This is a genomic window from Streptomyces poonensis (assembly GCF_014650915.1).
Lineage (GTDB): Bacteria > Actinomycetota > Actinomycetes > Streptomycetales > Streptomycetaceae > Streptomyces > Streptomyces poonensis.
On sequence record NZ_BMVW01000006.1, the window covers coordinates 15,811 to 72,520 of the forward strand.

The window sequence follows — 56,710 nt, forward strand, 5'->3', positions numbered from 1 at the left end:
CCCTCGGTCTTCTGCCCCACCGCGCTGTTGGGTGGTTCAGGGGCGGTCGTCCCGCTTCGCATCCTCCTCCTCGGCCTCCTTGGCCTGGACCTCGGGATCGAGGACGGACTGACCGCTGCCGTCCACGGAGGTGAGACGGCCCGCGTCGGGTACCTCGGTCGCGGCGGGGGGCTCGACCAGCCAGTCGGGGTTGGCCTGCTTGTCCCACCACTTCCAGGCGGCGACGGCACCGCCCGCGAGGACGCCCAGCACCAACAGTCCCTTGGCGAGACGGGCGGCCCTGGCTCGCCGCTCGTGCCGTCGGACCAGTTTCTGGATCTCCCTGGGCGACACCTGCCCGCGCAGCGCCGCCAGCGCCGCGGCGCCGCGGGAGGCGGCCTCCTCCCGGACGGGCCCGGCCGCGGCCATGGCCCGCTCCACGCGGGGGCCGGTGAAGTCAGCGGCCTGGCGGGCCGCCTTACGGGTGCGGACGGCCGCCTCGTGGGCTGCCTGGTCGACCTTCGGCGGCACATGGGTGAGGGCCTGCTCCAGGCGCGGCACCACATGGGTGCCGTACTGGAGTCGTGCCTGCTCCGCGGCCTGCGACACCTTGGGCGCGAGCCGCACACGTGCCTCGTGCGAGTAGTGAGCGGCCCTGTCCTTGGCCGTGTCGGCGTAGGGCGCCACCACTTCCGCGGCGTGCCGCACGCTGTCCTTCGCCGACTCGGCCGCTGCGCGCACGCTGTCTTTGCGTGTCACGGGATCCTCCTCCTCGGTGGCGTACGGTAATCGACTTTCCACCCTTTTACGGATCATGCCTGCCCCAACGCTGTCGGGCATGTGAGGGCGGGCATCCGGGTGGGGAGTCCGGGTGGGCGTCCGGGCCCTGGCCGACACCCCCGGGCGGATCGGTGCGGATCTGCGTGCTGTGGCTGGGAGGCCGATGGGCTGCCGGGGAGGCCGACCGTGGCAGGCGATCACCTGCGATAGCGGATGAATACGGGGCAACGGGCGCTTGTCGACGACAATGCCACGGATCGACGGGACGCGCTGCCGTCCTGCCCGACTCGACTGGTTTTCACGGAGCAGGCCCGGCAACGTGCGCGTGAGCGCGAGCCTCGGATGTTCGCCCGGATGTGGCCGCCGGGCGACGCCGGGCGCGGTCCGTGCGAGGATCGGGGAGTCACAGAGGACAACGGAAGGCAGATCGTGGCTGAGCAGCTCTACGCCACCCTGAAGACCAACCACGGCGACATCGAGGTGCGGCTGCTGCCGAACCATGCGCCCCAGACGGTCCGTAACTTCGTCGAGCTCGCCAAGGGCGAGCGTGAGTGGGTCAACCCGGCCACCGGCCAGAGGTCCACGGACAAGCTCTACGACGGTACGGTCTTCCACCGGGTGATCAGCGGATTCATGATCCAGGGCGGCGACCCGCTGGGCAACGGCACCGGTGGCCCCGGCTACCAGTTCAAGGACGAGTTCCACCCGGAGCTCCGCTTCGACAAGCCCTACCTGCTGGCCATGGCGAACGCCGGTCCGGGCACCAACGGATCGCAGTTCTTCATCACCGTCGCCCCGACGGCCTGGCTGACCGGCAAGCACACCATCTTCGGCGAGGTCACCGACGCGGCCAGCCAGAAGGTCGTGGACACCATCGCCGGTACCCAGACCAACCCGCGCACCGACCGCCCGGTCAACGACGTGGTCATCGAGTCGGTCGTCGTGGAGACCCGCGAGGGCTGACCTCGGACCGGGCCGTCCCCCGACGGGGCCGGTGCCCGAAGGGAACCATTCGCCCCGCCCAGCCGTAAGGATGGGCGGGGCGCGGCGCTGCGTGGACAGAACCTCGTGCGCCCGCCGTGTGCCGACGTACGGAGATGAGGGGACCCCATGGACCAGGCGCCAGGCAGCCCGCACGGCCCGCAGGGCCCGGGACCGCAGGACGCCCACAGCCTGCCCGGCTGCTACCGGCACCCGGACCGTGAGACCGGGGTGCGCTGCACCCGATGCGAGCGTCCCATCTGCCCCGAGTGCATGGTGAACGCCTCGGTGGGCTTCCAGTGCCCCGAGTGCGTCCGCACCGGCTCCGGTACGGGCCACGCCCCGGACGCCTCCCGGCCCCGTACGCTCGCGGGCGGCACCGTCTCCTCCGATCCCCGCCTGGTGACCAAGGTCCTGCTGGGGATCAACCTGCTCGTCTTCCTGGTCCAGCTCTCGCTGGGCGACGACTTCACCGACCGCTTCGACCTCCTCGGCCGCGCCTACGTTCCGTGGCTGGGAGGGCTCGAGGGCGTCGCGGAAGGACAGTGGTACCGGCTGCTGACGGCGATGTTCCTGCACGGCAGCTATATGCACATCGCGTTCAACATGCTCAGCCTGTGGTGGATCGGCGGTCCTCTGGAGGCGGCGCTCGGCCGGGCCCGCTATCTCGCCCTCTATCTGGTCTCGGGCCTGGCGGGGAGCGCGCTCACCTATCTGCTGGACGAGCCCAACCAGCCGTCGCTGGGCGCCTCCGGTGCGATCTTCGGACTGTTCGGCGCGACGGCCGTGCTCATGCGGCGCCTGCGCTACGACATGCGACCGGTGATCATCCTCCTGGTGATCAACCTGATCTTCACCATCGGGTGGCACAACACCATCGCCTGGGAGGCGCACATCGGCGGCCTGGTCGGCGGTGTCCTCATCGGCTACGCGATGGTGCACGCGCCGCGCGAGCGGCGGGCGTTGGTCCAGTACGGCGCCTGCGCGCTGGTCCTGGCCGCGGTGGTGGTCCTGACCGTGATCAGGACGGTCCAGCTCACCTGACGACCGGCCGGCCGGCCCTCGTTGTCCACAGACGGTGGCCGATCTTGTGCACACTGTGCGGGAACAGGTGTGCCCCCTGCCGCTCACCCGTGTTTTCCCAGGTGAGGCAGGGGGCGAACAAGTCTGCGGCTGACGGTAGGTCTGTCGTATCGGCGTCAACGCCGGAACGGTTATCCACAGATCGTCGTTCTTTTCCCCATGTGGAAAACGCCTGTGGATAACTCAGTGGACAGCCGTGGGCAGAGCTCGCGGACACCCCTGGTCAGGCGGTGTTCACCAGCGGGCGACCGTCACTTCCACTGCGTGGAGACACCGAATCCGGCCGCGATGAAACCGAAGCCGACCACGATGTTCCAGTTGCCGAGCGAGTCGATGGGCATCGAGCCGTCGGTCACGTAGAAGACGACGATCCAGGCGAGGCCGATGAGGAACAGGGCCAGCATGACCGGGGCGACCCAGCCGCGGCTGCTCAGCTTGATGTTCGCGACCTGCTTGGACGGCGGCGGCGTGTAGTCGGCCTTCTTGCGGATACGTGACTTCGGCACGAGGGTCTCTCCTGTCGATGCGCTGCGTGGCCGCGCAGAGAACTGGGGCGGGTGCCGGGGGCAGGTTACAAGGGGACACTGAGTGCCCTCCGGGCGTCCGTTAGCGTAGTGCTTCCGCGGCGCCGAAGGAGATAAGGGTACGTTGAGCAATTCCGCCGACACACCCGGGGTGGAGCCGGACGGCTCGCCCGCGACGGGTCCCGCACGCTCTCCGGGCCCGGGTGCCACAGGTTTTCCCGCCCCCGGCGCAGACCTCCGGGGCGCCGTCCCCGCGGCCGCCGGTACGGAATCCGGTCCGCCGGCCCGGCGGCGTTTCCCGCCCGTCCGCATCCTCACCGTCGCCGTGTTCGCGCTCGCCGGCCTCATCTTCTTCACCAGCTTCAACACGGCCAAGGGCACCGACATCCGCACCGACGCCTCCCTGCTGCGGCTCTCCGACCTCATTCACGAGCGCAGCCAGGAGAACGGCCGGCTGGAGGACTCCAACGCCTCCCTCCGCGACGACGTCGAGGCCCTCGCCGAGCGCGACGACGGCAGGACGCGGGCCGACGACTACCGGCTCGAGGGTCTGGAGAAGGAGGCGGGAACCCAGAAGGTCACGGGCGAGGCGATCACGGTCACGCTCGACGACGCCCCGCCGGACGCCACCGCCAAGCTGCCCGGCTACCCCGAGCCCCAGCCCGACTACCTGGTCATCCACCAGCAGGACCTGCAGGCCGTGGTGAACGCCCTGTGGGAGGGCGGAGCCGAGGGCATCAAGGTCATGGACCAGCGGCTGATCTCCACCAGCGCCGTGCGCTGCGTCGGCAACACCCTGATCCTCCAGGGCCGCGTCTACTCGCCGCCGTACACGATCCAGGCGGTCGGCGACCCCGAGAAGCTCCAGCAGGCGCTGTCCGCCGCGCCCGCGATCCAGAACTACATGGTGTACGTCAACGTCTACGGCCTCGGCTGGAAAGTCACCGAGGACGGAACGGTGACTCTCCCCGGGTACTCCGGCACAGTGGACCTGCACTACGCCGAACCCGTCGAGCAGGACGAGCAAGGCGAGTAGTCGAGCGAGGCGGAAAGTCCAGGCCCGGTCAGGAGCCGCCGGTGCGCGTGATCGTCAGGACCGTCAGCGAGCTGTGCATCACCGTCGGGGCACTGATCGTGCTCTTCGTGGCCTATGTGCTGTTCTGGACCGGCGTGAACGCCGACAGCGAGCGGGACCACCAGACCGAGCTGCTGAAGCGGCAGTGGGCGAAAGGCGGCACGGAACAGGCGCCCGTGCCCTACCGGAACGGCAGGCCCTTCGCCCTCATGTACGTCCCGCGTCTTGGTTTCACGTGGAACATGCCCGTGCTCGAAGGAACCGGGACGAACACCCTGAAGAAGGGCCTCGGTCATTACACGGTGACGGCCCGGCTCGGACAGGAAGGGAACTTCGCGGTCGCCGGCCACCGCCGCACGTACGGCGATCCGTTCAAGGACTTCCCCGAGCTGCGCCGCGGCGATGCGGTGGTGCTGACCGACGGGACGACCTGGTTCACGTATCGGATCGACAAAGGCCCGTACAAAACAGTGCCCACGGACATCGAGGTGATCGATCCTGTACCCCGCGCGTCCGGATACACCCGCCCCGGCCGCTATCTGACGCTCACCACCTGCGATCCGGAGTGGGGGCACAGTCATCGGCTGATCGTGTGGGCGGAGTTGCGTTCCACACAGCCTGTGGACACCGGGAAACCAGAGGCGCTGCGCCGTTAGTCTGTTGGTGCACGGCCTGAGTCCGGCGCCGTGACGTGAGGGAAGGGACGGCATGTACGGCTGGATCTGGCGGCGTCTGCCGGGGAACGTTTGGATCAGGGCGCTGATCTCCGTGGTGCTGGTGCTCGCCGTGGTCTACGTCCTCTTCCAGTACGTCTTTCCCTGGGCCGAGCCCCTGCTGCCCTTCAACGATGTGACGGTGGACGACCAGTGAGCGCGCGCATCCTCGTCGTGGACAACTACGACAGCTTCGTCTTCAACCTGGTCCAGTACCTGTACCAGCTGGGCGCCGAGTGCGAGGTGCTGCGCAACGACGAGGTGACCACCGCGCACGTGCGTGGGGGCACCTCCCGCTCGAGCGAAGCCGAGAGTGGGGGAGACTTCGACGGCGTCCTGCTCTCGCCCGGCCCGGGCACGCCCGAGGAGGCCGGCGTCTGCGTCGACATGGTCCGCCACTGCGCGGCCACCGGGGTGCCCGTCTTCGGGGTCTGCCTCGGGATGCAGTCCATGCAGGTGGCGTACGGCGGTGTCGTGGACCGGGCGCCGCAGCTGCTGCACGGCAAGACCTCGCCCGTCGAGCACGAGGGCCGGGGCGTCTTCGCGGGGCTTCCCTCGCCCTTCACCGCGACCCGCTACCACTCGCTGGCCGCCGAGCCCGCGACCGTCCCGGCCGAGCTGGAGGTCACGGCCCGCACGCACGACGGCATCATCATGGGCCTTAGACACCGGGAACTGCCGGTCGAGGGCGTGCAGTTCCACCCCGAGTCGGTGCTGACCGAGCACGGTCACCGGATGCTGGCCAACTGGCTGGCGGAGTGCGGTGACGCGGGCGCCGTGGAGCGGTCGGCGGGGCTCGCCCCGGTGGTGGGCAGGGCCACGGCGTGACGGCGCTGCGCCCCGAGCGTGACAGCTCCCCCTACGGCGGCGAGGCCGTGTCCGGGGGAGCCGACGCGTTCGAGGCGGAGGCCCTCCGGGCGGCGGTCGGGGAACTGTCCGATCCGCTGACCGACCCGCTGCCCGAGGAATACACGTCGCAGTGGTTCAGGCGGCGGCCGGGACAGCGCCGTACGAACGCGCAGCAGCCGCCCCAGGCCGCACCAAAGCCCTCGTACGACGACACGTACGCGGACAGGTACTCGGTGCCGGGGTACGAGCACCCCACCGGTCTCCCGACCACCGACGAGACGGTACCGCTGCGGCTGGAGGACACCCGGCGCGCGGCCCGGTCCGGGCGTGCGGCCGGCCCCCGGCGCGCAGCCGAACCGCGGCGCGCGGCCGAGCCCCCACGCACGGCAGAGCCCCCGCGCACGGCCGAGGGCGCGAAAGCGTACATATCCACGCACGACACGGCGCCCACGGCCACCATGCCCGCGGTGTCCGCCCCGACCGAGGCCCGCGATGAGACCCCCGGCTCGCCCACCACTGGCTCACCGGCCTCAGGAGGCGGCCGTGCGGCCCGTCGGAGGGCCGCCAAGCGGCAGGGGCGGCGAGGGGGCGCGGGAGGCCCGCAGGACGGCGAGACGGCCACGGAAAGGCCCTCGACGGCCGCGCCCCGGTCCCGGGTGGAGGCCCGGCGGGCCGCACGGGCGCGCAGGCCCAGCGCCGGGACCATAGCCAGCCGGCTGATCGGCGAGGTGTTCATCACCACCGGTGTGCTGATGCTGCTCTTCGTGACGTACCAGCTGTGGTGGTCGAACATCCGGGCGCACGCCCAGGCCGGGCAGGAGGCCAGCAGCCTCCAGGAGGAGTGGGCGAGCGGCCGGCGCGCACCGGGGGCGTTCGAGCCGGGAGAGGGCTTCGCCATCCTGCACATCCCGAAGCTGGACGTGGTCGTCCCGATCGCGGAGGGCATCAGCAAGTCGAAGGTCCTCGACCGCGGCATGGTGGGCCACTACGACGAGAACAGCATCGAGACGGCCATGCCGGAGGACAAGACGGGCAACTTCGGGCTCGCGGGACACCGGAACACCCACGGGGAGCCCTTCCGGTACATCAACCGGCTCGAACCGGGCGATCCGATCGTGGTCGAGACGCAGGACACGTACTACGTCTACGACATGGCCTCCATCCTGCCGGTGACGAGCCCGTCCAACACCGCCGTGCTCAACCCGGTGCCGCCGGGCTCGGGCTTCACAAAGGCCGGCCGGTACATCACGCTGACGACCTGTACGCCGGAGTTCACCAGCAAGTACCGGATGATCGTCTGGGGCAAGATGGTCGAGGAACGGCCGCGCAGCGAAGGGAAACCGGACGCTCTCGTCCAATGAGCACGTGAGTACGTGACCACGTGAGCACCCGAGCATGCGAGCACGTGACAGCACGCACACGCACACAGAGCACGCGGTACCTGGAACAGACGGGGCAGATGCAGTGGCACCCACCACCGAGAACGGGGAGCAGCAGCACGAGGAGCAGACCGACGACGGGTCCGCGGCGCCGTCACCGGCGGCACCGCGCCGTCGCGGCACCGGACGGATCGCGACGGCGGTCGGCGTCTTCGGTGAACTCCTCATCACCGCGGGCCTGGTGCTCGGCCTGTTCGTCGTCTACTCGCTGTGGTGGACGAACGTCCTGGCCGACCGGGAGGCGGACAAGCAGGGCAACAAGGTCCGCGACACCTGGGCCCAGGAGGAGGACGGCGAGCCGGCCGAGTTCGACCCGAAGAAGGGCATCGGCTTCCTCCACGTCCCCACCATGTCGAAGGACGAGATCCTGGTCAGCAAGGGCACCTCGACCGACCACCTGAACGACGGCATCGCCGGTTACTACACCGACCCCGTCAAGGCGACCCTCCCGGCGAGCGACAAGAACGGCAACTTCTCCCTCGCCGCCCACCGTGACGGCCACGGCGCCAAGTTCCACAACATCCACAAGATCGAGAAGGGCGACCCGATCGTCTTCGAGTCGAAGGACGAGTGGTACGTCTACAAGGTCTACGCGGTGCTGCCGGAGACCTCGAAGTACAACGTCGACGTCCTGTCGGCGATCCCCAAGGAGTCCGGGAAGAAGAAGGCCGGCAAGTACATCACGCTGACCACCTGCACGCCCGTCTTCACCTCCAACTACCGCTACATCGTGTGGGGCGAGCTGGAGCGCGTGGAGAAGGTCGACGAGGAGCGCACGCCGCCGGAGGAACTGCGCTAGACGGCGCGTACGCGGGGAGTACGACGGAGCCCCGGCACCCTCCTCGATGAGAGGGTGCCGGGGCTCCGTCGTACCGTCGCGCGGAAGGCGACTGCCGCTAACCGCCGAGGCCTCCGAAGAAGCCGCCGCCGCCGTTGTTGCCGCCGTTGTTGCCGCCCTGGTCCATGGCCACCAGGTTCACCGTGGTGCCCTTGGGCACCTGGGCGCCCTCCTGGTCCTGGGTGACGACGATGGCGTCGTCGTTCTGCGAGCCGCTGACGTTGACCTGCAGACCGGCGTCCTGGAGCGTCTTCTTCGCGTCCTTCAAAGAGCTGCCGCGGACGCCCGGGACCTGGACCGTCTCCTCGGCCTTCTTCTTGCCGATCTGAATGGTCACTGTGGAGTTCTTGTCGACCGGGGTGCCCGCCTGCGGCGCGGTCGTGATGACCTTGCCGACCGCGTTGTCGTCGTCGGTCTCGACCTCGGTGCACGTACCGGTGAGCCCGCTCTGCTGCATCCGCTGCTGGGCTGCTTCGCAGGTCTGGCCCGTGACGTCCGGCACGGTGGCCTTCTCCACCGGCTTGGCGATGATGAGGGTGATCGTCGAACCCTTCTCCACCTCTTTGCCACCGATGGGGTTCTGGTCCAGGACGGTGTTCTCGGTCTCCGAGGACTCCCGCGACTCCGTCTTGACCGTGAGCTCGTAGTCGTCGCCTTCCAGCTTCGACTTGGCGTCGTCCAGGCTCAGACCGATCACGCTCGGCACGGAAACCTTCGGCGCCCCGGTCGACACCACGACCTCGATGGTGTCGCCCTTGTTCACCTCGGCCTTCGGCTCCGGGTTCTGCTCGCAGATGTTCCCGGTCTTCTGGTCCTCGCAGGGCTTCTTGGTGACCTCCAGCGTCAGATCGACGTTCTCGGCCTGCCGCTCGGCCTCCTCCTGCGTCAGGCCGACGAACTTGGGGGCCGAGAAGGGCTCGTTGTCGGCGTCATCGCCGCTGAACGCCAGCTTGCCGATCAGGATCGCTCCGACGAGCACCAGCACACCCGCGACGACCAGCAGGATCGTCGAGGTGTTGTTCTTCTTCTGGCGGCGCCGGTCGGGGCGGTCGTCGTAGCCGTAGCCGCCGTCGTCCGGGTTCATCGGCGGCAGCATGGTGGTGGCCTGCGCGTCCGTGGGGCGCATGGCCTGCGTCGGCTGGTCGTCCGGGTAGCCGCCGTAGCCGACCGCTCCCATGGCCGCCGTGGCCGCGACGGGCTGGCCGTCGAGGCAGGCCTCGATGTCGGCGCGCATCTCGTCGGCGGACTGGTAGCGGTAGTCGGGGTCCTTGGTCAGCGCCTTGAGCACGATCGCGTCCATCTCGGGCGTGATCTCGGGGTCGAAGACGCTCGGCGGCTGCGGCTCCTCCCGTACGTGCTGGTAGGCGACCGCGACCGGGGAGTCGCCGACGAAGGGCGGGCGGACGGTCAGCAGCTCGTACAGCAGGCAGCCGGTCGAGTACAGGTCGGACCGCGCGTCGACCTGCTCGCCCTTCGCCTGCTCCGGCGAGAGGTACTGGGCGGTGCCGATCACGGCCGCGGTCTGCGTCATCGTCATGCCGGCGTCGCCCATGGCGCGGGCGATGCCGAAGTCCATCACCTTGACCTGGCCGGTCCGGGTCAGCATGACGTTGGCCGGCTTGATGTCGCGGTGGACGATGCCGCTGCGGTGGGCGTACTCCAGGCCCTGGAGGATGCCGATGGTCATCTCCATGGCCCGCTCGGGCAGCAGCTTGCGCCCGCTGTGCAGCAGCTCACGGAGGGTGGACCCCTCGACGTACTCCATGACGATGTACGGGATCGACACGCCGTCGATGTAGTCCTCGCCCGTGTCGTACACCGCGACGATCGCGGGGTGGTTGAGCGAGGCGGCGGACTGGGCCTCCCGGCGGAACCGGGCCTGGAAGGTGGGGTCGCGCGCGAGGTCCGCGCGCAGCGTCTTCACCGCCACGGCGCGGCCGAGGCGGGTGTCCTGCCCCAGGTACACCTCGGCCATGCCACCACGGCCGAGCACATGGCCCAGCTCGTACCGGCCGCCGAGGCGACGCGGCTCTTCCATAGCTACCTACCAGCCCTCTCCGTCGGTCCCGACCGCACCCATGTGTGGTCCGGCGGTGTGCTGTCCGGGCATACCGTACCCGGCTGGCCCTGCGTGACCGGGCCGCTGTCGTCACCCGATACAGGACCGGTATCGCAACGTGCACTGTTGTGAGCGCGAGGTGACATGGGTCACTTCTTGCTGTTGATGACTGCCTTCATCACGTCCCGCGCGATGGGTCCGGCGAGACCACCACCGGAGATGTCGTCGCGGTTGGCGGCGCCGTCCTCGACGACCACGGCGACGGCGACGGGCGAGCTGCCGTCACCGGTCTTGGCGTACGAGATGAACCAGGCGTACGGCTTCTCGCTGTTGTTCAGGCCGTGCTGCGCGGTACCGGTCTTGCCGCCGACGGTGACGCCGTCGATCTTCGCCTTGGCGCCGGTGCCCTGCGGGTCGTTGACCACCGTCTCCATCATCTGCTGGAGCGCCTGGGCGGTCTCGGCGGAGACGGGCTGCGAGAGCTCCTCGGGCTCGGTCGTCTCGATGGTCTCGAGATCGGAGGCCTGCAGCTGGTCGACCATGTACGGCTTCATCAGCTTGCCGTCGTTGGCGACCGCGGCGGCGACCATGGCCATCTGGAGCGGGGTGGCACGGTTGGACGCCTGGCCGATGCCGCCCATGGCGTTCTGCGGCCGGTTGTCCTCGGGATAGACGCTTTCGGCGGCGCGGACCGGGGTGTCCAGCTCCGGGTTGTTGAAGCCGAACTTATCGGCCATCTCGATCATCTTCTCGTTGCCCACGTTGTCGGCGAGCTTGGCGAAGACGGTGTTGCAGGAGACCATCAGCGCGTAGCGCAGCGAGGCGTTCTTGCACACGCCGTGCTCGTTGGTGAGGTCGGTCGTCGTATCGGGCAGCCGGTACGGGTCCGGGGTGTCGGTCTTGTCGTCGATGCCGCCGACCTCGCCGCTCTCCAGCGCCGCGGCGGCCGTGACCACCTTGAAGGTCGAGCCGGGCGGGTACGTCTCGCGCAGCGCCCGGTTCAGCATCGGCTTGTCCTTGGCCTTCTCCAGCTTGGAGAAGGCCTCGCTGTCCTTGGTGCTGATGCCGGCGAAGGCCGACGGGTCGTACGACGGGGTGGAGGCGAGGGCGAGGATCGCGCCCGTGGTCGGGTCGATGGCGGCGACGGCGCCCTTCCGGTCGCCCAGCCCCTCGAAGGCCGCCTTCTGCGCGGCGGCGTTGAGGGTGGTGACGACGCTGCCGCCCTCCTTCTTCTTGCCGGTGAGCATGTCGAGGGTGTTGCGGAAGAACAGCCGGTCGTCGTTGCCGGTGAGGATGCCGTCCTCGAGGCTCTCCAGCTGGGTGGCGCCCACGATCTGGGAGGCGTACCCGGTCACGGGCGCCCACATCTCGCCGTTCTTCCAGGTGCGCTTGTACTTGAAGTCGGTGCCCTCGGTGGCGACCGACCCGGTGATCGCCTTGCCGTCGACGATGATGTCGCCGCGCGGGGTGGCATACCGCTCGATGGAGACCCGGCGGTTGTACTCGTGGCTCTTCAGCGCGTCGGCCTGGGCGTACTGGATCCAGTTGTCCCGGATGAGCAGCGTCAGGACGAGGAGTCCGCAGAAGATCGCGATACGGCGCAGGGGCTTGTTCACGGTCGGACCACCTGGGTCATCTCGGCGTCGGGGTTGGAGGCGGGCGTCGGGGCCGGTCGGCGTGCGGTGTCACTGATGCGGATCAGGATGCCGACGAGGGCCCAGTTGGCGATGACGGAGGAGCCACCGGCCGCGAGGAACGGCATGGTCATACCGGTCAGCGGGATGAGCCCCATCACACCGCCGGCGACGACGAAGATCTGCAGGGCGAAGGCACCGGACAGACCGACGGCGAACAGCTTGCCGAAGGGGTCGCGGGCGGCCAGCGCGGTGCGGATGCCCCGCTCGATGATCAGCCCGTACATCAGCAGGATCGCCATGACGCCGGCCAGACCGAGCTCCTCGCCGAAGGTGGAGAAGATGAAGTCGGAGTTGGCGGCGAAGCCGATGAGGTCGGAGTTGCCCTGGCCGAGCCCGGTGCCCATGACGCCACCGGAGCCGAACGACATGATCGACTGGCCGATCTGCTCGCAGGCGCCGGACGTCTTGTAGCAACCGAACGGGTCGAGCCAGGCGTCGACACGGGCCTGCACATGACTGGCGAACGAGGCCACGCCGACGGCTCCGGCGGCGGACATCAGCAGACCGATGACGATCCAGCTGGTGCGCTCGGTGGCGACGTACAGCATGATCACGAACATGCCGAAGAACAGCAGCGACGTACCGAGGTCGTTCTCGAAGATGAGGATGAGCAGGCTGACGGCCCAGATCGTGATGATCGGGCCGAGGTCGCGGCCACGGGGCAGGTAGAGACCCATGAACCGGCGGCTGGCCAGGGCCAGGGCGTCCCGCTTCACCATGAGGTAGCCGGAGAAGAAGATCGCGATGATGATTTTCGCGAACTCGCCGGGCTGGATGGAGAATCCTGCGACGTTGATCCAGATCTTGGCGCCGAAGACGTCGGCACCGACACCGGGCACGAGCGGCAGGAGCAGCAGCACGATCGCCACGACCATCGAGATGTACGTGTAGCGCTGCAGGATGCGGTGGTCCTTGAGGAACACGAGCACCGCGACGAACAGGGCGAGGCCGACGGCCGAGTACATCAGCTGGTTGGGAGCCGACGGGCTGAAGACGCCGTACTGGCGCTCCGCCAACTGCTGCAGCCGCTCCGACTGGTCCAGCCGCCAGATGACCACCAGCCCGAGCCCGTTGAGCAACGTGGCGAGCGGCAGCAGCAGCGGGTCCGCGTACGCCGCGAACTTCCGTACGACGAGATGGCCCACGCCCGCGATCAGGCCCAGGCCGAGGCCGTAGGCGAGCAGACCGGACGGGACCTCGTCGTTGATCGCGAGGCCGACGTTGGCGTAGGCGAACACGGGAATGGCCACCGCGAACACCAGCAGTGCGAGCTCGGTGTTGCGGCGGCTCGGCGCGCCGATGGCGCCGATCGTGGACGTGTGGTGCGTCGACGTGTTGGATGTACTGCTCATCGTATGAACGGGCCCCTCACGGCTTGCCTACTGCTTACCGCACAGCGAGACCAGCTTCTGCTCTTCGTCGGAGAGGCTGGGGCCTTGTGTGGGCGTGGGCTTGGGATCGGCTGTGCTCGTCGCTGACGGCGATGGCGCCGACGGTGTCCCTGACGGCGACGCTGTGGCCTTGGACGTGAGGGAGGACCGTGTGGTTCCCGTGACCCCGCCGGCCTCGCCCTCGCCGGTCTTGGCGTTGCGCTCGCTCTCGGCCTGGCGGCGCTCGGCGTCCTTCTCGCACGCGGACGCCTGGGTGGCCAGTTCGTCGATCTTCTCTTCGGCGTCCTTGAGGCTGCCCTCGGCGATGGTCGCCTCGACCTGCTTCTGCTGGTACGGCGGCAGGTACTTGAGTTCGATGTCGGGGTGGTCCTTCTCCACCTTGGACAGCGACAGCCAGGCCAGGTCCTGGCTGATGCCCCGGTAGAGCGCGACGTGGTCGTCGTTGGTGCCGACGTAGTACTGCGTCTGCGTCCAGCGGTAGCCCCCGTACGTGCCGCCGCCGATCACGGCGAGGGCGAGCACGGTGTAGAAGGATCTCTTCAGCCACTTGCGCTGCTTGCGCGGCTTGGTGAGGTCGTCGTCCGAGTAGGAGCCGAAGTCGCCCGCGGGGACGTAGCCGGTGGTGTCGCCGGAGCCGGGCGGGCCGAACTCGCCGCCGCCCTGACCGGGCCCCTGCCGGCCGAGGCCGGCGGCGCGGCCGGCCGGGGTCTGCATGGCGCCGTTGTCGTGCAGCTGGTGCTGGTTCTCGGCGACCGCGCCCACCACGACCGGGGTGTCGGAGAGCTGCCCCGCCAGGGTGTCCCCGGAGTCGATGTCGAGGACGTCGGCGACGATGACCGTGATGTTGTCGGGGCCGCCGCCGCGCAGCGCCAGCTCGATCAGGTTCTGCACGGTCTCCTGCGGGCCCTGGTAGCTGGCGAGGGTGTCCTCCATCGTCTGGTGGGACACGACGCCGCTCAGGCCGTCGGAGCAGATCAGGTACCGGTCGCCGGCGCGGACCTCGCGGATGGAGAGGTCGGGCTCGACGTGGTCGCCACTGCCCAGCGCGCGCATCAGCAGGGAGCGCTGCGGGTGGGTGGTGGCCTCCTCCTCGGTGATGCGCCCCTCGTCGACGAGCCGCTGCACCCAGGTGTGGTCCTGCGTGATCTGGGTGAGGACGCCGTCCCGCAGGAGGTACGCGCGCGAGTCGCCGACGTGGACGAGGCCGAGCCGCTGCCCGGTCCACAGCAGGGCGGTGAGGGTGGTCCCCATGCCCTCCAGCTGGGGGTCCTCCTCGACCATCGAGCGCAGCTGGTCGTTGGCCCGCTGTACGGCGGCGCCCAGCGAGGTGAGGATGTCGGAGCCGGGCACGTCGTCGTCGAGCGCGACGATCGTGGAGATCACCTCGGAGGAGGCGACCTCGCCGGCCGCCTGGCCGCCCATGCCGTCGGCGATGGCGAGCAGCCGCGGACCGGCGTAACCGGAGTCCTCGTTGCCCTCCCGGATCATGCCCTTGTGCGATCCGGCGGCGAAACGCAGTGACAGACTCATGCGCACCTCGCCCGTCGGCTCCGGGTACATCCGCACGGTGCCCACCCTCCGGTCGGGAGCGCGCCGGGGCCCGGGGTGAGGACCACTGCGTGCTCGCTCCGCTCGCGCTCTTTCATGATGTAGCACTACTTCCGCAGCTCGATGACGGTCTTGCCGATGCGGATCGGCGCGCCCAGCGGAATCGGTGTGGGGGTCGTGAGGCGGGTCCGGTCGAGATACGTGCCGTTGGTGGACCCCAGGTCCTCGACGATCCACTGGCCGTCACGGTCCGGGTAGATCCTGGCATGCCTGCTGGAGGCATAGTCGTCGTCCAGCACGATGGTGCTGTCGTGCGCGCGCCCCAGCGTGATGGTCTGGCCCTGCAGGGCGACCGTCGTTCCCGTGAGGGTGCCCTCGGAGACGACCAGCTTGGTGGGGGCGCCGCGGCGGCCACGGCCGCCGGCGCTCTGCTGGCGCTGCGGCGGCGGCGTCTGCCGGGCGGCCGCCTGCTGCCGGGGGGCTTCCCGGCGCGAACCCCGCTGGGTGACGCGCGTACCGAACAGATCGCTGCGGATGACCTGCACGGCCACGATCACGAACAGCCACAGTACGGCCAGGAACCCCAGCCGCATGACCGTGAGGGTCAGCTCTGACATTGCCCCCGCTTCACCCTTCGGCTTGCCGGTAAATGATGGTGGTGCTGCCCACGACGATCCGCGAGCCGTCGCGGAGCGTAGCGCGGGTGGTGTGCTGCCCGTCCACCACGATGCCGTTGGTGGACCCGAGATCCTGGATCGTCGAGGGCGTTCCGGTCCGGATCTCACAGTGCCGGCGGGAGACGCCGGGGTCGTCGATCCGCACGTCGGCGTCGGTGCTGCGGCCCAGCACCAGCGTCGGGCGGGAGATCTGATGGCGGGTGCCGTTGATCTCGACCCAGTAGCGCGTGCGCCCGCCGGCCGTCGGGGCCGCCGGGGGACGCTGGCCGCCCACGGGCTGCGGCGGGTAGCCGTAGCCGCCGGGGCGCGCGCCGGGCGGCGGCGCGGACGGCATGGGCGGGGCGGCCGCGGGCGGGGCGGCCGGCGGGTAGCCGTAGCCGCCGCCGTGGCCACCGGGGACGGGCCCGGCGGCAGGGCCGCCGGGCGGGCCGGCCGGGGCGGACCCGGGTGCCTGCTGGCTGCTGGAGGAGGCGAGCGTACGGCTGCGCACCCGGTAGAGACCGGTGTCGAGGTCCTCCGCCTTCTCCAGGTGGACCTTGATGGGACCCATGAAGGTGTAGCGCTGCTGCTTGGCGTAGTCGCGCACCATGCCGGCGAGCTCGTCGCCGAGCTGCCCCGAGTAGGGGCTGAGGCGCTCGTAGTCGGGCGCGCTCAGCTCCACGATGAAGTCATTGGGTACGACGGTCCGGTCACGGTTCCAGATGGTCGCGTTGTTGTCGCACTCCCGCTGGAGCGCTCCCGCGATCTCCACGGGCTGTACCTCGGATTTGAACACCTTGGCGAAGGTGCCGTTGACCAGACCTTCGAGACGCTGCTCGAAACGCTTCAGGACTCCCATGGGGCACCTCCTCCGTCGTTGTCGTCCTGCGTACCGCGTACGTACTGCTTACTGATCGTATCCACGCGCCGGGAAATCGGCTGGTTCCCCCCGTCGGCCCGGTCGACCGGTGTCGACGCCCACTGAAGTCCCCTCCCGGATTCCCTTCGGAGCTCGCTTTCGAACTCTTCCGAACTCTTCCGTGCCTTGCTCCGCAGTGCGCTCTGGGTGCGCTCCGCGGTCTCTCCTGCGGTGCTTCTGCCAAGGATCGTAGAGGCGACGCGAGACCAGTGTCCCGCACCTGACTGTGCACCCCGTCCGCCTCCTGGGGAGATGGCCGGGACCGGTACGAGGTTGATACGTGAACCAGCACTCGCTGATACGTGGGGAGGGGCTGGAGGAGAGGCCGGAGGAGAGGGGAGAGGAAAGGAGAGGAGAAGGGAGAGGGCGGCGGAGGCGTGCGGCCGGGTGTGGGGCGTGTTGCGGGGCGTGTGTGGCGGCTCGGTCGACCGCGTCGCCCGGGGCCGCACGGGAACGGTGCCCGGGAGGCCGCCGGCGGGGGCCGTGGGGGCGTGGCCGGGGGCGGGAAGAAGGGATGTGAACCCACCCGCTCCGGCGTGCTAATCTTCTGCATGTCGGAAGGCGCCAGCACCGAAAGGGACGGGAGCCGGAGGACACACCCAATGCGCGGGTGGCGGAATAGGCAGACGCGCTGGATTCAGGTTCCAGTGCCCGCAAGGGCGTGGGGGTTCAACTCCCCCCTCGCGCACAGCGGAAGGGTCTCCACCAGGACGGAAGTCCGGTGGGGGCCCTTCTTCATTGCCGGGAAGGCGTCGTGCGATGTGTGTGGCGCACCGTCGCTGAGAGTGAGGTATCTCACGGTCGCAGGTCGGCTCGGCGTCGGCTCGGTCAGTGGTCGGTGAGGGCACGTTGCATGAGGATCGTGTCGATCCACTGGCCGTGCTTGTGGCCGACGGCCGTGAGGCGGCCCGCCTCGGTGAAGCCGAAACGGCGGTGCAGGGCGAGCGAGCCGCCGTCCCCCGTGTCGGCGATCACCGCGATCATCCGGTGGATCCCGGCCGCGGCGGACTCCGTCAGCAGGACGTTCAGCAGGGCGGTGCCCAGTCCCCGGCCGGTGTGCCCCGGTGCGAGGTAGATGGTGTCCTCGGCCGTGTGCCGGTAGGCGGGCTTGGGGCGCCAAGGGCCGGCGTACGCGTAGCCGGCCACCGAACCGTCCACGTCGGCGACCAGGAAGGGCAGCCCGCGTGCGCGCCGGTCCTCCAGGATCCGTAGCCATTCGCCCGTGCTCCGGGGCGTCTCGTCGAACGTGGCCAGCGTCTCGGTGACGTAGTACGCGTTGATCTCCGCGATGGCCTCGACGTCCGCGGGGGCGGCCGGGCGGACGAGAGCGCCGGGGGAAGCGCCGGGGAGTGCCGGAGCGGCGGACATGAGGTCCTCCCTGTCTGGTGTTCGTCCGGTGTTCGTGCAGCGTTCGAGCCGTGCCGTGGGCGGTGCCTGGGTGACGGAGTTTTCCACAGGCGTGCGGGCGTGCCTTCGAGGTCGTGGACTTGTCCACAGGGTCCTGACGCTCTGCATCGAGCGCCTGTACGGTCGTCTTGAGTCGATGTTCGTGTGCGGGGGAGGCGGTCGCCGTGACCGACAGGGCTGTGGCGACGGACGAGGGGACGGCGGTCGTGGGCACGGAACCCGTGTCCGGCGGAGCGGTACCGGGCGAACACGCGCGGTTGCCCCGGGTGCGGGGGTTCGCGCGGTGGCCGTCGCAGAGCTCGCCCAGGGACGAGGGGAAGGCACTGCGCACGCGGGTGCCGCGCGCGGCGCACGCCGAGCTGACGCTCGACGCCGGCCGGCCGGACGCGGTGGTCGCCGTGGAGGAGTCCAACCAGGGCCGGATACCCGGACTCACACCGATACGGGTCGCCAGGATGGCCGCGACGCCCTTCGCGTTCCTGCGCGGTTCGGCCGGCCTCATGGCGTACGACCTCGCGCGGACACCCCTGACGGGCGTGGGCGCCCAGATATGCGGGGACGCGCACGCGGCGAACTTTGGCCTGTACGGGGACGCCCGCGGCGGACTGGTCATCGACCTGAACGACTTCGACGAGACCGTCCACGGCCCCTGGGAGTGGGACCTCAAGCGACTCGCCGCCTCCCTCGTACTGGCCGGGCGTGAGGCGGGCGCGGACGAGGACCGGTGCCGGGAGGCCGCGCACGACGCGGCGGGGGCCTATCGCCGCACGATGCGCCTGCTCGCCAAGCTGCCGGCGCTCGACGCCTGGAACGCCATCGCGGACGAGGAACTGGTCTCCCACACGGACGCCCATGACCTGCTCGGCACGCTGCAGCGGGTGTCGGAGAAGGCCCGGGCCAACACGAGCGGGCGGTTCGCGGCGAAGTCGACGGAGGTGTTGGAGGACGGCAGCCGCCGCTTCGTGGACGCGCCCCCGGTGCTGCGCCGGGTGCCCGACGCGGAGGCGGCTGCGGTGGCGCTCTCCCTGGAGGACTATCTGGGGACCCTGTCGGAGGACCGCCTGCCCCTCCTCGCCCGCTACGCGGTGCACGACGTCGCGTTCCGGGTGGTCGGCACGGGCAGCGTGGGCACGCGCTCGTACGTCGTCCTGCTGCTGGACCACCGGGGCGAGCCGCTCGTCCTCCAGGTCAAGGAGGCCCGTCCGTCGGCGCTGATCCCGCATCTCGCGGAGGCCGGCTTCGACGTGCCCGCGGTGTCGCACGAGGGCCGGCGGGTGGTGTTCGGGCAGAAGCGGATGCAGGTCGTCAGCGACACCCTCCTCGGCTGGACCTCGCTCGACGGGCGGCCCTTCCAGGTACGGCAGTTCCGCAACCGGAAGGGCAGTGTCGACCCGGTGGCACTCGCCGCCGACCAGATCGACGACTACGCGCGGATGACCGGCGCCCTGCTGGCCCGTGCCCACGCCCACAGCGCCGACCCCCGCCTCGTCACGGGCTACTGCGGCAAGAACGAGGAGCTGGACGAGGCGATCGCGTCGTTCGCGGTCCGCTACGCCGACCGTACGGAGGCGGACCACGCCGACCTCGTGACCGCGATCAGGGAGGGCCGGGTGGCGGCGGAGCCGGGAGTCTGAGGGAGCGGGCCGGTCGGACGGGTGTGGCCTACGCTGGTCGCGTGACGAGCCCGGAAGCCGATCAGTCCCAGCACCAGGCGCAGCCCGCGTCCGTGTCCCCCTCCGCATCCTCCGTACCCTCCTCCACGCCCGCGTCCGATGCCGACACCGGCGCACCTGCCGACGGGCCGCGGGAGCAGGAGCGCACCGGTGACAACGAGGGCGAGCGGCCCGAGGCGCGGCTGGAGCAGGCCGTGCGGGCGGCCGAACAGGCGCTGATCGAGTTCGAGATCGCCGTGGAGACCTTCCGCGTCGAGGTGGAGAACTTCTCGCGGCTGCACCACCAGAAGCTCGGTCCGATGTACGCCCGGCTCGACGAGCTGGACGCGCAGATCGCCGAGGCGAAGGCCGCGCGCACCGGGGCTCCGGAGGACATACGCGCCGCTCACGAGGCCCGGGCGCGGGTCATGCCCATGCCGGGAGTGGAGGAGCTGTTCCACGGCTGGATGGGCTCGGAAGGGCTGTTCCCCGAGGCCGCGGCCATGCTCACCGAGCAGCCCGTACGGCCCCCGGAGCGGGTGCGCCCGAGCGAGGAGGCCCGCAGGCTCTACCGGGAACTGGCCCGCAGGGCCCACCCGGACCTGGCGCAGGACGAGGACGAGCGCAAGCGGCGCGACGAGTTCATCGCCCGGGTCAACGCCGCCTACGGACGGGGTGACGAGGCGCTGCTGCGGGAGCTGTCCGCGGAGTGGGACGCCGGTCCGCTGCCCGCCGAACGCAGCCCCAGCCCCAGCGAGGAGCTCTACGCCCGCCTCGAATGGCTTTCCCAGCGCAAGGAATTGCTCACCCTGGTCGCCCGGGAGCTGGAGGAGGGGGCCATCGGCGCGATGCTCCGCCTGGCCCCGGACGACCCCGATCGTCTCCTCGACGAGATCGCCGAGCAACTCCTCGCCCAGGTCGCCGAGCGTGAGGCGGAACTGGCGCGGCTGCTGGCCGAGGGGTAGCCGCCGGCCGCGCCGCCGCGTTGACGGTCCATCGGGGTGCGCGGGGGCGGTCCGTCGCTGCCACGGTCGGTGCGCCGCGTGTTCCCGGTGGTCGGGTAGCGTCGTACGCATGCATTTCGGAGCTGCTGTGCCCACGGTGGAGGTCGCGGACCTCAAGGACGACGACTTCCTGCTGGACGTCCGCGAGCAGGACGAGTGGCAGGCGGGCCACGCCGAGGGGGCGCTGCACATCCCCATCAGCGAGTTCGTGGCCCGGTACGGCGAGTTCACCGAGGCGGCGCCGCGGGACGGGCGTGTCCATGTGATCTGCCGCAGCGGCGGACGGTCGGCCCAGGTCACGATGTACCTCGCCCAGCAGGGCATCGACGCCGTGAACGTCGACGGCGGCATGCAGGCCTGGGCGGCCGGCGGGCGCCCGGTCGTGGACGACGAGGGACAGCCGGGCTTCGTGCTGTGACCTCGGGGGCGACCTCGGGGGCGTGCCGCCCTTTCTGTTCCGCTCCGGCTCACCCCGGGACTCACCGGTCGAAGTCCAGCTCCACCTCCTCCGTCGCCGGGTGCGACTGGCAGGCCAGTACGTAACCCGCCGTGGTCTCCTCCGGCTCCAGCGCGTAGTTCCGGCCCATCCGTACCTCGCCCGACACAAGGAAGGCCCGGCAGGTCCCGCACACTCCGCCCTTGCAGGCGTAGGGCGCGTCGGGGCGGTTGCGCAGCACGGTGTCCAGGAGGGACTCGCCCTCACGCACCGGCCAGGCACCACCGCGGCCGTCGAGACGGACGGTGACCGTGCTGTGCGCGGGAGCGGCCGGGGCGGTGGTCGTGGCCGGAGCCGACGAGGTGCCGGAGTCCACGTGGAAGATCTCCTCGTGGATCCGGGACCGGGGCACCCCGAGGCCGCGCAGCGCCCGCTCCGCCCCCTGCACCAGCCCGTACGGCCCGCACAGGAACCACCCCGCCACCCCGTCCACGGGCAGCAGCGCCGGAAGCAGTCCGGCGAGCCGTTCCCGGTCGAGCCGCCCGGACGGCAGGCCCGCCTGCTGCTCCTCCCGGGAGAGCACCGTGACCAGCTGCAGCCGCTCCGGGAAACGGTCCTTGAGGTCGGCGACCTCCTCCAGGAACATCGTCGACGCCGCCGTACGGTCGCTGCGTATCAGACAGAACCGGGCCTCCGGCTCGCGCTCGAGCAGCGTGGTGACGATCGACAGCACGGGGGTGATCCCGCTGCCGCCCACCACCGCCGCGTACCGGCCGGGAGCGGGCTCCAGGGTGAAGCGCCCCGCGGGCGTCATCACCTCCACCTCGTCGCCGACGGTGATCTCCTTCAGCGCGTACGTGGAGAACGCCCCGCCCTCGACCAGCCGCACCCCGACTCTGAGCGTCGGCGGGCCGGCGGCGCCGGGGGCCGGAGCCGCGGAGCAGATCGAGTACGTGCGGCGGATCTCGGCGCCGTCGAGCATCCGGCGCAGGGCCAGGTGCTGGCCGGGCGCGTGCCGGTACTCCTCGCGCAGTCCGGGCGGAACGGCGAGGGTGAGCGCCACGGAGTCGTCGGTCAGCGGGTCGACCGCGGCCACCCGGAGCGTGTGGAAGCGGGCCATCACAACTCCTTGAAGTGGTCGAACGGTTCACGGCAGGACAGGCAGCGGCGCAGCGCCTTGCACACGGTGGACGAGAAACGGCTGAGCAGCTCGGTGTCGGCCGACCCGCAGTGCGGGCAGTGGACGGAACTGGTGGCCGCGGCCTGCTCGGTCTCCCCGGCCCGCGCGATGCGCGTGCGCGTCGGCCCCAGCGCCACCGGGACCGGCCCGGACGCCCGCCCCGCACGGGGCGGGGCGATGCCGAACGCCTGGAGCTTGCGCCGCCCTTCGTCCGTGATGTCGTCCGTCGACCAGGCGGGCGTGAGAACCGTGCGGACGGTGACCTCCCGCAGGCCGCGCTCGCGCAGTGCCCGCTCTATGTCCAGGGACATCGCCTCTATCGCCGGACAGCCGGTGTACGTGGGGGTCAGCTCGACCTCGACCGCATCCGTGCCGCGCAGGTGCACCGCGCGCACCACGCCCAGTTCCTCCAGAGTGAGTACGGGCAGTTCGGGATCGGGCACCGAACCCGCGATCCGCAGCAGCTCGGCCTCCAAGGGCGTGGTGGCCGTCACCATGACGCTCCCGGATGGCTGCGGTGCAGATGCTGCATCTCGGCGAGCATCCGCCCGAAGGGCTCGGTGTGCAGGCCCTGGCGTCCGGCGCCCGCCGTCCACGCCCCGGACTGAGGACCTTCGGGGACCGTCAGGGTGGCCCGTCCGAGCACGCCTTCCACGGACTTGCGCCAGACGGCCCGCAGCCCCTCCCAGTCGACCCCGTCCAGACCCTCCACCGGCTGGAACATCTCTCCGGTGAACCGCCACAGCGCCGTGCACGCGCGCTGCATCCGCTCATGGCTGTCGGCCGTGCCGTCGCCGAGACGCAGCGTCCACTGCTCGGCGTGGTCCTGGTGGTACGCGACCTCCTTGACGGCCTTCGCGGCCAGCCCGGCGAACTCGGTGTCCCCGGCCGCGAGCTGCCCGTACAGCAGCCTCTGGTACGTGGAGAAGTACAGCTGGCGGGCGATGGTGTGCGCGAAGTCGCCGTTCGGCTGCTCCACGAGCTGGACGTTGCGGAAGGCGCGCTCCTCGCGCAGATACGCCAGCTCGTCCTCGTCACCGGCCATCGACAGCAGCAGCCTGGCCTGGCCCAGCAGATCCAGGGCGATGTTGGCGAGGGCGACCTCCTCCTCGAGGACGGGGGCGTGCCCCGCCCACTCCCCCAGGCGGTGGGAGAGCACCAGGGCGTCGTCGCCGAGGGCGAGGGCGGCGACCGGGGCGGTGGAGGCGGTGGGCGCGGTCACAGGTGCTGCACCCCTTCCGGGATCTCGTAGAAGGTCGGGTGCCGGTACGGCTTGTCGGCGGCCGGCTCGAAGAACGGGTCCTTCTCGTCGGGCGAGGACGCCGTGATGGCGGCGGAGGGGACGACCCACAGGGAGACCCCCTCGCCGCGCCGGGTGTAGAGATCGCGTGCGTTGCGCAGGGCCAGCTCGGCGTCCGGGGCGTGCAGGCTGCCGGCGTGGGTGTGGGAGAGGCCGCGCCGGGAGCGCACGAAGACCTCCCACAAGGGCCAGTCGGTGTTCGTCATGCTCGCTCCGCTCCTGCCTCGCTGTCCGCCTCAGTGGTGTGCTTGGCCGCGTACGCCGCGGCCGCCTCCCGTACCCAGGCGCCCTCCTCGTGGGCCCGCCTGCGCTGGTCGATCCGCTGCTCGTTGCACGGGCCGTTGCCCTTGAGGACCTGCCGGAACTCCGCCCAGTCGATCGGGCCGAAGTCGTGGTGGCCCCGCTCCTCGTTCCACCTCAGCTCCGGGTCGGGGAGCGTGAGGCCGAGCGACTCGGCCTGGGGGACGCAGATGTCCACGAAACGCTGGCGCAGCTCGTCGTTCGAGTGGCGCTTGATCTTCCAGGCCATCGACTGCGTGGAGTGCTGCGACTCGTCGTCGGGCGGGCCGAACATCATCAGGGACGGCCACCACCAGCGGTTCACCGCGTCCTGCGCCATCTCGTGCTGCTCGGGGGTGCCGCGGCTGAGGGCGAGGAGCAGCTCGTACCCCTGGCGCTGGTGGAAGGACTCCTCCTTGCAGATGCGGACCATCGCGCGGGCGTACGGCCCGTACGAGCAGCGGCAGAGCGGGACCTGGTTGGTGATCGCGGCGCCGTCCACCAGCCAGCCGATCGCGCCGACGTCCGCCCAGGTCAGCGTGGGGTAGTTGAAGATCGAGGAGTACTTCTGGCGGCCGCTGTGCAGCTTGTCGAGGAGCTCGTCGCGGCCGGTGCCCAGGGTCTCGGCCGCGCTGTACAGGTACAGGCCGTGGCCCGCCTCGTCCTGGACCTTCGCCATCAGGATGGCCTTGCGGCGCAGGGACGGTGCGCGCGTGATCCAGTTGGCCTCCGGCTGCATGCCGATGATCTCGGAGTGCGCGTGCTGAGCGATCTGCCGGACGAGTGTCGAGCGGTAGGCGTCGGGCATCCAGTCGCGCGGTTCTATGCGCTCGTCGGCCGCGACGGCGGCGTCGAAGGCCACCTGGTACGCCGTGGTGAGCGCGGTGTCGCCCGCCGGCCCGTCCGTATCCGTGTGCGTCCGGGCCGCTCGGTGCGCTGCTGTCGCCATCGGTCCCCCTCGACCTCTCGCTCCCGACCGATCGTTCGGTTCGTGCCGAGTCAATGGTGAGCCGGGGCCCCGTAAGGTGTCAACCGCTGTGGACAACTCGTGGCGCCGGTGTGTGCGGTGTGTTGATACGACCGCCGTGCCCGCAGAGGCTGCGGCGGGCTGGCACGCCTGAGTACCGTTCGGTGTCGAACACCGTGGCGCGGCGGTCCACGGCCGTGGGGTCGGGCGCTGCGCGGCGGAGCGGGCAGGGCGTCGGACATCGGAATCGGGAGTCGGGGCGGATGGACGCGTACGACGAGGGCTCGGACGCCTCGCACGGGCCGGACGCCTCACAGGGACCGAACATCCCGTACGGGCGTGATGCCCCGGACGGGTTGAGAATCCCGACCGCGCCCGGAGAGCGTGCCGGTATCGCCGCGCTCCGTCTCCCCGCCCAGGTTTTCGTCGCGCTCGCGCTGGCGGTCGTGGGGGTGATCGCCTGTGTGCACCTCGCGATGGTCTTCCTGCACGTCGCGCCCGCGAACACGGTCACCAAGCAGCACGGTGAGGCGATCGACGGCTGGATCTACCCGGAGTTCGAGCAGAACTGGAAGCTGTTCGCGCCGAACCCGCTGCAGCAGAACGTCGCGGTGCAGGTGCGCGCCGAGATCCGCACCGCGGACGGCGGCAACCACACGACCGGCTGGTACGACCTGTCCGCGCTGGACGGCGAGGCCATCGACGGCAACCTGCTGCCGAGCCACACCCAGCAGAACGCGCTGCGCCGCGCCTGGGACTTCTACGTGACCTCGCACGACGGAGACGACCGCCCGACCGGCCGGCGCGGGGATCTGTCCGAGCGGTATCTGCGCCGCATCGTCGTCATGCGCCTCGAAAGGGAGGACGCCGCGGGGCCGGGCGGAGCCGTCGAACGCGTCCAGGTCCGCTCCCGTACCACCAATGTGCAGCCGCCGGAGTGGAGCGAGGAGCAGGTGTCCGACAAGTCCGTCGTCCGTGAACTTCCCTGGTGGAAGGTGACCGAACGGGACCGGACGGGGGCGGGCGTGTGATGAGTCGGTTCGCCGCCGCGATCGGCCGCGGTATCGCCCGGGTCACGGACCGCGCGCTGGGGCCGTACCAGACGGCTGTCGTCCGCGTCGGCTTCGCCGCGACCTGGCTGCTGTTCCTGCTCCGCGAGTTTCCGCACCGGCAGGAGATGTACGGGCCCGACGGGCCCTGGAGCTGGGACCTCGCCCAGCAGCTCGTGGCGGGCAACGGCGCCTTCACGGCGTTGATGTGGTCCGACAGCCGGATCTGGCTGGAGGCCGTCTACGGTCTGGCCGTGCTGTCCGCCGCGCTGTTCCTGCTGGGCTGGCGCACCCGCACCACGAGCGTGCTCTTCATGGTCGGTGTCCTCTCGTTGCAGAACCGCAGCGTCTTCATGGGCGACGGCGGCGACAACGTCATCCACCTCATGGCGATCTACCTCGTGTTCACGCGCTGCGGTCAGGTGTGGTCCCTGGACGCGCGCCGGGCACGGCTCGCGCATGCGGCACGCGCGCGTGGGGAGCGGTCCCCGACGGACAGGGTGGGGCCCGTTCTGTGGTCGGTGCTCGGCTTCGCGCTGCTGCTCGCGTCGCTCGCGGGCCGGCTGGACGGCGACTGGACGGTGTTCTTCTGGGGGCTGTGGGCGGTGCAGGGCCTGTGGTGGCTCGTCGGGCACCGTGCGCGCGGCGCCGAGCCCCGCGTCCTCCTCGATCTGATCGCCAACCTCGTGCACAACGCGGCACTTCTCGTGATCATGGCCGAGGCCTGTCTGATCTACGCCACGGCCGGCTGGTACAAGATCCAGGGTTCGCGCTGGCAGGACGGCACCGCGGTGCACTACCCGCTTCACCTCGACTACTTCTCGCCCTGGCCGGCCCTGTCCGACCTGCTGTCGGCGAACGGCATGCTGGTGATGCTGGTGACGTACGGGACGGTCCTCGTGCAGGTCGCCTTCCCGTTCGCGCTCTTCAACCGGCGCGTCAAGAACGTCCTCCTGGCGCTGATGATCACCGAGCACGCCGTGATCGCCGTCGTGCTGGGCCTGCCGTTCTTCTCGCTCGCGATGATTGCCGCCGACGCGGTGTTCCTGCCGACGTCCTTCCTCCGGTGGATGGGCGGACAGGCGGCACGCGCGCGGGACGGGCTTCACCGGCGCCGCCCCCGGAAGGACCGCACGCTTCCCGTGCCGCGCGGGCGGCAGTCCGCCGCCCCGGGGGACGCGGAGCACGCACCCGTAGGCTTCACGCATGAACGATCCGGTACGTGACTGGCGGCGGCTCGCCGACTCCTCCGTCCTGCTCGACGGCTTCCACGCCCTCAAGCACGCGGTGCGCTTCGGCGCCGAGGTGCCGCTGGCCGTCACGACCGACCGGCAGGCGGCACTCGCCCTCGCCGACGAGCTGGCCCCGGACGTACGGGACACGCTCGACGTGCTGCTGACGGAGGTCCCGGAGACCACGTACGTCACCTTGGTGCCGCGCCCGCACCCCACCGCGGTGGCCGCGCTGGCGGTGCGCCCCTCGCGGGAGGCCGGTCTGCGGGCACTGTCCCGCACGCCCCGCGCCGCTCCCGTGGTCGTCCTCGACAACCCGCGCAACCTCGGCAACGCCGGAGCCGTGATCCGGCTCGCGGCCGGCTTCGGCGCGACCGGGGTGGTCACCACGGGGACGCTCGACCCCTGGCACCCCACGGTCGTCCGCGGCGGGGCGGGCCTGCACTTCGCGACCACCGTGGAGCGGCTGGGCGTGGACGAGCTGCCGCCGGGCCCGGTGTTCGCGCTGGACCCGGAGGGCGACGACATCCGTGGGGTGAAGCTCCCGGACGACGCCGTGCTCGCCTTCGGCTCCGAGCGCAGCGGGCTGTCCGCGGAGCTGCGGGAGCGCACCGACCACCTGGTGTCGCTGCCGATGCGCCCCCAGGTCTCCAGCTACAACCTCGCGACCAGCGTGGCCATGACGCTGTTCCACTGGAGCGCCGGCGGGGGCGCACCGCTCGCCGTGGACGACCGGGCCTAGGCCTGCCGGCGCACCTCCACCACCCGGAAGCGGTTCGCCACGAAGGCGCCGTCGCACAGCGCCGCGTTGGCCGCCGGGTTGCCGCCCGAGCCGTGGAAGTCCGAGAACGCGGCCGTCTGGTTCACGTACACCCCGCCCGTGAGGTTCAGCGAGAGTTGGGCGGCCTCCTCCAGGCACACCTCCTGGACGTCCTGCTCGACGGCCTCCGAGGTGGTGTACGCGGCGACCGTCATCGCGCCCTTCTCGCGGATCGTGCGCCGCAGCAGCTCGACCGCGTCGGCCGCCGAGTCCACGGCGACGGCGAAGGAGACCGGGCCGAAGCACTCGCTCATGTACGCCGCCTCGGAGTCCGGCTTGGCGCCGTCCAACTTGACGATCACCGGGGTGCGCACGACCGCGTCCGGGAACTCCGGGTTGGTGATCTCACGGGAGGGCAGGGCGACCTCGCCGAGCGCCGCGGCCGCCTCCAGACGCGCCTTCACGTCCGGGTTCACGATCGCGCCGAGCAGGGCGTTCGCGCGCGCGTCGTCCCCGAGCAGGCCGTCCACCGACCGCGCGAGGCCGGCGACGACCTCGTCGTAGGACTTGGGGCCCTCGTCCGTGATGATCCCCGTGCGGGGGATGAGCAGGTTCTGCGGGGTGGTGCACATCTGGCCGCTGTAGAGGGACAGCGAGAAGGCCAGGTTCGAGAGCATGCCCTTGTAGTCGTCCGTCGACTCGATGAGGACCGTGTTGACGCCGGCCTTCTCCGTGTAGACCTGCGCCTGGCGGGCGTGGGACTCCAGCCAGTCGCCGAAGGCGGTCGAGCCCGTGTAGTCGATGATCCGGATCTCCGGGCGGACGGCGAGCGTCTTGGCGATGCCCTCGCCGGGCCGCTCGGCGGCCAGCGCCACCAGGTTCGGGTCGAAGCCCGCCTCGGCCAGCACCTCGCGCGCGATCCGCACGGTGAGCGCGAGCGGCAGCACCGCGCGCGGGTGGGGCTTCACCAGTACCGCGTTCCCGGTGGCCAGGGACGCGAACAGGCCCGGGTAGCCGTTCCACGTCGGGAAGGTGTTGCAGCCGATGAGCAGGGCGACACCGCGCGGGACGGGCGTGAACTCCTTGGCCAGTACGAGCGGGTCGCGCTTGCCCTGCGGCTTGGTCCACTCCGCGGCGGCGGGGGTGCGCAGCTGCTCGAAGCAGGCGTACGCGACCGCCTCCAGGCCGCGGTCCTGTGCGTGCGGGCCGCCCGCCTGGAACGCCATCAGATACGCCTGACCGCTGGTGTGCATGACCGCGTGCGCGATCTCGTGCGTACGGTCGCTGATCCGCTGGAGGATCTCCAGGCAGACCGCGGCGCGCAGCTCCGGGCCCGCGTCGCGCCACGCGCCCTGGCCCGCGCGCATGGCGGGCAGCAGCACGTCCACGTCGGCGTGCGGGTACGTGACGCCGAGCTCGACGCCGTACGGCGAGACCTCGCCGCCGACCCAGTCGTCCGTGCCCGGCTGGCCGAGGTCGAGGCGGGTGCCCAGGAGGGCGTCGAAGGCGGTCTTGCCCTCCGCGAGGCTCAGGCTGCCGTTCTCGCCGTACGCCTTGGGGTGCTCGGGGTGCGGTGACCAGTACGCGCGCGTGCGGATCGCTTCCAGCGCCTGGTCGAGGGTGGGCCGATGCTTGGCGATCAGTTCGTGGTCGGTGAGTTCGGTGGCCATGCGGGACCAACTCCTCGTTTCAAGAGCTCCTCGTCGAGCTCATGACCTGGGCGGAAACCAGGACGGGAACGGACGACAGAGTTAGAGTAACCGAACGATCGGTCGGTACAAGGGGGTCCGCCGTATCTGCGGACAATGTCGTGCGGGAGGATCGCGCACATGACAGGACTCGACCTCAGCAGCCCCGTGGCCGTCGTCGGCACCGGCACCATGGGCCAGGGCATCGCCCAGGTCGCGCTGGTCGCGGGCCACCCCGTACGCCTGTACGACGCCGTGCCCGGTCGCGCCCGCGAGGCGGCGGACGCGATCGGCGCCCGCCTCGACCGGCTCGTCGAGAAGGGGCGGCTCACCGGCGCCGACCGGGACGCGGCACGGGCCGGGCTGCGGCCCGCCGACGGCCTCGCCGAGCTCGCGGACTGCGGCCTCGTCGTGGAGGCGGTGCTCGAACGCCTCGACGTGAAGCAGGAGCTCTTCCGCGCGCTGGAGGACGTCGTCGCCGAGGACTGCCTGCTCGCCACCAACACCTCGTCCCTGTCCGTCACGGCCATCGGCGGCGCGCTGCGCCACCCGGGCCGGTTCGTCGGACTCCACTTCTTCAACCCGGCACCGCTGCTGCCGCTCGTCGAGGTGGTCTCCGGGTTCGCGACGGACGTCACGTCGGCCACGCGCGCGTACGAGACGGCCCGTTCCTGGGGCAAGGCCCCGGTGGCCTGCGCGGACACCCCGGGCTTCATCGTCAACCGCATCGCACGGCCCTTCTACGCCGAGGCGTTCGCGGTGTACGAGGCCCAGGCCGCCGACCCCGCCACCATCGACGCGGTGCTGCGCGAGTCCGGCGGCTTCAAGATGGGCGCCTTCGAACTGACCGACCTCATCGGGCAGGACGTCAACGAGTCGGTCACCCGCTCCGTGTGGGAGGCCTTCTTCCAGGACGTGCGCTTCACGCCCTCGCTGGCCCAGCGGCGGCTCGTCGAGTCGGGCCGCCACGGCCGCAAGACCGGGCACGGCTGGTACGACCACGCGGACGGCGCCGAGCGCCCCGAGCCGCACAGCGCGGAGGAGGCCCGGCCGCCCGCTTACGTCGTCGCCGAGGGCGACCTGGGCCCCGCCTCCGAGCTGCTCGCGCTGGTCCGCGAGGCGGGCATCCCCGTCCGTGCGGAGGACGAGGACCACGGCACCCGCTTCGTGCTGCCGAGCGGCGGCCAGCTGGTCCTCGCCGACGGGCAGACCTCCGTGGAGTTCCGGGACGTCGTCTACTTCGACCTGGCGCTCGACTACCGCAAGGCCACCCGCATCGCCCTGGCCGCCTCGCAGGACACCTCCCCGCAGACCCTCTCCGAGGCGACCGGGCTGTTCCAGGCGCTCGGCAAGAAGGTCAGCGTCATCGGTGACGTGCCCGGCATGATCGTGGCGCGCACGGTCGCCCGGATCGTCGACCTCGCGCACGACGCCGTGGCCAAGGGCGTGGCCACCGAGGAGGACATCGACACGGCCATGCGTCTGGGGGTCAACTACCCCCTGGGCCCGATCGAATGGAGCCGCAGGCTCGGCCGGGACTGGGCGTACGACCTCCTCGACGAACTGCACCTGCGCGACCCGTCCGGGCGCTACGCGCCGTCCCTCGCGCTCTACCGCCACGCGCACGCCTCCGACAAGCGGGAGGGCACCTCATGACCACCGCCAAGCGCGACACGTACACCCCGGAGACGTTGCTCTCCGTCGCCGTCCAGGTCTTCAACGAGCGCGGCTACGACGGCACGTCGATGGAGCACCTCTCCAAGGCGGCCGGCATCTCCAAGTCGTCGATCTACCACCATGTCGCGGGCAAGGAGGAACTGCTGCGCCGCGCCGTCAGCAGAGCGCTCGACGGGCTCTTCGGCATCCTCGACGAGGAACCCGCGCGCGTGGGGCGTGCCGTGGAGCGCCTGGAGTACGTGGTGCGCCGCATGGTCGAGGTGCTCACCGCCGAACTGCCCTATGTGACGCTGCTGCTGCGGGTGCGCGGCAACACCGGCACCGAGCGCTGGGCGCTGGAGCGGCGGCGCGACTTCGACCACCGGGTCGCCGAGCTGCTGAAGGCCGCGGCGGCCGACGGTGACGTCCGCGCGGACGTGGAGGTACGGCTCGCGACCCGGCTGGTCTTCGGAATGATCAACTCGATCGTGGAGTGGTACCGGCCGGACGGGCGCGGCATGGGTGAGCGCGAGGTCGCCGACGCCGTCGTCCGGCTGGTCTTCGGAGGGCTCCGCAAGGAGAGCTGAGGAGCGAGGGGAGCTGAGCGATCCGGCGGGTTACCCGGAGGGCCCTCATCCCTCCGGGTCCAGGTCCTCCTCCTCGAACACCAGCAGCGTCCGCGTACTGAGCACCTCGGGCATGGCCTGGAGCCGGGTGAGCACCAGCTCACGCAGGGCCTTGTTGTCCGGGGTGTGCACGAGCAGCAGGACGTCGAAGTCGCCGCCCACGAGGGCGATGTGGGAGGCGCCGGGCAGCGCTCTGAGCCGCTCGCGGACCGTGCGCCAGGAGTTCTGCACGATCTTCAGGGTGATGTACGCGGAGGTTCCCTGACCCGCGCGCTCGTGGTTCACGCGCGCCCCGAACCCGCGGATCACACCGTCCTCGAGGAGGCGGTTGATCCGGGCGTACGCGTTGGCCCGCGAGACGTGCACCCGCTCGGCGACCGACCGTATCGAGGCGCGGCCGTCCGCCTGGAGTATCTGCAGGATGTCCCGGTCGATCGCGTCCAACGGGCGTGGGGGCGGCGGAACCGGGCCGGGCTCCGACGGATCGGCCATTTGTTCAGGTGTCATGTCCCCCCGCCTCCCTGCCATGGACGTACTGCGTCCATCACAGGCTGTGGAGAACCGTTTGTCCACAGCCTGACGGTGCCTGTAGCCAAAATGTGCCGACGACCGAACAATCGGTAGGTGAGGCGCGTCACAGACGACGCGCCTCCCGTAGCCGCTCCCACGAGGAGGTGCCGTCATGACGGTCATGGAGCAGCGGGGTGCCTACCGGCCCACGCCGCCGCCCGCCTGGCAGCCCCGCACGGACCCCGCGCCGCTGCTGCCCGACGCGCGCCCCCACCGCGTCCTGGGCACCGAGGCGGCCGCCGGGGCGGACCCCGCCCTGCTGCGCCGGCTGTACGCGGAGCTGGTGCGCGGCCGCCGTTACAACGCGCAGGCGACCGCCCTCACCAGGCAGGGCCGGCTCGCCGTCTACCCCTCCAGCACCGGCCAGGAGGCCTGCGAGATCGCCGCCGCGCTCGCCCTCCAGGAGCGCGACTGGCTGTTCCCCAGCTACCGCGACACACTCGCCGCCGTCGCCCGCGGCGTCGACCCGGTCGAGGCCCTCACCCTCCTGCGCGGCGACTGGCACACCGGCTACGACCCGTACGAGCACCGCGTCGCGCCCCTGTGCACCCCCCTCGCGACCCAGCTCCCGCACGCCGTCGGGCTCGCGCACGCGGCCCGCCTCAAGGGTGACGACGTGGTCGCGCTCGCCCTGGTCGGCGACGGAGGCACCAGCGAGGGCGACTTCCACGAGGCGCTGAACTTCGCGGCCGTCTGGCAGGCGCCGGTCGTCTTCCTCGTCCAGAACAACGGCTTCGCGATCTCCGTCCCGCTGGACCGGCAGACCGCCGCCCCCTCCCTGGCCCACAAGGCCGTCGGGTACGGGATGCCGGGCCGTCTGGTGGACGGCAACGACGCCCTCGCGGTCCATGAGGTGCTCGGCGAGGCCTTGGCCCACGCGCGCGCGGGTGGCGGCCCCACGCTGGTCGAGGCCGTGACGTACCGCATCGACGCCCACACCAACGCGGACGACGCGACCCGGTACCGCGACGACGACGAGGTGGAGGCCTGGCGCGCACACGATCCGATCGCGCTCGTGGAACGGGAGCTGACCGCGCGCGGGCTCCTCGACGAGGACGCCATACGGGCCGTGCGCGAGGACGCCGAGGCGATGGCCGCGGACCTCCGCGAGCGGATGAACCAGGACCCGGCGCTCGACCCCATGGACCTGTTCACCCACGTGTACGCCGAGCCGACGCCGCAACTGGCCGAGCAGTGCGACCAGTTGCGGGCGGAGCTGGACGCCGAGGCCGAGGCCGAGGCGGAAGGGGCGGGCCGATGACCACCGTCGCCGTGAAGCCCGCCACCATGGCCCAGGCCCTCACGCGCGCGCTGCGCGACGCCATGGCCGCCGACCCGGCGGTCCACGTCATGGGCGAGGACGTCGGCACGCTCGGCGGGGTCTTCCGCGTCACCGACGGGCTCGCGAAGGAGTTCGGCGAGGACCGCTGCACGGACACGCCCCTCGCCGAGGCGGGCATCCTCGGCACGGCCGTCGGCATGGCGATGTACGGGCTGCGGCCCGTGGTGGAGATGCAGTTCGACGCGTTCGCCTACCCGGCGTTCGAGCAGCTCGTCTCGCACGTGGCGCGCATGCGCAACCGCACGCGCGGGGCGATGCCCCTGCCGATCACCGTCCGCGTCCCGTACGGGGGCGGCATCGGCGGCGTGGAGCACCACAGCGACTCCTCCGAGGCGTACTACATGGCGACTCCGGGGCTCCATGTCGTCACGCCCGCGACCGTCGCCGACGCGTACGGGCTGCTGCGCGCGGCCATCGCCTCCGACGACCCGGTCGTCTTCCTGGAGCCCAAGCGGCTGTACTGGTCGAAGGACGCCTGGAACCCGGAGGAGCCGCAGACCGTCGAGCCCATAGGGCGGGCGGTGGTGCGGCGCAGGGGCCGTAGCGCCACGTTGATCACGTACGGGCCGTCCGTGCCCGTCTGCCTGGAGGCGGCCGAGGCGGCCCGGGCCGAGGGCTGGGACCTGGAGGTCGTCGACCTGCGCTCGCTGGTGCCGTTCGACGACGAGACGGTCACCGCGTCGGTACGGCGCACCGGGCGCGCGGTGGTCGTGCACGAGGCGGGCGGTTTCGGCGGGCCCGGCGGCGAGATCGCGGCCCGCGTGACCGAACGGTGCTTCCACCACCTGGAGGCCCCCGTCCTGCGCGTCGCCGGATTCGACGTCCCCTATCCGCCGCCGATGCTGGAGCGGCACCACCTGCCCGGCGTCGACCGCATCCTGGACGCCGTGGGACGCCTGCAGTGGGAGGCGGAGAGCTGATGGCCCAGGTACTGGAGTTCAGGCTGCCCGACCTCGGTGAGGGGCTGACCGAGGCGGAGATCGTGCGCTGGCTGGTGCGGGTCGGGGACGTGGTCGCCGTCGACCAGCCGGTGGTGGAGGTCGAGACGGCCAAGGCCATGGTCGAGGTGCCGTGCCCGTACGGGGGTGTGGTCACCGCGCGCTTCGGCGAGGAGGGCGCGGAACTCCCCGTGGGCGCCCCGCTGCTGACGGTGGCCGTGGGTGGGCCGTCGGACGACGGTCAGGGCTCCGGGAACGTGCTGGTGGGCTACGGCACGGGGGCGCCCCCGGCGCGGCGCGGGCGGGTACGGCCGGGGCGTACCGGGCGGTCCGTCGACGGCGTCGCGGCGCAGGGGGCGTCGGCGGTGGCGGCGGCCCAGGCGCCGGACGCAGCCCCGGAGAGCCAGGTGAAGGCCGAGGCGACCGGCACCGCGTCCGGGCGCCCGGACGGCCCGGTGCCGGTCATCTCGCCGCTCGTCCGCCGGCTCGCCCGGCAGAACGGCCTCGATCTGCGGAAGCTGCCGGGCTCCGGGCCCGACGGGCTGATCCTGCGCGCGGACGTGGAGCGCGCCCTCCGGGAGGCCACCGGGGCTCCGGCGCCCGCGGCGAGCGCCAGCCCGCCGGTAGCCGCAGCCGCACCTGTTCCTGCCCCCGCACCCGCTCCTGCTCCCGCCACCGCCACCGCCACCGGGCCCGGAACGCGGATCCCCCTCCGCGGTGTGCGAGGCGCCGTCGCCGACAAGCTCTCCCGCAGCCGGCGGGAGATCCCGGAGGCCACCTGCTGGGTGGACGCCGACGCCACGGAACTCCTGAACGCGCGCGCGGCCATGAACGCGGCAGGCGGGCCGAAGATCTCCCTGCTGGCCCTGCTGGCGCGGATCTGCACCGCCGCCCTCGCGCGTTTCCCCGAGCTCAACTCCACCGTCGACACCGAGGCCCGCGAGATCGTCCGGCTGGACCAGGTGCACCTGGGCTTCGCCGCGCAGACCGAGCGCGGGCTCGTCGTCCCCGTGGTCCGGGACGCGCACACGCGGAACGCCGAGTCGCTGACCGCCGAGTTCGCGCGGCTGACGGAGGCCGCGCGGGCGGGGACGCTGACGCCCGCACACCTCACCGGCGGGACCTTCACGCTGAACAACTACGGCGTGTTCGGCGTCGACGGCTCCACGCCGATCATCAACCACCCCGAGGCGGCCATGCTGGGCGTCGGCCGCATCATCCCCAAGCCCTGGGTGCACCGGGACGAGCTGGCCGTCCGTCAGGTCGTGCAGCTCTCGCTCACCTTCGACCACCGGGTCTGTGACGGCGGCACGGCGGGCGGGTTCCTGCGGTACGTGGCGGACTGCGTCGAACGGCCGGTGGTACTCCTGCGTTCCCTGTGATCTTCAGGGCGCGCATACTCGGGGGGTGAGCGCGTACGACCCTCCGGACGAACCACAGCCCGGCGCCCCCGTCCCGTACGGCGGCGCCGGGCCCGCTTTCGACGCGGTGATCCTCGCCGGGGGCGCTGCCCGGCGGCTCGGCGGCACCGACAAGCCCGGTGTGCGCGTGGGCGGCCGGAGGCTGCTCGACCGAGTGCTGACCGCCTGCTCCGGCGCCCGGACCACGGTGGTGGTGGCCGACCCCCGGGCGACCGCGCGGCCCGTGGTGTGGGCGCGCGAGGAGCCGGCCGGCGGTGGCCCGCTCGCCGCGCTGGACGCGGGCCTCAGGCACACCACGGCACCGTACGTCGTCCTGCTCTCCGCCGATCTGCCGTTCCTCGGCGAGGGGACGGTACGGCGACTGCTGGGTGCCCTGAGGGACGCGGGGGGACGGGGCGCCCGTCCCGACGGCGTGCTGCTCAGCGACTCCGACGGCCGTGACCAGCCCCTCGTCGCCGCCTACCGGACCGACGCACTGCGGCGCGAACTGGCCGCGCTGACCGCCGAGTACGGCGGCCCGGCCGGGCTGCCTCTGCGACGGCTCACCGGAGCACTCGGCCTCACCCGCATTTCCGACCCCGTCGCGTCGTTCGACTGCGACACCTGGGAGGACATCGCCGCCGCCCGGGCACGCATCAGGGAGCATGGGCACGTGTTGGATGAATGGATTTCCGCAGTCAAGGACGAGCTGGGGATCGACCTCGACGTCGACACCGGCGTCCTGCTCGATCTCGCCCGGGACGCCGCGCACTCGGTGGCCCGCCCGGCGGCCCCGCTGACCACGTTCCTCGCGGGGTACGCCGCCGCCCGGGCGGGGGGAGGACCGGAGGCGGTCGCGGAGGCCGCCCGCAAGGCCTCGGCCCTGGCACTCCGCTGGGCCGAGGAGGACGCCGCCGAAGCCCCCGAAGCTTCCGACGCCGCCGGGAGCACCGGACCAGCGGCCGGGCGGCCGGCCTCCGCCTCCGACGCCCCCACGGACGCCGGATGACCGCCCAGGACGCCGAGGAACTGTATGTGAAGGAGGCGCTCGCGTTGGCCAACGACAGGTCCGGCCACGCCTCCTCCGCCCCGGCGCCCGCCTCCGGCGCCCCGCACGGGCCCGAGGGGGCCCGCCACGCGGCGACCCCCTGGCCGGAGGCCCGTACGCGCGCCGAACGCGCCGCCCGGACGGCGAGGCGCCGTACTCCGGTCACCGTCGCTCTCCACGACGCCCTCGGCCTGGTGCTCGCGGCCCCCCTCACCGCGCTCACGGACCTGCCGTCGTTCGACACCTCCGCCATGGACGGCTGGGCGGTGGCGGGGCCCGGCCCCTGGGCCGTACGAGACGAGGGCGTCCTGGCCGGACACGGGCGGCCGGCCCCCCTCACCGACGGCGAGGCCGCTCCCATCGCCACCGGGGCCCGCCTCCCCCCGGACACCACCGCCGTCCTGCGCAGCGAGCACGGCCGCACCGACGCGAGCGGCCGACTGCACGCCACCCGTGAGGTGAACCACGGGCAGGACATCCGGCCGCGCGCCCAGGAGTGCCGCACCGGCGATCAGCTCCTGCCGCTCGGCACACAGATCACACCGGCCGTGCTGGGGCTCGCCGCGGCCGCCGGTTACGACACGGTGGGAGTGATTCCCCGCCCGCGTGCCGAAGTGCTGGTCCTGGGTGACGAGTTGCTCACCGAGGGGCTCCCGCACGAGGGGCTGATCCGGGACGCGCTCGGCCCCATGCTGCCGTCCTGGCTGGAGGCGCTCGGCGCCGAGGTGACGGCGGTCCGCAGGCTCGGGGACGACGCCCACGCCCTGGAGGAGGCCCTGCGGAACTCCTCCGCCGAACTGATCGTCACGACGGGAGGCACCGCCGCGGGCCCGGTCGACCACGTCCACCCCACCCTGGCCCGGATCGGCGCCGAACTCCTCGTGGACGGGGTCAAGGTCCGTCCGGGCCACCCCATGCTCCTGGCGCGGACCGGGCGCAACCAGCACCTCGTCGGGCTCCCCGGGAACCCTCTGGCGGCCGTCTCCGGCCTGTTCACCCTCGCCGAGCCCCTGCTGCGCACCCTCGCGGGACGAGCCGCCCAGGAGCCGTACGCGCGGCCCGTGAAGGAGGCGGTGCACGGTCACCCGTGCGACACGCGGCTCGTCCCCGTGGTCCTGCGGGGCGACCGTGCGGTACCGCTGCACTACAACGGCCCGGCCATGCTCCGCGGCATCGCGGCAGCGGTGGCCCTGGCCGTCGTACCGCCGGGCGGTGCACGCCCCGGAGAGGCACTGGAGCTGCTGGACCTGCCCTGGGCCACTACGGGGACGCAGGTGTGTTTCACGTGAAACAAGGCAGGCGGAGGACCGTGGGGACCGCAGCGGGGACCAGGGAGCGTTTCACGTGAAACTTCCGGGCCATGATGTGATCGCTCGGCAGGCGGACGAGCATCTCGTCACTCACCAGGTGAAACTGCCGAGACAGACGGTCGAGCGACCGATCCAGCAGGTCGTCAAACGAGTGGTGATGGCGCTGACCCTGCTGGTCGCGACTGCTTTCATCGTCTATGCCGACCGTGACGGCTACAACGACAACTCGGACGGTGACGTCGACCTGCTCGACGCCTTCTACTACGCGACCGTCACCCTCTCCACCACCGGGTACGGCGACATCACCCCGGTCAGCGACGCCGCCCGGTTCGTGAACATCTTCGTCGTCACGCCCCTGCGCGTGCTGTTCCTGATCATCCTGGTCGGCACCACGCTCGAAGTCCTCACGGAACGCACACGTGAGGAATGGCGACAGAACCGCTGGAGGGCGGCTTTGAGGCAGCACACCGTCGTCGTCGGCTTCGGGACGAAGGGGCGGTCGGCGCTCCAGACCGTCCTGGCGTCGGGCCTGAAGAAGGAGCAGGTGGTCGTCGTCGACCCCAGCACGAAGGTGATCGAGGCGGCGACGGCCCACGGCTACGCCGGAGTGATCGGGGACGCCACCCGCAGCGACGTGCTGCTGCGGGCCGAGGTCCAGAAGGCGCGCCAAATCGTCATCGCCACCCAGCGGGACGACACCGCCGTCCTGGTCACGCTCACCGCCCGGCAGCTCAACCGCGGGGCGAAGATCGTGGCCGCGGTACGGGAGGAGGAGAACGCGCCGCTGCTCAAGCAGTCCGGCGCCGACGTGGTCATCACCAGCGCCAGCGCGGCCGGCCGGCTGCTCGGTCTCTCCGTCCTCAGTCCCGCCGCGGGCATGGTCATGGAGGACCTCATCCAGCAGGGCAGCGGTCTGGACATCGTCGAGCGGCCGGTCATAAAGGCCGAGGCGGGGCTCGGCGTACGGGACGTCGACGACCTCGTGGTGAGCGTCGTACGAGGGCACCGGGTGCTCGGGTACGACGACCCGGCCATCGGCGAACTCCATCTGACGGACCGGCTCATCACCATCGTCCGGGCCACACCGAACACCAAGGTGGCCCCCGACATGCGGCCGCTGTCCCACGAGTAGCAAGCGGACTCCCGGCCCGCCGGTAGGCATGACCGAGGGCGCCCACCCCCCGGCGGCGGGCGCCCTCGGCGCCTGTGACGGCCCTGACGCGCGGTGGCCGTACGGCGGTCGCTGACGACGGCCGTACGGCGCCCGCTACTTGCGGTTGTAGAGCCGCATCGTGACCGGGCCGAAGACCAGGACGAACACCGCCGTCCACCCCAGGGACCAGGCGACCGCCGCGGCCGGCCACTCACCGGCCATGAGTCCCCGGACCGCCGAGGCCAGATGCGTGACCGGGTTGTTGTTGACGAACGCCTGGAGCCAGCCCGGCATCGTCCTCGGGTCGACGAAGACATTCGACAGGAACGTCAGCGGGAATATCACCATCATGCTGACGCCCATCACGGACTTCTCGGTGCGCAGCAGCAGCCCGAACATCGTCCAGACCCACGAGAACGCGAACGAGAAGACGATCAGCAGCGCGATGCCGGCGACCACGCCCCCGGCCCCGCCGTCCGGGCGGTATCCCAGGAGCAGGCCGACCGTCAGCATCACCACCGAGGCGATCGTGTAGCGCAGGGCATCACCCAGCAGATACCCGACCATCGTCGACGGCCGCCAGATCGGCAGCGTACGGAACCGGTCGAAGACGCCCTTCTCGATGTCCGTGTTCACCGAGACACCCGTGTACATCGTGATCATCACGACCGACATCACCAGGATGCCCGGCAGCAGGAACTGGAGGTACTCCGTCGGGGAACCGGCCAGGGCACCGCCGAACAGGTAGGTGTACATCAGCACCATCATGATCGGGAAGGCGGTGACGTCGAAGAGCTGCTCCGGCACATGCTTGATCTTGAGGATCGCCCGCCAGCCGAAGGTCAGCGACGCGGACAGGGCGCCGGGGCGCGGCGGCCGCTCCTCGGCGAGCAGCAGGGCGGCCAGCGACTCGGTGCTGACAGGGGCCGGTCCTTCGCCCTTGGCGGGAGTCACCGTGCTCATGCGGCCACCCCCTCCTTCGTGTCGTCGTGCGGTCCAATGGTCTTGGTGTGCGGTCCGGTGGCCCCGTCGTGCGGTCCGGTGGTGTCCTGGGCTCCCGTGTCGTGCCCGGTGAGCGCGAGGAAGACCTCGTCCAGGCTGGGCTGGCCAAGGGAGAAGTTGTCGACGGTGATGCCGCTGCGGGCCAGTTCGGCGAGCGCGCGGGCCGCCTGCTCGGCCGCCCCCCGCCCGTTCGCCGCGCCCGCGCCGACCCGTGCCGTGAGGGCCACCGGATCGGGCTCCGGCTTCACCTCCGCGTCGAGCACCGTCCGCAGCACGACCTCGGCCTGCGGGCGCTGCGCCGGATCACGCAGCCTCAGATGTACCGACCCCGCGCCGACGGACGCCTTCAGCTCGCCCTTGGTGCCCTCCGCGATCACCTTGCCCCGGTCGATGACGGCGATCCGGGACGCGAGCTGGTCGGCCTCGTCCAGGTACTGCGTGGTCAGCAGGACGGTGGTGCCCTGGGCGACCACCGCGCGCACGATGTCCCACACCTGGTTGCGGCTGCGCGGGTCGAGCCCGGTCGTCGGCTCGTCCAGGAAGAGCAGGTCGGGTGTGTTCAGGATGGACGCGGCGATGTCGATACGCCGCCGCATGCCGCCGGAGTACTGCTTGACCTGCTTCCCCGCGGCCTCGCTCAGTCCGAAGGCCGCCAGGAGCTGGTCGCCGCGCTTCCGCGCCGCCGCCTTGCCGTGCCCGAGGAGGCGGCCGAGCAGCATCAGGTTCTCCGCGCCGGTCAGGTCCTCGTCCACGGACGCGTACTGACCGGTGAGGCTCACCCGGCCGCGTACCTCGTCCGCCTCCCGTACGACGTCGTGACCGAAGACCTGCGCCCGGCCGCCGTCCGGGCGCAGGAGGGTGGCGAGCATCTTCACGGTCGTCGTCTTGCCGGCGCCGTTGGGGCCGAGGACGCCGTACACCGTGCCGGCCGGCACGGCGAGGTCGACGCCGTCGACGGCCCGGGTCTCGCCGAACGTCTTCACCAGACCCGCGGTCTCGATCGCGAGGCCGGACGTCTGTCCGCTCATGTTGTGCGTCCTTCCGCGTACGGGACCCCGGTGTACGGGGCTGCCGGCCCTCGTACGGGGTGGGAGCTACGGGCCCCGGTGTACAGGGCTGCGCAAAAGGAGACCGCCGGGAGCTCCGGAACTCATCGGTGCGTCGGTCGCCGTCTGCCGCCGTCGGTCTCCACGGTCCCTCGACTGAAGATCGGCCGCATCACGTGCGCGGCGCGGTGCCGCCCGCGCCGCGCACCTTCGCTCGGAGCGGAAGGCATGAGGAGTAGCGTCCCCTTCATGTACGCGATCACGATTCCTGAACCCGGTGGGCCCGAGGCGCTGGTGTGGGCCGAGGTCCCGGATCCCGAGCCCGGCGAGGGCGAAGTGCTCATCGAGGTGGCGACGAGCGCGGTGAACCGCGCCGACATCATGCAGCGCCAGGGCTTCTACGACCCACCGCCCGGCGCCTCCCCGTACCCCGGCCTGGAGTGCTCCGGACGGATCGCCGAGCTGGGCCCCGGGGTCTCCGGATGGGCCGTCGGCGACGAGGTGTGCGCGTTGCTCTCGGGTGGCGGATACGCGGAGAAGGTCGCCGTTCCGGCCGGGCAGCTGCTGCCCGTGCCCGCGGGTCTCGAGGTCCGGCAGGCGGCCGCGCTCCCCGAGGTGACCTGCACCGTCTGGTCGAACGTTTTCATGATCGCCCATCTCCGGCCCGGTGAGACGTTCCTCGTGCACGGCGGCTCCAGTGGCATCGGCACGATGGCGATCCAGCTCGCCAAGGCCGTCGGCGCGCGGGTCGCCGTCACGGCGGGCACCCAGGAGAAGCTGGACTACTGCGCCGGTCTGGGCGCGGACATCCTGATCAACTACCGCGAGCAGGACTTCGTCGAGGAGATCAAGCGGGCCACCGACGGTGCGGGCGCGGACGTCATCCTCGACAACATGGGCGCCAAGTACCTGGACCGCAACGTCCAGGCCCTCGCGGTCAACGGGCGCCTCGCCATCATCGGCATGCAGGGCGGGGTGAAGGGCGAGCTGAACATCGGTCTGCTGCTCGGCAAGCGCGGCGCGATCAGCGCGACCTCCCTGCGGGCGCGACCGCTCGGCGAGAAGGCGACGATCGTGGCGGCGGTGCGCGAGCACGTGTGGCCGCTGATCGAGGGCGGGCACGTACGTCCGGTCGTCGACCGCGAACTGCCGATGAGCGAGGCGGCACAGGCCCACCAGGTGCTGGAGGAGAGCGGACACGTCGGCAAGGTGCTGCTGGTGACGGAGTAGGGGGCCGCGCCGGCCCGGGCCGCCTCACGAGCGGCGCAGGCGCAGGCCGGCGAAGGCGAGTCCCAGCCCGAGGCCGATGAGGATCAGACCGGTGCCGAGGGGCAGTACCCGCACCGCGGGCTCCTCGGCGGCGCCCGTCCGGGTGCCCCGCTCCCGGCCTCCGGGCGTCGCCTCGTCGGGCAGCGCGGCGTGGTGGGACGACTCGGGCGAGCGGACGGATTCCGGCTTCGCCGGATTCGCCGGCTCCGCGTGCGTCTCCTCGGCGGTCGCCGCGTCGGCGGCGCCGGCAGTCTCAGTCTCGGTGTCGGTGTCGGTGTCGGTGTCGGTGCCGGTGCCGGTCTTGGTGTCGGTGTCGGTGTCGATGTCGGTATCGGGGTCGGGGTCCTCCCGTCCGGGCCGTTCCCGCCCCTCGCCCGCGCGGCTTCCCGCACGGGACGCCTCTGCGGGCGGGGTCCGTTCAGCGGCTGCCGCGGACGGGGACGGGACGGCGCCCGCCGCCGTCACCAGCACCGAAAGGACGAGGCTCGCGAGCAGGTGCGGGCGGAGCCATCGCGGCGGGCGGAGCCGTCGCAGCACATATGACCGTGAGTTCACGCCGGTTACCCCTCCCAGGGGCGAAGGGCGAAGGACGGTGCCGAAGGCCGCCGAAGGCGCGGACGACCGCGGGAGACAGCCCGTCAGCAGTCACTCAAGGCTCACACGCCACTCCGGCCGACGCATGCCGAGACCGTACGGACCTACGCCATGCGAGCGGTCCGCGCCGCGGGTCCGGGTCCCGAGATCCCCAGAACCGTCCCGGAACCGAACGTCCTCCCCCCGGAAGTGAACAAAACGCACGTACGCGGTGGATCACTCCCGTGCGGGGGCACCACGGTGATGAGGTGTACACGTGCGAGAGAATGGCGGCATGGAGATGCCGAGGAACGAACGGTCGTCCGAGCAACCCCAGATCCTGGTCGTCGGCCAGGACGGCATGGCAATCGGCGGCGGCGGCGGTGGCGGCGGGGACGACGACTCCCGCGAGATCCCGGTGACGGAGCAGGTGGAGCAGCCCGCGAAGGTCATGCGCATCGGCAGCATGATCAAGCAGCTGCTGGAGGAGGTGCGGGCGGCACCCCTCGACGAGGCGAGCCGGGCCCGGCTGAAGGACATCCACGCCAGCTCGGTCAAGGAGCTGGAGGACGGCCTCGCCCCCGAGCTGGTCGAGGAGCTCGAGCGGCTCTCCCTGCCCTTCACGGACGAGGCGGTGCCCAGCGACGCGGAGCTGCGCATCGCGCAGGCCCAGCTGGTCGGCTGGCTGGAAGGGCTGTTCCACGGGATCCAGACCACGCTGTTCGCCCAGCAGATGGCCGCGCGGGCCCAGCTGGAGCAGATGCGCCGCGCCCTTCCGCCGGGCGTCGGCGGCGAGGGCCACGAGGACCCGCGTGCGGGTGGGCGCTCGGGCGGACCGTACCTCTAGTGACCTCTGGTGCGCCGGTGACGCGCCGCGCTGTGGAAGGGCCCGGCACCAGGGAGGTGCCGGGCCCTCCCACTCGAAGCTGTCCTACCGTTCTAGCGCGGCCCTGCACCGGTCATTCGTAGGATCGGAGAGGTCCGGGAGCTCGGGACGATGCTCGGTGCGGCGGTTCGGAACGACGACGCCACCCGCAGGCACTCGGCGCGCATCGCCTCGGCGCTCGGGAAGCGCTCGTCGGGGTTCTTCCGCAGCGCGCGGGTGACCAGCCGGCACAGCATGACGCCGACCGAGTACAGATCGGAGCACGCGCCGACACCGCGGCCGAGGGCCCGCTCCGGCGAGAGGTACTGCGGGGTGCCGACGACCACGCCGGTCTGTGTCATGGCGTGACGCCGGACTGCACGGCCCGGGCGATGCCGAAGTCCATGACCTCGACCACACCGCGCTTGGTCACCATCACGTTGCCCGGCTCGATGTCGCGGTGGACCGGGCCCGACTCGTGACTGGACTCCAGCGTGGCCGGCACGTCCCCGGTGATCCGCAGCGCCCTGTCGGCCGGCATCGCGCCGTGCTCCCGGACATCCGCGTCGAGCACCGGGACGAGCGGCCGGCCCTCGACGTACTCCATGACGATGTACGGCGTCGGGACGCCGTCACCGTCGGACAGGATGTCCTCGCCGGTGTCGAAGACCGAGACGATGGTGGTGTGCGTGAGCTTCGCCACGGTCCGTGCCTCGCGGCGGAACCGCTCGCGGAACGCCTGCTCGCGTCCGAGCGTGCTGTGCGGTGCTCGATCGCGACCTGCCGGTCGGGCACCGAGTCGTACGCGAGGTGCACCGAGGCCATGCCGCCCCCACCGAGCGGAGCGCGCAGCTGAGGGCGGCCGCCGGTGAGCGCACGCCCCGGGTACCAGCCCCTGGACGCCGTCCTGGCTCATCTGTCTGTGTCCCCCATCGGCGCGGGTGCGAGCTGCCGGTGTGGCGCCCGCGGTCGGCGATCCTCGTGATCTTCGCGCTCCTCCCGGCCAAGTCTGCCCGAGGGCACCGACACGTCAAGCGAGGTGCCCGTTCCGTGTCCGTAAGCGAAGGAAGCGTCGCGGAAGCGTTACAGCGGGGGTACGGCCGGCGCACATAATTTGCACGGCGGGGCCAGCTGAGGGTTGGATGGCCGGTCCCTTATCTGATTCCGTCTCGCATCCAAGTCGGACCGGTGCGTTGCGGGAAGGCTGTAGCGTGGCCCGACAGGAGACCGTAACAACCACCGCGCGGACCGCGGGCAGAAACGACGGCGAGGACTGATGGCACAGCAGCAGCGCGCTCAGGGCCCGTCCGACCCCGAGGCGGCTGGCGGCGGTATGTCAGACGCGCCGGAGATGTGGGGTAACGGCGGACTTGTCGGGGACGGCCGGTACCGGCTGACCGGCAGACTCGGCCGGGGCGGCATGGCCGAGGTGTTCGCGGCCGAGGACGTACGTCTCGGTCGCACGGTCGCGGTGAAGCTGCTGCGGTCCGACCTGGCCGAGGACCCCGTCTCGAAGGCGCGCTTCACGCGCGAGGCGCAGTCGGTGGCCGGGCTCAACCACCACTCGATCGTCGCGGTGTACGACTCCGGTGAGGACGTCGTGAACGGCACCCCCGTGCCGTACATCGTGATGGAGCTCGTCGAGGGCCGCACGATCCGCGATCTGCTGCTCAACGCCGAGGCCCCCGGGCCCGAGCAGGCGCTGATCATCGTCTCGGGCGTCCTGGAGGCGCTGGCCTACTCGCACCAGCACGGCATCGTGCACCGCGACATCAAGCCGGCGAACGTGATCATCACCACGTCGGGCGCCGTGAAGGTGATGGACTTCGGCATCGCGCGCGCCCTGCACGGCGCGTCCACGACGATGACCCAGACCGGCATGGTCATGGGCACGCCCCAGTACCTCTCCCCGGAGCAGGCGCTCGGCAAGGCCGTCGACCACCGCTCCGACCTGTACGCCACCGGCTGCCTGCTCTACGAACTCCTGGCACTCCGGCCGCCGTTCGTCGGTGAGACCCCGCTGTCGGTGGTCTACCAGCATGTGCAGGACATCCCGGTGCCCCCGTCCGAGGTCTCGGAGGGCGCTCCGCCGGAGCTCGACGGGCTCGCCATGCGTGCGCTCGCCAAGGAGCCGGACGACCGGTTCCAGACGGCCGAGGAGATGCGCGGACTGGTCCAGTACGGCCTGCAGATGCTGTACGACCAGGGCGGTCACACCGGCACCTGGAACACCGGGCCCGTGGGCATGCACGAGGGCCGGCACACCCCGCCCGGGGGCCTCGCCGGTACGACCGTGATGCCGCACGCCGGGGAGGCGGGCACCACCCAGATCCCGCAGCCGATCCTGCCGGTCGGCGGCGGCCGCGACGACGGCGGTTTCGAGGGGCACGGCAACCAGGGCAGCGGCCGCGGCAAGCTGTGGGTCCTCGCGGTGCTCGCGGTCATCGCCATCGCGGCGGGTGTCGCCCTCGCGCTCAACACCACCACCGACAAGGGGGGCGGCGACGGAGGGACGACCAAGTCGCCGTCCGCCACGGAGTCGGCCGAGGAGAAGAAGCCCAGCGAGTCGCCCAGCGACGAGGCGACCGAGGACACCACGGACGACGGCACCGACACGGGCACCGGCGGGGGCTCGGGCTGGGGGCAGCCCTCGTACATCCCGTCGCCGAGCTACAGCCCCTCCTACTCGCAGAGCGAGGCACCGCCGGTCGACCCGACGGATCCGGCGACGGAGACCGAGGTGCCGCCGGACGACCAGGAGTCGCAGCCGTCGGACACGGTGACGGAGTCGAGCGATCCGACGGACGGCGGCAACACCGGTGACACGTCGGAGGGCGGCACCCTGGGCGGCGAAGGCGGCCTCTGATCCGCATCGAGCAACACCTCACGCGCGCGTGCGGCCCGGAAACGGGCTCCACGCGCGCGTGCCGTTCCGGGCCCACCGTGCACGAAGCGCGGGGCGCCGCGCCGTGCACGAACGGTTCAGCCCGAGAACGCCTCGCACACCGCGTCGTACTCCCGTGTCCACCACACCACCAGCGCGGACGAGGCGGGGAACTGCCGGTCGGCGCGGGTGTCCCCGCGTTCGTAGTGCCAGCGCAGCATCCAGAAGTCGTTGAGCCGCTCCCACCACACGCGGTGCACGGCGGCCGTGAGTTCGGAGGGCGTGGCGCGTGCGGTACGGCGGTACGCGCGCGCGTAGGCCCGCACCTTGGCCAGGTGCAGGGTGCCGATCGGCCGGAGGAAGAAGATCACCGCGGCCCGCACCGCCTCCTCCGCGCGGGGCTGCACGCCGAGCCGGTCCCAGTCGACGATCGCCGCCGGAGCGGCGCCCTTGTAGAGCACGTTGAAGGGGTGGAAGTCACCGTGCACCCAGCCCACGGAACCGCCCTGCGGGGGTCTGCGGTGCTCGTACCGCTCCAGGAGCGTGCGCCGTTCCAGGAGGCGGTGGCGGGCGAGCTCGTCGAAGCTGTCCGGAGGCCGATGGCGGCGGACCCGGGTGAGCAGGTCGTCGATGAGCGCCAGGGTGCCGGCCGGGTCGGCGCTCGGGGCGGGCGCGGCCGTGGCCCTTCCCTGCGGCGGCATCACCTGTTCCAGGCTGGAGTGCACCACCCCCAGGAGCGCGCCCAGCCGTCCGCACTGGTCGGTGGTGAGCTGGCCGCCGTGGCGATGCCGTCCCTCGATCCACGGGTGCAGGGCGTACGCGTGCCCGCCGACGACGGCCACCGTGCGCCCGTCGCGGCCGGCCAGCGGCGGAGCCACCGGTACGCCCAGGTCCGCCAGCCGCTGGGTCGCCCGGTGCTGGCGGGCGATGGCGGCCGGGGCGGCGGTCTCGGGGTCGAAGTGGTGTTTGAGGAAGTAGTGCCCGTGGGTGGTGGCCAGCCGGTAGCCGCGGTTGAGCAGCCCCTGCTCGACGGGGACACAGGCCAGCGCGGACCCGGCGGCGTACCGTCGCAACAGGTCGCGCAGAGGGGGCGTGTGAAGCTCGGGGGGTGGTACAGACGAGCGCAGCACGCGCCAGATGTTAGGGCACGTCTCCGGGCCGTTGAGCTCGCGCTTGTCACAGACAGTCGTCTTCGGTCACTTCACGTGCCGGAGCTGGCGCTCCCCGCATCGAGCCACCCGTCCGAGGCATACACGGTGACGAACTGCGGCTCGACCTGCGTGTACACAGGCTCGAAGGGTTCACCGTCGGCGGTGCCCGCCGGGTGCCGCGTCACCGTCGCTCGGCCTGCTTGCGTGCCACGTACGCCGCGGCCTGCGAGCGTCTCTGCATACCGAGCTTGGACAGCAGGCTCGAAACGTAGTTCTTGACGGTCTTCTCGGCGAGGTGCAGCCGCTCGCCGATCGCCCGGTTCGTGAGCCCTTCACCGATCAGCTCCAGGATCCTGCGCTCCCGCTGGCTGAGCGCCGCCGTCCGGTCGTCGTCGGCGCCGTCCGCACGGTCCCCGTCGTCCCGCGGAGGCTCCCACGCGCGCGCGGTGGCCGCCGGGTCGAACAGGGACCGCCCGGCGGCGACGTCCCGTACCGCGGCGAGCAGCTCGTCGCCGCGGACCGTCTTCAGGACATATCCGGACGCGCCCGCCGCGATCGCGCCGGAGAGGGCCTCGTCGTCGGCGTACGAGGTCAGCATCAGGCATTTGACGCCCGCGGACCGCGAGCGGACCTCCCGGCACACCTCGACGCCGCTGCCGTCGGGAAGCCGTACGTCCAGGATCGCGACGTCCGGACGGGCGGCCGGGATCCGCGTCAGCGCGTCGGCCGCCGTGCCCGCCTCGCCGACCACCTCGATGTCGTCCTCGCCGGAGAACAGATCACGGATCCCTCGGCGGACGATCTCGTGATCATCGAGCACGAATACGGTGATTCTTCCACTTCCGGGCACGGCGTCAGTCTCACACGGGAGATCCTCCAACGCGTCCGTTTTCCGGACGTCGGTGTGCGGTGGAGAGCGAGGGCCGGTGCCGAAGGCGACGGCAATAGGCCATGCGAACTCTTCCCGTGCTCCAGGTGGCCGGGATAACGTGCCGGTGTTCCGGCCCCCTGCGAGGCTGTGACCAGTGCTGTGACCAGGAACTGTTCCCGACGGGCGTGGGTTACTTGGACATCCGAGCAGTCGGATACTTGGAAATCCAAGGAAATGCCCAGGTCAGGAGGGGTTTCACAGGAATGTGGAGCACTGGGTAACGTGCACTGTGCAGGGCGCTCGCCGGGGCACCTGTCACGCCTGTTCCCGGCCGAGGGCACCCACCCCGTGCCCGGGTGACGGGACAGGCGAGCCGCTCCCCCGAGCTCCGAAAGAGCGCGGGGGACTCCCAGCCCACCCGGCAATCCCGGGGGCCGGACAGACGGAGGAGCACACGTGACCGTGGAGAGCACTGCCGCGCGCAAGCCGCGACGCAGCGCGGGAGGCAAGGCCGGCACCACCGGCAGCAAGCGCAGTACCACCGGCACCAAGAGCACCACCCGCACCGCCACCGGCAAGGCGCGGGGCACCGAGACCGAACTCGTCCAATTGCTGACCCCCGAGGGCGAGCGGGTCAAGAACGCCGAGTTCGACCCGTACGTCGCCGGCATCACCGACGACGAGCTGCGCGGGCTCTACCGCGACATGGTGCTGACCCGCCGGTTCGACGCCGAGGCCACCGCCCTCCAGCGCCAGGGCGAGCTGGGCCTGTGGGCCTCGCTGCTCGGCCAGGAGGCCGCCCAGATCGGCTCCGGCCGGGCCACCCGCGAGGACGACTACGTCTTCCCGACCTACCGCGAGCACGGCGTCGCCTGGTGCCGCGGGGTCGACCCGACCAACCTGCTCGGCATGTTCCGCGGCGTGAACAACGGCGGCTGGGACCCGAACAGCAACAACTTCCACCTCTACACGATCGTCATCGGCTCCCAGGCGCTGCACGCGACGGGCTACGCGATGGGCGTGGCCAAGGACGGCGCGGACTCCGCGGTCATCGCCTACTTCGGCGACGGCGCCTCCAGCCAGGGCGACGTCGCCGAGGCGTTCACCTTCTCCGCGGTCTACAACGCCCCGGTCGTGTTCTTCTGCCAGAACAACCAGTGGGCGATCTCCGAGCCCACCGAGAAGCAGACCCGGGTGCCGCTGTACCAGCGCGCCCAGGGGTACGGCTTCCCGGGCGTCCGCGTCGACGGCAACGACGTGCTGGCCTGCCTCGCGGTCACCAAGTGGGCGCTGGAGCGGGCCCGCCGGGGCGAGGGCCCCACCCTCGTCGAGGCGTTCACGTACCGTATGGGCGCCCACACCACCTCCGACGACCCGTCCCGGTACCGAGGCGACGACGAGCGGGCGGCCTGGGAGGCCAAGGACCCGATCGCGCGCCTGCGCACGTACATCGAGTCCCAAACGGACACGAACGAGGGATTCTTCGCGGAACTCGAGGAGGAGAGCGAGGCGTTGGGCAGGCGAGTGCGCGAAGTGGTGCGTGCCATGCCGGACCCGGACCGCTTCGCCATCTTCGAGAACGCCTACGCGGACGGCCACGCGCTGGTCGACGAGGAGCGCGCCCAGTTCGCGGCGTACCAGGCGTCGTTCGCCGATGTCGAGGAGGGCAACCAGCGATGACCGCAGAGAAGATGGCGCTGGCCAAGGCGATCAACGAATCGCTGCGCACCGCCTTGGAGAACGACCCCAAGGTCCTCGTCATGGGCGAGGACGTCGGCAAGCTCGGCGGCGTGTTCCGGGTGACGGACGGCCTGCAGAAGGACTTCGGCGAGGGCCGGGTCATAGACACCCCGCTCGCCGAGTCCGGCATCGTCGGCACGGCGATCGGCCTGGCCCTGCGCGGCTACCGCCCGGTGGTGGAGATCCAGTTCGACGGGTTCGTCTTCCCGGCGTACGACCAGATCGTCACCCAGCTGGCGAAGATGCACGCCCGCTCGCTCGGCAAGGTCAAGCTGCCGGTCGTCGTCCGCATTCCGTACGGCGGCGGCATCGGCGCGGTGGAGCACCACTCGGAGTCCCCGGAGGCGCTGTTCGCGCACGTCGCGGGCCTGAAGGTGGTCTCGCCCTCGGACGCGAACGACGCCTACTGGATGATGCAGCAGGCCATTCAGAGCGACGACCCGGTGATCTTCTTCGAGCCGAAGCGGCGTTACTGGGACAAGGCCGAGGTCAGCCGTGAGGCGATCCCGGACCCGCTGCACAAGGCCCGCGTCGTGCGGGAGGGCACCGACCTCACGCTCGTCGCGTACGGGCCGATGGTGAAGCTCTGCCAGGAGGTCGCGAGCGCCGCCGCGGAAGAGGGCAAGTCCCTGGAGGTCCTGGACCTGCGCTCGGTCTCGCCGCTCGACTTCGACGCGATCCAGGCCTCGGTGGAGAAGACCCGCCGGCTGGTCGTGGTGCACGAGGCGCCGGTGTTCTTCGGCTCCGGCGCGGAGATCGCCGCCCGGATCACCGAGCGGTGCTTCTACCACCTCGAGGCGCCCGTCCTGCGGGTCGGCGGCTACCACGCGCCGTATCCGCCGGCCCGGCTGGAGGAGGACTACCTGCCGGACCTGGACCGGGTGCTCGACGCCGTCGACCGCTCGCTGGCGTACTGAGGAGAGGGTCGTGACGACGATGACCGAAGCGTCCGTTCGCGAGTTCAAGATGCCGGACGTGGGCGAGGGGCTCACCGAGGCCGAGATCCTCAAGTGGTACGTCCAGCCCGGGGACACGGTCACCGACGGGCAGGTCGTCTGCGAGGTGGAGACCGCGAAGGCGGCCGTCGAGCTGCCGATCCCCTACGACGGTGTCGTACGCGCGCTGCACTTCCCCGAGGGCACCACGGTCGACGTGGGCACGTCGATCATCGCGGTCGACGTGACCGGCGGCGCGGTGGCCGAGGAGGCCCCCGCGGCTCCGGCCGCCGCACCGGAGCCCGGGGAGACCCCGGCCGAGCCGGCCGCGCGGGAGGGCCGCAAGCCGGTCCTCGTCGGGTACGGCGTCGCGGAGTCGTCCACCAAGCGCCGTCCCCGCAAGGGCAGCACCGCGCCCGCGGAGCCCGCCGCCGGGCACACGTCCCACGACGCGGGTGCCGCGCTCCAGGGCGTCCAGGGCGAGCTGAACGGGCACGGCGGCGGCACGCAGCGCCCCCTGGCCAAGCCGCCGGTGCGCAAGCTGGCCAAGGACCTCGGCGTGGACCTGACGACGATCGTCCCGTCCGGTCCGGACGGGATCATCACGCGCGAGGACGTGCACGCGGCGGTGACTCCCCCGGTCGCCGAGCCCACGGGCCCCCGGCCCACGGCACCGCAGCCCGTGCCCGCGCGGCCCGCTGCCGCCGAGGCCCCCGCCGCCCCGGCCGCCGCCGTGGCGGCGCCCGCGGCGTCGTACGACGCGGCCCGCGAGACCCGCGTCCCCGTCAAGGGCGTCCGCAAGGCGACGGCGGCGGCGATGGTGGGCTCGGCGTTCACGGCGCCGCACGTCACGGAGTTCGTGACGGTCGACGTGACCCGCACGATGAAGCTGGTCGAGGAGCTCAGGCAGGACAAGGACATGCAGGGGCTGCGGGTGAACCCGCTGCTGCTCATCGCCAAGGCCCTGCTGGTCGCGATCAGGCGCAACCCGGAGATCAACGCTTCCTGGGACGAGGCCAACCAGGAGATCGTGCGCAAGCACTATGTGAACCTGGGCATCGCGGCGGCGACCCCGCGCGGGCTGATCGTGCCGAACATCAAGGACGCGCACGACAAGACCCTGCCGCAGTTGGCCGAGGCGCTCGGTGAGCTGGTGGCCACGGCCCGCGAGGGCAGGACGTCCCCGGCGGCCATGCAGGGCGGCACGATCACCATCACGAACGTCGGCGTCTTCGGCGTCGACACGGGCACGCCGCTCCTCAACCCCGGTGAGTCCGCGATCCTCGCGATAGGCGCGATCAAGCTCCAGCCCTGGGTCCACAAGGGCAAGGTCAAGCCACGCCAGGTCACCACGCTGGCGCTGTCCTTCGACCACCGTCTGGTCGACGGGGAGCTGGGATCCAAGGTGCTGGCGGACGTGGCGGCGATCCTGGAGCAGCCGAAGCGGCTGATCACCTGGGCCTAGCCGGCACGGCGACACGTACGACGAGAGGGGCCCGCCGGACTGCCCGGCGGGCCCCTCTCCTTTCCTCGGCCGACAGACGGCTGTGCGCGCCGGCTACAGCGACGCGAAGCCGTAGTTCAGCAGCTTCTTCGCGTCCGACGTGCGGTTGGCGGCCGACGACGCCGTCAGGACGGCACCCACGACCGTCTTGCCGTTGCGGGTGGCGGCGAAGACGAGGCAGTACTTGGCCTGGGAACCGGAGCCGGTCTTCACACCGATGGTGCCGCTGTACTCGCTGAGCAGGCTGTTGGTGTTCGACCAGTTCATGTAGCGGTAGCCGCCGCTCTTGGTCGTCACCTTCTGCTTGGTCGACTTCGTCTTCACGATCGAGCGGAACGTGGACGACTTCAGCGCGTTGCTGGCGAGCTTCGTGAGGTCGCGCGGCGTCGAGTAGTTCGAGCCGTTGCTGATGCCGTCGAACGAGTCGAACTTCGTGTTCGTCATGCCGAGGCTCTTGGCGGTGCTGTTCATCTTGGCGATGAACGACTTCACCCGTGCCGCCCGCGTCGAGCCGGTGCCGAACTTGTCGGCGAGCGCGTACGCGGCGTCACAGCCCGACGGGAGCATCAGCCCGTAGAGCAGCTGGCGGACGGTGACCTTGTCGCCGACGATCAGCCGGGCCGAGGAGGCGCCCTTGGAGACGATGTAGTCGCTGTACGCCTTCTGGACCGTGACCTTCGCGTCCAGGTTCAGGTTCTTCTGCGACAGCACGACCTTGGCGGTCATCATCTTCGTCGTGGAGCCCGTGGCGCGCTTGGTGTCCGCGTACTTGGTGTACAGGCTCTTGCCGTTGGCGTTGTTCATGATGAACCCGCCCTTGGCGTTGATGGTGGGCTTCGTGGCGGCGTGCGCGGGCGCCGTGTTCAGCGCACCGCCGACGACCAGCGCACCGGAGGTCATGACGACGGCGGCGGCCCTGCGGACCCGAACGCCCTGTATGCCGGTTATCAAGTTGAGTACCCCGATTACGTCAAATGTCTGTTGAGTGCGGCCACTTGGGGAGTGGCATGGAAGGGCCGCTTCTCGTGTGACACGTAAGTAGCACGGAAGGTTGTGCGAATGCTGGGGGATAAATGATGGGTGGGGTCCCGGCATATGGACGAGATCCGCCATGCGTACGTGTTGTATCTATCCTGTGGGCATGCCTTCAGCCCCGCCCGAGTCGCCGCCCGTGTCCGCCCCCGCGAAGCAGCCCCCCGCCGCCGACCGCGTCTACGCGCACGTCAAGCAAGGGGTGCTGGAGCGCCGCTATGAGGGCGGCGCCCTCCTCACCGAGGGCGAACTCGCCGACGAGGTCGGGGTGTCCCGGACGCCGGTGCGCGAGGCGCTGCTGCGGCTGGAGGCCGAGGGCCTGATCAAGCTCTATCCGAAGAAGGGCGCCCTCGTGCTGCCGGTCTCGGCGCAGGAGATCGCGGACGTGGTGGAGACCCGCCAGCTGGTCGAGGAGCACGCGGTCCGCAAGACGGTCCCGGCCTCGCCCCAGCTGATCGCCCGCCTGGAGGAGCTGCTGGAGCAGCAGCGGGCCCAGGCGGCGGCGGGGGACCTCGCCGCCGCCGCCGTGACCGACCGCTGCTTCCACGCTGAGATCGTCCGCAGCGGCGGCAACGAGATCCTCTCCCGCCTCTACGATCAGCTCCGCGACCGGCAGCTGCGCATGGGCGTCGCCGTGATGCACGCCCACCCAGACCGGGTCACCAAGACGCTCGCCGAGCACCAGGAGATCCTGGAGGCGCTGCGCGGCGGGGACGCCGACGCCGCGGTGGACATCGTCCACCGGCACGTCAGCTGGTTCTCCCACCTGGCCCGGGGGGAGGTCCGTTGAGCACCTCGCAGCATGCGCACCGGACCGCCGGGCTGCCCGGTGACCCGCCCGGCGGCGGGCGCGCGATCGCCGTCTGGGGTGTCGGTGTCGCCGTCTACTTCGTCGCGGTCATCTTCCGTACGTCGCTGGGGGTCGCCGGCCTCGACGCGGCCGACCGCTTCCATGTGAACGCGTCCGCCCTGTCCACCTTCTCGATCCTCCAGCTGCTGGTGTACGCGGGCATGCAGATACCCGTGGGCCTGCTGGTCGACCGGCTCGGCACCAAGAAGGTGCTCACGCTGGGCGCCGTGCTCTTCACGGCCGGACAGCTGGGCTTCGCCCTCTCGCCCACCTACGGCATGGCGCTGGCCTCCCGGGCGCTGCTGGGCTGCGGTGACGCGATGACGTTCATCAGCGTGCTGCGGCTGGGCACCCGCTGGTTCCCGGCCCGGCGCGGCCCGCTCGTCGGCCAGTTCGCGGGGCTCGCGGGCATGGCGGGCAACCTGGTGTCGACGCTGGTGATCGCGCGGCTGCTGCACGACGTGGGCTGGACGGCGGCGTTCGCGGGCAGCTCGGCCCTGGGCGTCGTGGTCCTCGTCCTCATGCTCCTCCTCCTCAAGGACCATCCGGAGGGACATGAACCGGAGCCGTTCCCGCACCAGGGCGCGGCGTACGTACGGCGGCAGATCGCGGCGTCCTGGCGGGAGCCGGGCACCCGGCTCGGCATGTGGGTGCACTTCACCACGCAGTTCCCGGCGATGGTGTTCCTGCTGCTGTGGGGCCTGCCGTTTCTGGTCGAGGCGCAGGGGCTGAACCGGGCGTCGGCGGGTGACCTGCTCACCCTGATCGTGCTGTCGAACATGGTCTTCGGCCTGGTGTACGGGCAGATCATCGCCCGGCACCACGCGGCGCGGCTGCCGCTCGCGCTGGGCACGGTGCTGTCCACGGCGGCCGTCTGGGCGGCCACGCTGGTGTATCCGGGCGACCATGCGCCGATGTGGCTGCTGGTGGTGCTGTGCGTGGTCCTCGGTGCCTGCGGCCCGGCCTCGATGATCGGCTTCGACTTCGCCCGCCCCGCGAACCCGCCCGAGCGTCAGGGCACCGGCTCCGGCATCACCAACATGGGTGGTTTCGTCGCCTCCATGACGACGCTGCTGGCGGTCGGTGTGCTCCTGGACGCCACCGGTGAGAACTACCGCGTCGCCTTCTCGTCCGTCTTCGTCCTCCAGGCCCTGGGCCTCACCCAGATCCTCCGCCTGCGCGGGCGCGCGGTCCGGCGCGAGCGGGAACGGCTGGTGGCGAGCCGGGTGGAGACGGTGCACGTACCGGCGTGACGACGGGCGCGGCTGCCCGGGAGGGACACCGGCCGGCTACACCGTCACCGCGAACGACCGCAGGATCGACGCGATCAGCTGGGCGTCGCCCTCCGCCTTGATGCGGTCGGCGACGGCTTCGGGCGTCACCCGGCCGCAGGCCAGGCGTACGTACGTCTCCCAGTCGAGGGAGATGGTGGCGGCGGGGCCGAGCGCCGGGGCCGTCTC

Annotated in this window: 53 protein-coding genes, 1 tRNA gene and 1 pseudogene (1 of these 55 cut by a window edge); 31 read left to right on the forward strand and 24 right to left on the reverse strand. The window is 71.3% G+C overall.

All coding sequences use genetic code 11. The features are described from left to right. Positions 1–36: 36 nt before the first annotated feature. Positions 37–738 carry a DUF5324 family protein gene (locus tag IE242_RS16955; protein ID WP_189860018.1) on the reverse strand — a complete coding sequence of 234 codons (702 nt, stop codon included), beginning with the start codon at positions 736–738 and terminating at the stop codon, positions 37–39. Between the two features lie 450 nt (positions 739–1,188). Here IE242_RS16955 and IE242_RS16960 point away from each other — a divergent pair, with 450 nt between their 5' ends. Then, complete coding sequence (locus IE242_RS16960; RefSeq protein ID WP_189860020.1) at positions 1,189–1,722, forward strand: peptidylprolyl isomerase; 534 nt, start codon at positions 1,189–1,191, stop codon at positions 1,720–1,722. 147 nt (positions 1,723–1,869) lie between these two features. Further along, the gene (locus IE242_RS16965) at positions 1,870–2,784 is read left to right on the forward strand and encodes a rhomboid family intramembrane serine protease (protein ID WP_189860022.1); all 915 of its coding nucleotides are present in this window, start codon (positions 1,870–1,872) and stop codon (positions 2,782–2,784) included. Positions 2,785–3,074: 290 nt separating this feature from the next. On the opposite strand, the gene crgA is transcribed toward IE242_RS16965, so the two are convergent. Next, a complete protein-coding gene (crgA, locus tag IE242_RS16970; protein ID WP_189860024.1) occupies positions 3,075–3,329 on the reverse strand; it encodes a cell division protein CrgA in 255 nt (84 codons plus the stop codon). A gap of 142 nt (positions 3,330–3,471) precedes the next feature. Between crgA and IE242_RS16975 the strand changes: the two genes are divergently transcribed. From IE242_RS16975 to IE242_RS17000, 6 genes are all read left to right on the forward strand, one after another. Beyond that, positions 3,472–4,383, forward strand: a complete 912-nt coding sequence (locus IE242_RS16975) for a DUF881 domain-containing protein (RefSeq protein WP_189860026.1) — start codon at positions 3,472–3,474, stop codon at positions 4,381–4,383. A gap of 41 nt (positions 4,384–4,424) precedes the next feature. After that, positions 4,425–5,078 (forward strand): class E sortase, encoded by a 654-nt coding sequence (locus IE242_RS16980; protein ID WP_189860028.1) that lies wholly within the window; start codon positions 4,425–4,427, stop codon positions 5,076–5,078. A gap of 52 nt (positions 5,079–5,130) precedes the next feature. Then, entirely contained in the window at positions 5,131–5,292 is a 162-nt protein-coding gene (locus IE242_RS16985; protein ID WP_189860030.1) for a hypothetical protein, read from the forward strand. Then, positions 5,289–5,963 (forward strand): aminodeoxychorismate/anthranilate synthase component II, encoded by a 675-nt coding sequence (locus tag IE242_RS16990; protein ID WP_189860032.1) that lies wholly within the window; start codon positions 5,289–5,291, stop codon positions 5,961–5,963. The genes IE242_RS16985 and IE242_RS16990 overlap by 4 nt, the downstream gene beginning before the upstream one ends. Further along, positions 5,960–7,345, forward strand: a complete 1,386-nt coding sequence (locus IE242_RS16995; RefSeq protein ID WP_189860034.1) for a class E sortase — start codon at positions 5,960–5,962, stop codon at positions 7,343–7,345. The genes IE242_RS16990 and IE242_RS16995 overlap by 4 nt, the downstream gene beginning before the upstream one ends. A gap of 103 nt (positions 7,346–7,448) precedes the next feature. Next, positions 7,449–8,222, forward strand: coding sequence for a class E sortase (locus IE242_RS17000; protein WP_229859023.1), 774 nt, complete (start codon positions 7,449–7,451; stop codon positions 8,220–8,222). Between the two features lie 97 nt (positions 8,223–8,319). Here the strand turns inward: IE242_RS17000 and pknB are convergent, their stop codons facing one another. The 6 genes from pknB to IE242_RS17030 all read right to left on the reverse strand — a co-directional run bounded on the left by pknB (position 8,320) and on the right by IE242_RS17030 (position 16,471). After that, positions 8,320–10,299 (reverse strand): Stk1 family PASTA domain-containing Ser/Thr kinase, encoded by a 1,980-nt coding sequence (gene pknB / locus IE242_RS17005; protein WP_189860038.1) that lies wholly within the window; start codon positions 10,297–10,299, stop codon positions 8,320–8,322. Positions 10,300–10,469: 170 nt separating this feature from the next. Beyond that, positions 10,470–11,936: a penicillin-binding transpeptidase domain-containing protein gene (locus tag IE242_RS17010; RefSeq protein WP_189860040.1), complete on the reverse strand. Its 1,467-nt coding sequence runs from the start codon at positions 11,934–11,936 to the stop codon at positions 10,470–10,472. After that, complete coding sequence (locus IE242_RS17015; protein ID WP_189860042.1) at positions 11,933–13,369, reverse strand: FtsW/RodA/SpoVE family cell cycle protein; 1,437 nt, start codon at positions 13,367–13,369, stop codon at positions 11,933–11,935. Before IE242_RS17015 ends, IE242_RS17010 begins: the two co-directional genes overlap by 4 nt. 27 nt (positions 13,370–13,396) lie before the next feature. Further along, positions 13,397–14,938: a Stp1/IreP family PP2C-type Ser/Thr phosphatase gene (locus IE242_RS17020; protein ID WP_229859025.1), complete on the reverse strand. Its 1,542-nt coding sequence runs from the start codon at positions 14,936–14,938 to the stop codon at positions 13,397–13,399. Positions 14,939–15,063: 125 nt separating this feature from the next. Beyond that, entirely contained in the window at positions 15,064–15,573 is a 510-nt protein-coding gene (locus tag IE242_RS17025) for an FHA domain-containing protein FhaB/FipA (RefSeq protein ID WP_189860044.1), read from the reverse strand. 10 nt (positions 15,574–15,583) lie between these two features. Then, positions 15,584–16,471 (reverse strand): FHA domain-containing protein, encoded by an 888-nt coding sequence (locus IE242_RS17030; protein ID WP_189860046.1) that lies wholly within the window; start codon positions 16,469–16,471, stop codon positions 15,584–15,586. A 664-nt stretch (positions 16,472–17,135) separates the two neighbouring features. Here IE242_RS17030 and IE242_RS17035 point away from each other — a divergent pair. Then, positions 17,136–17,219, forward strand: a tRNA-Leu gene (locus IE242_RS17035). 140 nt (positions 17,220–17,359) lie between these two features. On the opposite strand, the gene IE242_RS17040 is transcribed toward IE242_RS17035, so the two are convergent. Next, positions 17,360–17,899: a GNAT family N-acetyltransferase gene (locus IE242_RS17040; RefSeq protein ID WP_189860048.1), complete on the reverse strand. Its 540-nt coding sequence runs from the start codon at positions 17,897–17,899 to the stop codon at positions 17,360–17,362. 245 nt (positions 17,900–18,144) lie between these two features. Here IE242_RS17040 and IE242_RS17045 point away from each other — a divergent pair, with 245 nt between their 5' ends. The 3 genes from IE242_RS17045 (at position 18,145) to IE242_RS17055 (ending at position 21,012) form a co-directional block, all read left to right on the forward strand. Beyond that, a complete protein-coding gene (locus IE242_RS17045; protein WP_229859090.1) occupies positions 18,145–19,572 on the forward strand; it encodes a DUF2252 domain-containing protein in 1,428 nt (475 codons plus the stop codon). 41 nt (positions 19,573–19,613) lie between these two features. Further along, complete coding sequence (locus tag IE242_RS17050; protein WP_189860052.1) at positions 19,614–20,555, forward strand: J domain-containing protein; 942 nt, start codon at positions 19,614–19,616, stop codon at positions 20,553–20,555. 127 nt (positions 20,556–20,682) lie between these two features. After that, complete coding sequence (locus IE242_RS17055; RefSeq protein ID WP_189860610.1) at positions 20,683–21,012, forward strand: rhodanese-like domain-containing protein; 330 nt, start codon at positions 20,683–20,685, stop codon at positions 21,010–21,012. Positions 21,013–21,073: 61 nt separating this feature from the next. Here the strand turns inward: IE242_RS17055 and IE242_RS17060 are convergent, their stop codons facing one another. From IE242_RS17060 to paaA, 5 genes are read right to left on the reverse strand one after another with little or no spacing between them, the layout of a single operon-like run. Then, positions 21,074–22,150 carry a 2Fe-2S iron-sulfur cluster-binding protein gene (locus tag IE242_RS17060; protein WP_189860054.1) on the reverse strand — a complete coding sequence of 359 codons (1,077 nt, stop codon included), beginning with the start codon at positions 22,148–22,150 and terminating at the stop codon, positions 21,074–21,076. Further along, positions 22,150–22,707, reverse strand: coding sequence for a 1,2-phenylacetyl-CoA epoxidase subunit PaaD (gene paaD, locus IE242_RS17065; RefSeq protein ID WP_189860056.1), 558 nt, complete (start codon positions 22,705–22,707; stop codon positions 22,150–22,152). The genes IE242_RS17060 and paaD overlap by 1 nt, the downstream gene beginning before the upstream one ends. Next, positions 22,701–23,432: a 1,2-phenylacetyl-CoA epoxidase subunit PaaC gene (gene paaC / locus IE242_RS17070; RefSeq protein ID WP_189860058.1), complete on the reverse strand. Its 732-nt coding sequence runs from the start codon at positions 23,430–23,432 to the stop codon at positions 22,701–22,703. Before paaC ends, paaD begins: the two co-directional genes overlap by 7 nt. After that, a complete protein-coding gene (gene paaB, locus IE242_RS17075) occupies positions 23,429–23,716 on the reverse strand; it encodes a 1,2-phenylacetyl-CoA epoxidase subunit PaaB (RefSeq protein ID WP_189860060.1) in 288 nt (95 codons plus the stop codon). The genes paaC and paaB overlap by 4 nt, the downstream gene beginning before the upstream one ends. Further along, positions 23,713–24,738 (reverse strand): 1,2-phenylacetyl-CoA epoxidase subunit PaaA, encoded by a 1,026-nt coding sequence (gene paaA / locus IE242_RS17080; RefSeq protein ID WP_189860062.1) that lies wholly within the window; start codon positions 24,736–24,738, stop codon positions 23,713–23,715. The genes paaB and paaA overlap by 4 nt, the downstream gene beginning before the upstream one ends. Before the next feature lie 281 nt (positions 24,739–25,019). Between paaA and IE242_RS17085 the strand changes: the two genes are divergently transcribed. The 3 genes from IE242_RS17085 to IE242_RS17095 are packed head-to-tail and all read left to right on the forward strand — an operon-like array spanning position 25,020 to position 27,779. Beyond that, on the forward strand, positions 25,020–25,787 hold the full coding sequence (locus IE242_RS17085; protein WP_189860064.1) for a DUF5819 family protein: 768 nt from the start codon (positions 25,020–25,022) through the stop codon (positions 25,785–25,787). Next, a complete protein-coding gene (locus tag IE242_RS17090) occupies positions 25,787–27,031 on the forward strand; it encodes an HTTM domain-containing protein (protein ID WP_189860066.1) in 1,245 nt (414 codons plus the stop codon). Before IE242_RS17085 ends, IE242_RS17090 begins: the two co-directional genes overlap by 1 nt. Then, positions 27,012–27,779: a TrmH family RNA methyltransferase gene (locus IE242_RS17095; RefSeq protein WP_189860067.1), complete on the forward strand. Its 768-nt coding sequence runs from the start codon at positions 27,012–27,014 to the stop codon at positions 27,777–27,779. The genes IE242_RS17090 and IE242_RS17095 overlap by 20 nt, the downstream gene beginning before the upstream one ends. Here IE242_RS17095 and paaN read toward each other — a convergent pair. After that, positions 27,776–29,467 (reverse strand): phenylacetic acid degradation protein PaaN, encoded by a 1,692-nt coding sequence (gene paaN, locus IE242_RS17100; RefSeq protein ID WP_189860069.1) that lies wholly within the window; start codon positions 29,465–29,467, stop codon positions 27,776–27,778. The genes IE242_RS17095 and paaN overlap by 4 nt on opposite strands. A gap of 159 nt (positions 29,468–29,626) precedes the next feature. Here paaN and IE242_RS17105 point away from each other — a divergent pair, with 159 nt between their 5' ends. Together IE242_RS17105 and IE242_RS17110 are read left to right on the forward strand one after the other, a co-directional pair. Further along, the gene (locus IE242_RS17105; protein WP_189860071.1) at positions 29,627–31,141 is read left to right on the forward strand and encodes a 3-hydroxyacyl-CoA dehydrogenase; all 1,515 of its coding nucleotides are present in this window, start codon (positions 29,627–29,629) and stop codon (positions 31,139–31,141) included. Further along, positions 31,138–31,728 (forward strand): TetR/AcrR family transcriptional regulator, encoded by a 591-nt coding sequence (locus IE242_RS17110; RefSeq protein ID WP_189860073.1) that lies wholly within the window; start codon positions 31,138–31,140, stop codon positions 31,726–31,728. The genes IE242_RS17105 and IE242_RS17110 overlap by 4 nt, the downstream gene beginning before the upstream one ends. A gap of 45 nt (positions 31,729–31,773) precedes the next feature. Here IE242_RS17110 and IE242_RS17115 read toward each other — a convergent pair whose 3' ends face one another. Beyond that, a complete protein-coding gene (locus IE242_RS17115) occupies positions 31,774–32,259 on the reverse strand; it encodes an Lrp/AsnC family transcriptional regulator (RefSeq protein WP_189860612.1) in 486 nt (161 codons plus the stop codon). A gap of 190 nt (positions 32,260–32,449) precedes the next feature. Here IE242_RS17115 and pdhA (IE242_RS17120) point away from each other — a divergent pair, with 190 nt between their 5' ends. Genes pdhA (IE242_RS17120) through IE242_RS17145 form a run of 6 tightly spaced genes read left to right on the forward strand, consistent with a single transcriptional unit; the run spans position 32,450 to position 39,507 of the window. Further along, entirely contained in the window at positions 32,450–33,598 is a 1,149-nt protein-coding gene (gene pdhA / locus IE242_RS17120) for a pyruvate dehydrogenase (acetyl-transferring) E1 component subunit alpha (RefSeq protein WP_189860075.1), read from the forward strand. After that, positions 33,595–34,599: an alpha-ketoacid dehydrogenase subunit beta gene (locus tag IE242_RS17125; protein WP_189860077.1), complete on the forward strand. Its 1,005-nt coding sequence runs from the start codon at positions 33,595–33,597 to the stop codon at positions 34,597–34,599. Before pdhA (IE242_RS17120) ends, IE242_RS17125 begins: the two co-directional genes overlap by 4 nt. Continuing rightward, entirely contained in the window at positions 34,599–35,999 is a 1,401-nt protein-coding gene (locus IE242_RS17130; protein WP_189860080.1) for a dihydrolipoamide acetyltransferase family protein, read from the forward strand. Before IE242_RS17125 ends, IE242_RS17130 begins: the two co-directional genes overlap by 1 nt. 25 nt (positions 36,000–36,024) lie before the next feature. After that, positions 36,025–37,026 carry an NTP transferase domain-containing protein gene (locus IE242_RS17135; protein ID WP_189860081.1) on the forward strand — a complete coding sequence of 334 codons (1,002 nt, stop codon included), beginning with the start codon at positions 36,025–36,027 and terminating at the stop codon, positions 37,024–37,026. Then, a complete protein-coding gene (locus tag IE242_RS17140) occupies positions 37,023–38,354 on the forward strand; it encodes a molybdopterin molybdotransferase MoeA (RefSeq protein ID WP_189860083.1) in 1,332 nt (443 codons plus the stop codon). Before IE242_RS17135 ends, IE242_RS17140 begins: the two co-directional genes overlap by 4 nt. Before the next feature lie 55 nt (positions 38,355–38,409). Further along, positions 38,410–39,507 carry a potassium channel family protein gene (locus tag IE242_RS17145; RefSeq protein WP_189860085.1) on the forward strand — a complete coding sequence of 366 codons (1,098 nt, stop codon included), beginning with the start codon at positions 38,410–38,412 and terminating at the stop codon, positions 39,505–39,507. A gap of 135 nt (positions 39,508–39,642) precedes the next feature. Here IE242_RS17145 and IE242_RS17150 read toward each other — a convergent pair whose 3' ends face one another. Both IE242_RS17150 and IE242_RS17155 read right to left on the reverse strand, forming a co-directional pair. Next, a complete protein-coding gene (locus tag IE242_RS17150; RefSeq protein ID WP_189860087.1) occupies positions 39,643–40,491 on the reverse strand; it encodes an ABC transporter permease in 849 nt (282 codons plus the stop codon). Further along, complete coding sequence (locus IE242_RS17155; protein WP_229859028.1) at positions 40,488–41,558, reverse strand: ATP-binding cassette domain-containing protein; 1,071 nt, start codon at positions 41,556–41,558, stop codon at positions 40,488–40,490. The genes IE242_RS17150 and IE242_RS17155 overlap by 4 nt, the downstream gene beginning before the upstream one ends. Before the next feature lie 267 nt (positions 41,559–41,825). Between IE242_RS17155 and IE242_RS17160 the strand changes: the two genes are divergently transcribed. Then, a complete protein-coding gene (locus IE242_RS17160) occupies positions 41,826–42,806 on the forward strand; it encodes an NAD(P)H-quinone oxidoreductase (RefSeq protein ID WP_189860614.1) in 981 nt (326 codons plus the stop codon). Between the two features lie 24 nt (positions 42,807–42,830). Here IE242_RS17160 and IE242_RS17165 read toward each other — a convergent pair whose 3' ends face one another. Next, on the reverse strand, positions 42,831–43,400 hold the full coding sequence (locus IE242_RS17165; RefSeq protein WP_229859029.1) for a hypothetical protein: 570 nt from the start codon (positions 43,398–43,400) through the stop codon (positions 42,831–42,833). 313 nt (positions 43,401–43,713) lie between these two features. Between IE242_RS17165 and IE242_RS17170 the strand changes: the two genes are divergently transcribed. Continuing rightward, the gene (locus tag IE242_RS17170) at positions 43,714–44,265 is read left to right on the forward strand and encodes a bacterial proteasome activator family protein (protein ID WP_189860089.1); all 552 of its coding nucleotides are present in this window, start codon (positions 43,714–43,716) and stop codon (positions 44,263–44,265) included. A gap of 131 nt (positions 44,266–44,396) precedes the next feature. Here the strand turns inward: IE242_RS17170 and IE242_RS17175 are convergent. Beyond that, positions 44,397–45,199 (reverse strand): annotated as a pseudogene (locus IE242_RS17175) (protein kinase domain-containing protein); the annotation flags it as partial. 360 nt (positions 45,200–45,559) lie between these two features. Between IE242_RS17175 and IE242_RS17180 the strand changes: the two are divergent. After that, positions 45,560–47,149: a protein kinase domain-containing protein gene (locus tag IE242_RS17180; protein ID WP_189860090.1), complete on the forward strand. Its 1,590-nt coding sequence runs from the start codon at positions 45,560–45,562 to the stop codon at positions 47,147–47,149. Between the two features lie 116 nt (positions 47,150–47,265). Here the strand turns inward: IE242_RS17180 and IE242_RS17185 are convergent, their stop codons facing one another. After that, entirely contained in the window at positions 47,266–48,297 is a 1,032-nt protein-coding gene (locus IE242_RS17185; protein ID WP_189860092.1) for a phosphotransferase, read from the reverse strand. 202 nt (positions 48,298–48,499) lie between these two features. Next, positions 48,500–49,168 (reverse strand): response regulator transcription factor, encoded by a 669-nt coding sequence (locus tag IE242_RS17190; RefSeq protein ID WP_189860094.1) that lies wholly within the window; start codon positions 49,166–49,168, stop codon positions 48,500–48,502. A 477-nt stretch (positions 49,169–49,645) separates the two neighbouring features. Here IE242_RS17190 and pdhA (IE242_RS17195) point away from each other — a divergent pair, with 477 nt between their 5' ends. The 3 genes from pdhA (IE242_RS17195) to IE242_RS17205 are packed head-to-tail and all read left to right on the forward strand — an operon-like array spanning position 49,646 to position 53,329. Beyond that, complete coding sequence (gene pdhA / locus IE242_RS17195) at positions 49,646–50,869, forward strand: pyruvate dehydrogenase (acetyl-transferring) E1 component subunit alpha (protein ID WP_189860096.1); 1,224 nt, start codon at positions 49,646–49,648, stop codon at positions 50,867–50,869. Beyond that, positions 50,866–51,846, forward strand: coding sequence for an alpha-ketoacid dehydrogenase subunit beta (locus tag IE242_RS17200; protein ID WP_189860098.1), 981 nt, complete (start codon positions 50,866–50,868; stop codon positions 51,844–51,846). Before pdhA (IE242_RS17195) ends, IE242_RS17200 begins: the two co-directional genes overlap by 4 nt. Positions 51,847–51,856: 10 nt before the next feature. Beyond that, on the forward strand, positions 51,857–53,329 hold the full coding sequence (locus tag IE242_RS17205; RefSeq protein WP_189860100.1) for a dihydrolipoamide acetyltransferase family protein: 1,473 nt from the start codon (positions 51,857–51,859) through the stop codon (positions 53,327–53,329). 93 nt (positions 53,330–53,422) lie between these two features. Here IE242_RS17205 and IE242_RS17210 read toward each other — a convergent pair whose 3' ends face one another. Further along, positions 53,423–54,319, reverse strand: coding sequence for a D-alanyl-D-alanine carboxypeptidase family protein (locus tag IE242_RS17210; protein WP_229859030.1), 897 nt, complete (start codon positions 54,317–54,319; stop codon positions 53,423–53,425). Between the two features lie 190 nt (positions 54,320–54,509). Between IE242_RS17210 and IE242_RS17215 the strand changes: the two genes are divergently transcribed. After that, on the forward strand, positions 54,510–55,190 hold the full coding sequence (locus tag IE242_RS17215; protein WP_189860102.1) for a GntR family transcriptional regulator: 681 nt from the start codon (positions 54,510–54,512) through the stop codon (positions 55,188–55,190). Then, entirely contained in the window at positions 55,187–56,503 is a 1,317-nt protein-coding gene (locus IE242_RS17220) for an MFS transporter (protein WP_229859031.1), read from the forward strand. Before IE242_RS17215 ends, IE242_RS17220 begins: the two co-directional genes overlap by 4 nt. Positions 56,504–56,539: 36 nt before the next feature. Here the strand turns inward: IE242_RS17220 and IE242_RS17225 are convergent, their stop codons facing one another. Further along, positions 56,540–56,710: the final stretch of a maleylpyruvate isomerase family mycothiol-dependent enzyme gene (locus IE242_RS17225; protein ID WP_189860104.1), read on the reverse strand. It continues 654 nt past the right edge of the window; 171 of the gene's 825 nt are visible here — the last part of the coding sequence; its start codon lies off the right edge, out of view; its stop codon occupies positions 56,540–56,542.

Excerpts from the sequence above, each read along its gene's own strand:
- IE242_RS17200 (WP_189860098.1), top strand. The coding sequence starts at position 50,866 with ATGACCGCAGAGAAGATGGCGCTGGCCAAGGCGATCAACGAATCGCTG.
- IE242_RS17130 (WP_189860080.1), top strand. The coding sequence starts at position 34,599 with ATGGCCCAGGTACTGGAGTTCAGGCTGCCCGACCTCGGTGAGGGGCTG.
- IE242_RS17110 (WP_189860073.1), top strand. The coding sequence starts at position 31,138 with ATGACCACCGCCAAGCGCGACACGTACACCCCGGAGACGTTGCTCTCC.
- paaA (WP_189860062.1), bottom strand. The coding sequence starts at position 24,738 with ATGGCGACAGCAGCGCACCGAGCGGCCCGGACGCACACGGATACGGAC.
- IE242_RS17015 (WP_189860042.1), bottom strand. The coding sequence starts at position 13,369 with ATGAGCAGTACATCCAACACGTCGACGCACCACACGTCCACGATCGGC.
- IE242_RS16985 (WP_189860030.1), top strand. The coding sequence starts at position 5,131 with ATGTACGGCTGGATCTGGCGGCGTCTGCCGGGGAACGTTTGGATCAGG.
- paaD (WP_189860056.1), bottom strand. The coding sequence starts at position 22,707 with ATGGTGACGGCCACCACGCCCTTGGAGGCCGAGCTGCTGCGGATCGCG.
- IE242_RS17095 (WP_189860067.1), top strand. The coding sequence starts at position 27,012 with ATGAACGATCCGGTACGTGACTGGCGGCGGCTCGCCGACTCCTCCGTC.
- IE242_RS16965 (WP_189860022.1), top strand. The coding sequence starts at position 1,870 with ATGGACCAGGCGCCAGGCAGCCCGCACGGCCCGCAGGGCCCGGGACCG.
- pdhA (WP_189860075.1), top strand. The coding sequence starts at position 32,450 with ATGACGGTCATGGAGCAGCGGGGTGCCTACCGGCCCACGCCGCCGCCC.
- IE242_RS17160 (WP_189860614.1), top strand. The coding sequence starts at position 41,826 with ATGTACGCGATCACGATTCCTGAACCCGGTGGGCCCGAGGCGCTGGTG.
- IE242_RS17060 (WP_189860054.1), bottom strand. The coding sequence starts at position 22,150 with ATGGCCCGCTTCCACACGCTCCGGGTGGCCGCGGTCGACCCGCTGACC.
- IE242_RS17170 (WP_189860089.1), top strand. The coding sequence starts at position 43,714 with ATGGAGATGCCGAGGAACGAACGGTCGTCCGAGCAACCCCAGATCCTG.
- IE242_RS17115 (WP_189860612.1), bottom strand. The coding sequence starts at position 32,259 with ATGGCCGATCCGTCGGAGCCCGGCCCGGTTCCGCCGCCCCCACGCCCG.
- IE242_RS17040 (WP_189860048.1), bottom strand. The coding sequence starts at position 17,899 with ATGTCCGCCGCTCCGGCACTCCCCGGCGCTTCCCCCGGCGCTCTCGTC.
- IE242_RS17090 (WP_189860066.1), top strand. The coding sequence starts at position 25,787 with ATGAGTCGGTTCGCCGCCGCGATCGGCCGCGGTATCGCCCGGGTCACG.
- IE242_RS17155 (WP_229859028.1), bottom strand. The coding sequence starts at position 41,558 with ATGAGCGGACAGACGTCCGGCCTCGCGATCGAGACCGCGGGTCTGGTG.
- IE242_RS17105 (WP_189860071.1), top strand. The coding sequence starts at position 29,627 with ATGACAGGACTCGACCTCAGCAGCCCCGTGGCCGTCGTCGGCACCGGC.
- IE242_RS17140 (WP_189860083.1), top strand. The coding sequence starts at position 37,023 with ATGACCGCCCAGGACGCCGAGGAACTGTATGTGAAGGAGGCGCTCGCG.
- paaN (WP_189860069.1), bottom strand. The coding sequence starts at position 29,467 with ATGGCCACCGAACTCACCGACCACGAACTGATCGCCAAGCATCGGCCC.
- paaB (WP_189860060.1), bottom strand. The coding sequence starts at position 23,716 with ATGACGAACACCGACTGGCCCTTGTGGGAGGTCTTCGTGCGCTCCCGG.
- IE242_RS17085 (WP_189860064.1), top strand. The coding sequence starts at position 25,020 with ATGGACGCGTACGACGAGGGCTCGGACGCCTCGCACGGGCCGGACGCC.
- IE242_RS17020 (WP_229859025.1), bottom strand. The coding sequence starts at position 14,938 with ATGAGTCTGTCACTGCGTTTCGCCGCCGGATCGCACAAGGGCATGATC.
- pknB (WP_189860038.1), bottom strand. The coding sequence starts at position 10,299 with ATGGAAGAGCCGCGTCGCCTCGGCGGCCGGTACGAGCTGGGCCATGTG.
- IE242_RS17215 (WP_189860102.1), top strand. The coding sequence starts at position 54,510 with ATGCCTTCAGCCCCGCCCGAGTCGCCGCCCGTGTCCGCCCCCGCGAAG.
- IE242_RS17180 (WP_189860090.1), top strand. The coding sequence starts at position 45,560 with ATGGCACAGCAGCAGCGCGCTCAGGGCCCGTCCGACCCCGAGGCGGCT.
- IE242_RS17030 (WP_189860046.1), bottom strand. The coding sequence starts at position 16,471 with ATGGGAGTCCTGAAGCGTTTCGAGCAGCGTCTCGAAGGTCTGGTCAAC.
- IE242_RS17125 (WP_189860077.1), top strand. The coding sequence starts at position 33,595 with ATGACCACCGTCGCCGTGAAGCCCGCCACCATGGCCCAGGCCCTCACG.
- IE242_RS17025 (WP_189860044.1), bottom strand. The coding sequence starts at position 15,573 with ATGTCAGAGCTGACCCTCACGGTCATGCGGCTGGGGTTCCTGGCCGTA.
- IE242_RS17150 (WP_189860087.1), bottom strand. The coding sequence starts at position 40,491 with ATGAGCACGGTGACTCCCGCCAAGGGCGAAGGACCGGCCCCTGTCAGC.